Raw genomic sequence first — 57,671 nt, 5'->3', positions numbered from 1 at the left:
GAGACAATTTCCTGAAGTGTCATAGATACCAACTTTTATGTAACTTGTCCCTAAGTCAATCGCCGCAAGTAATGTCGGTTCCATTGACTGCCTCCTTAAAAAAAGTACAAGATGTTCTGAAATTCTTTTGTTTGTTATTTGCCCGGTTTTACACCGGGCTATTTTAGTTTTTATCCACGCAGCGCTTAGTCAAAAGCGATTACGTGCTTAAGGCCTTTCGCTGCTGCAGCGTTGTCCAGAGCCTTATCAAACTCATCAATAGAGTATGTTTCTGAAACAATCAGATTAAGCGGGATACGCTTGTCATTCACAAGCTTGCTGCACAGACGGTAGTCGTAAACGCTCTGCTTAATACAACCGTGGATGCTTAGCTGCTTGTAGTGAATGGTGTTAGAGTTCAGTGGAACCATCTCTTTATCTTTTGGCAGACCACCGAAGAACAGAATTTTACCATTCATGTTCATGTACTCTGTCGACTCAGACTGAGCGATCGCTGCTGGTGCTGCAATGATGCTTACATCAACACCTTTACCAGTGACCTCTTTGATGCCTTCTTTAAGGTCACCCTTCACGGTGTATACATCTGGGAACAGCTCTTTTGCTTTCGCCAGACGCTCTTCACTTAGGTCAGCAACAATCACTTTAGCCGCACCGAATAGCTTACATACCATTACGTGCATCAGACCAATTGGGCCCATACCCACAACCAGTACGTCGTCACCTGGTAGAATGTTAATCTGCTTCTGGCCGTTATATACGCAACTTAGAGGTTCAACAAGCGAAGCTTCTGCATATGAGATCTCGTCGTCTAACGGTGCAATGTTACCTTGCTCGATTGCGAATGAAGGAATGCGAACATACTCAGCAAAACCACCATCCATTGTCACACCCCATGCATCGTAGTCGTCACACAGGTGAGTCTGGCCACTTACACACAGGTCACATGTACCACAACCGATGTTTGGTGCGATTGCTACTTTCTGACCTTCAAAGTAGTTGCCTTTTACCGCTGAACCTACTTTTGCGATTTCACCAGCAAACTCGTGGCCGATGATCAGAGGGTTCTCAGGAGATACTTCTTTGTAGCCGTTCATGTACATGCGCACATCAGTACCACATAGAGAAGCTGATCTTACTTTTAGCAGCATCTCGTTTTCTGCAATCTCAGGAATAGCAACTTCTTCAACCTGAACGTCTAATTTGCCTTTAAGGCGCGCCGCTTTCATCATAGTCATCTTATTCTTCTCCAATCTTAAGCTTCGCCAATATAAACAGGACGTTTTTCAAGCAGAGACTTCAAACCTTCCTGAACAAGAATCAGCGCCATCTTACCGTCGTGGCCTGTTACCATTGTTTCTGTGTCGTTGCGGATAGCTTCAACAAATGCTTTTGCTTCTGCGATGTAAGCGTCTTTGTATAGCTTAGTCCACGATGGCATTGAGTCGGTGTGAAGCACTTTTTCCTTCGTTACCAGCTCAACGTTGTTGTTCTTCTGGCTGCCCACTTTTGCGATACCGTGAGTACCAAGAATTTCTGCGCGAGCGTCGTAGCCGTACTGAACGTACTGAGCACCATCAACCATGCCAAGTACGCCGTTTTCAAACTCAAGAAGCACAGCACAAGTATCGTAGTAGTCAGGGTAGTCTGCAGCAACTTCAGGTGAACGGAAATTACGGCCGATTGCGTGAATCATTTTCACTTCAGAGCCCGCGTACCAGCGAAGAGTGTCTAGGTCGTGGCTGTTCACTTCACCGATAGGGCCAGCACTGTCTGAAATATCAAACATCCACGCTTTTGGTTCACTTGGACCGTGAGTAAGAGACTTAATCATCGTCACTTCACCCACTTCTTTGTTGTCGATGATCTCTTTACCTTTCTGGAAGCTTTCATCGAAACGACGCATAAAGCCTAGCTGGAGCTTAACGTTGTTTGCTTTACAAGCTTCAATCATCACGTCGCACTCATCTGCGCTAACAGCCATCGGCTTTTCACAGAATACGTGTTTGCCCGCGTTAGCCGCTGCTACAACGATATCTTTGTGGTACTGAGTTGGAGTAACCACAACAATTGCATCGACTTCGTCATTTTTCAGAACATCGTTGTAATCTGTGTACTGATATTTAACGTTCAGTTCTGCCTGAGCCGCTTTCAGGTTTTCTTCAAACGGGTCACAGATTGCAATTAGCTGTGCGTTAGGAACGTTACCGTTATAACTTCTAGCGTGGATCATACCCGCGCGGCCACAGCCAATCAGACATACATTTAATTTATCTTTCATCTTCTTATTACCTTTGCAAATAAGAAGACTAAATACCCTCTTCCAGGGAGGCTGTTTCGGGTATTAGTCTTATAACTTTATAAGCCAGTGCTCAGTTGGCTCTGAATTACTCACCTAGTTCCGCTTTTAGTTCTTCAACGATCTTGATACCTGAGGAACTACCAATGCGAGTTGCGCCTGCTTCAATCATTGCGCGAGCAGCAGCTAGAGTACGTACGCCACCAGATGCTTTAACCTGAACACCTGAGTACTGTTTCATGATTGCGATATGCTCTGGTTTAGCACCATCGGTACCCATACCTGTAGAAGTCTTAACAAAGTCAGGCTTAACTTCTGCAGCAATTTTAGATACTTCGATGATCTCTTCTTCAGTCAGGTAGCAAGTTTCGTAGATAACTTTACATACGATGCCGCCTTTGCGAGCAACCGCTACAAGAGATTCCATTTCACGCTTGATGTAGTCCCAATCGTGCTCGCGAACTTTACCTACGTTCAGTAGGTAATCGAACTCTTCAGCACCTTTTTCAACTGCGTCTTGTGCTTCGAAAGTCTTAGCTTCGATTGTTGTTTGGCCCAGAGGGAAACCAATAGCAGCGCCAGTAAGAACGCCAGAACCTTCTAGCATTTCACGGCACATTTCTACTGGGTATGAGTTAATTGCAACTGAAGCAAAACCATACTCACGAGCTTCGTCACATAGTTTTTGGAAATCATCTTTAACCGCGTAAGCGTTAAGGTTTGTGTGGTCAAATAGTGCAGCAAGTTCTTTAACTGTTAGGCTCATTGTTCTCTCCGAGATTTTCATTTAATCAAGATTCGCTTTCATATCTTTTTGCAAGCAAACCTTTATCTTCATTTCGAAAACACTATAACCTCTAATTTTCGTTTTGAAAAGTTATATTTTTATTTGCTTGTGATATTCATCAAGATTTTTCAAGTATTTTGTTTCTGTTTTCAGAATATCTGCTCGCGTTTAGTAAATGAAAAGCACAAAAACTCAAAGATATGCTCAACAAAAAGTGTGATAAACCTTTTAATATCAATACCTACAATGGGGTATGTCGTTAAATTTCGATTTGAATGTTTCATTTTTAATTGGTTGTAATTAGAAAGTTGCGACCATATAATGAAAACAAATAAAAAAGAGAGAACGTGATTTATAAGAGGCCTGAACAGAATGTCCAAGAAAGTGATGTACGGGGAACAGCGTAAACAGCAGATCCTCGGTCTGATAAAAGAGAAAAAAGCGTCAGTGTAAATGAGTTGGCTCAATACTTTGATGTAACAACTGCGACTATCCGTACCGACCTGACGGAGCTAGAAAAAGCAGGTGAGGTCATCCGTACTCATGGCGGAGCTATCCTTAAATCTGACATTGCCCATGAAAAATTCCTGAACGAAAGGGAAAACGAAGACAAGAAGATCAAGGTAGCATTCAAAGCTATCGAGCTTATTGAAGAAGAAGACTCTATTCTTATTGATACGGGTACAAGCACTGCGGCTTTGGCTCGTATTCTGGCTAACTCTGATATCAAGCGACTAAGAATCTTCACTAACGATTTTGAGATCGCAAAGCTACTAGAAGGAAAGAGTGAGTTTGATGTTCACGTATTAGGTGGACGTATTCGCAAAGGTTTCCACTACAGCTATGGCGGAACTGCCATTTCAGAACTAAGAAAATATAAGTTCGACAAGCTGTTTCTGGCGACATCATGTCTGAGTTTTGAAAGCGGGCTAACAACTTACCATACCGAAACCGCAGATTTGAAAGTAGAGATGATCAACTGCGCCAGCCAGAAAATTCTTCTCGCAGACTCAACAAAAATGAATAAAGCAACGTTTGCAAAATTCGCCGATCTAAAAGAAATCGATACTGTCATTGTAGATAACGAAGTATCGAAGTTTGACTACGAAAACCTATCTGAAGCGGTTGATAGCGTTATCATGGCTTAAAACGCTCACGCTCTGGCTGATATACCCCAGAGCGTGTATTACTTGTTAAGCCTGAGCCAGCTCACCCATAGGTAAATCCACAGCCGAGTCCACCTCCTCGTATGGGATTGTTCTGATACCCTTGCTCTTCCCAGTATCAGAAAGATCCGACAGGTAAGCAACGAACTGCTCTTCAAACTCATCCATTAGCTGGTATCTTTTGGTATACAGTCTCCGCTTAGTTTTCTTCAACGTTGATGGGTCTTTTCGCTCAGGATTTAGAGGTACCTGGAAAAAATACTTGTCGACTTTACCGGCACCGAACTCTTCCCATAGAGCATCGTAATCGAATGTAACCGCGCCTCTTTTTGAGCCTGCATAGCGAAGCGCCTGGTAGATATGCCCATTATTGGAAATGGCTAACACCTCATCAACTTCGAAAAATTTTGCCATCATGAGGCTGAGCTCAAGCATCAAGGCCTTAGGTCTTAAGCCATGTAAAGTTCGGGTGATCTCTTTGATTTTTTCCTGGCTTTGATCGACTTGCTTAGAGGTACCTTGTAAGCAACCAATATGCATCGTTCGCTTACCGTTCTGTTCAGAAAGATTAAAGGTTATCGAATAGATTGAGTGCCCCGTTGCACTCTCTACCAATCGAAGACCAAGAGAGCCTTCTCGCGCCTCCCCTGAGAAAAACTCGATACGATAGTTGTTGTCATCACGGTCAAGAAAAGTCAGTACCTCAGCATTTCGTTGATAAATGCGCTCAACGTTTGTGCCAAACTGACGTTCTAGCAACTCAAAATGTGTTTTGAGAAGTTGGACACGCTGCGCCGATGAAAACCTAACAGAAATAAACGGTTTTAATGGTTTTTCAAACAACTTGGGTTGCTGTTCGATAATAGGCGCGAGGTTTCCATTGTCGTTAAGCTTTTCCACTTGTTCTATAACGCCCGGATTCAGCAACCCCCACATGATAAAACGTAGATTTTTGCGTACGTAGTTTATACCAGAACTGTTTGGGTGAACTTGATTAGCAAGTGCATTTAACTTATTGAAGAAGAGCATAGATCCAACCTGAAAAACATACGAAACAATAGCTGATATGGAATGCGAACATGAATCAACTGAGCACAAAATAGCCAACAAGGAATCACAAACAGAACCACAAGCCCATATATGATTCATTGTTTCATTTATGAATGTTTTCATGTCAGGTTTATGTAAAGAACTTTAGATAAGCTATGAACGGGTACAACCGGATTAATCTGGTATGTTAACCAGATTAATCAATAAAACTCGCTTCGCTGGCGATATGCTCAGGCAACTTAATAGCCCACCGCTTTAATTGATTTGTACTAAACACGTACTGCCCCTTGTTCAGCATTAAAGGGCGTATTCTTTCACCTTCTTCCAGAGCTTTGCGTGCTATCTTTCCAGCCGCAGCCCCTTGCTCATAGCCAGATACTACATATCCGCCAATATTTTTGGTGTGTCCAATAGAGAAATCCCAAAAACCAAAGGGCGGTATAGGTGTGTTTTGAGATGTCCACTCAATCACGTGTTCAGGAGGGACATAATTACCGCTAATATCTGAAATAGTATGGTAAAGAGCCGGGATAACTACGTCATATCCATTAAAGTGTGAGTTCAAAACAAGCTCTTGCCACTCTTCGAACTGGCTCACAAGCTTAATATCGACGTGTGTACCTCCCAATACAATGGAATCTTTGCCAAAAAACATTTCATTTTTGATTACTTTACTTGTTTCTCCTGAATCAAGAAGTAAGAGAGCTTTTTCCATGGGAGAAACTTCATTTAACATCAGGATAGAGCGGCGGAAAAGAGGCCTCTCGAGCACTCCGGAAAAGTTGGTTGCTTTCGCAACTCCATATGCTCTCGGGTTGGCATTAATACCCAGATAAACAACAGGAACCTGAGTATCAACGAACTTATGTCCCAGATACTTAAGCGAATTGTCGTCAGCAAGAACAACGAGATCTGGAGAGATCTTCTTGTACATTGACCAGGCAGAGTCAGCCCGTTTTTGAAACTCAGATTCAGGAATCCGTTTGGTATCCATTTCAAAATGAACCAGCTCATAGCTATCAGCCAGCACATCGTTTAAACCTCTGGTATAGCTTTTATCCCATACGTATTCTGAATGATAGCTTTCTACCACCAGAATTGTCCCCGCTTCGACTAAAGCAGAGGACAGATAAAAAAGTGGTAGAAAGATCCATTTTCCCATGTGAAGTTACACCCGGAACATTTTTACAGCTTCACGTAAGCTAGTCGCCATGCTATTCAGCTTATCTGCCGTGCTCACATTCTCCTGAACGTCACTAGCAGTGCTGGCAGCGAGGTCATTAACAGTGACCACATTCTCGTTGATGTCAGCCGTCACACTAGACTGTTCTTCTGCAGCTGTCGCTATCTGATTGTTCATCTCCTGGATCAGACGAATTCTCTGTTCAATAAGATCGAGTGATTCGCTAGCTTCAGAAGATTTACTTAACGTCTGCTCTGCACTGGAAGCATTCTCTGTCATTAGGCTTACAGAGCGAGAGGCTTGCTCCTGAAGTGCCTCGATCATTGCCTGTATCTCGTTGGTACTCTCCTGCGTTTTTGTTGCCAGCGTTCGCACTTCATCGGCAACAACAGCAAAGCCTCTACCGTGATCACCTGCCCGAGCGGCCTCTATTGCCGCGTTAAGTGCTAACAAGTTAGTCTGGTCAGCAATTCCTCTTATTACATCCAGAATACCACCCACATTCTCTGTTTCGGTCTGGACATTAGAAATCACCTCTTGCACATGACCGATATCTTCAACCAACCTGGTAATTTGCTGGTTCATTTGACTAACAACCGCGAGGCCCTGCTGGGAACTGGCACTGGCTTGATCTGATGAATTAGACGCTTCTACAGCATTTTTCGCGACTTCTGCAACGGTTACAGTCATCTCATTCATTGCCGTAGCAACTTGCTCAAGCTGCATCATCTGAGACTTAGATGCCCCGCCTACTTTTGTAGATGACTCACCAAGTTGGGTAGAAGCCTTTAACAGATCGCTGGAAGACGCGTTGATATCTGAGATTATCCCTTTCAGGCTATTCGCCATCTTGAGTGTCGAGCGGTAAACACCCTCTGTTTGCTCATTCTCCTGAGGAATATTGGTCAGATCACCATTAGCAATACGATCGACCAGCTTTTTAATCTCTTTTGGCTCGCCACCAATTGGTTTGTACATAAGTACGGTGATCAGGTAATAAACACCTGCTACACCCAAAACAATAAAAATCAGCCCTGAAATCATGTTTGTTTTGACCGCAGAGTCAGAGGTCGCGTTTATGTCATCCCACTTCGCCCATGCCCATACCGTCCACCCCAGAGACTTAATTTTTGTAGAAACACCATAAAAGTCACCCCGATCGGGTACCGTATAGGAGTGCTCACTGGTATCCTGATTAGCATATTGTTTGTATGTTGGTCTTAAGTCATACAGGTTCTCACCCACATCATCCGCATTAGCAGCGGCCATAAGAAATCCGTCTTCACGAGCTACAAAAAGATTTCTTTCCGGGGAAAGCTCATTCACAAAATCGGTGATATCACTCATCTTTAAGCTCATACCAATAACCGCGACAATTTTGCCGCTTTGCGTTAATGGCGTAACTATAGCCATCGTTAAATCGCCCGTGGTGGCTAAAAACGGATTTGTCACGGTTCTTGGAGCTCCAGACATACCTTTGATAAACCACTCACGTTGTTTCTGCTTGGCATTAAAATTAGGGATAACACCGCGATTCGCTGCATCATAAGTGGTTCCATCAGGCATACCGATAAAGAAGTTCAGCACCTTCATTCGGTTTTTGTTATCTACTAGCAAATCCAGAGATTTATCATCAATAACAACACTACCGTTATTAACATCGAGAGCTACACCAAGGCTTTCAAGCGCAATGAAATAACTCTCAACTTTCCCTTCAACAGCTTTTGAAATAAGAAAAGATTTGTTAGATAGGCTACTTCGGTAATCTCTGGTTGAAGATGAACTAATCTGGCTGTATGCAAGTACTGAGAGAACCGCAACAATAACCGCGATTAAAACCCCAGTAGATAGTAGTAGTTTGTTTCTAGCGCTCATAATGTCCAGTAATCCTATGTTTATTGTTACTTAAAAGTATAGGAATAGATTTGAGTGTTTTGCTGATATCTCTATAATTTTTGGCGGAAAAGAGAAGTGAAAATAGAGGAAAGTAACGACTCGACTAGCACATGGAGCGCACTAGCCGAGAAAGAGCAATTAAAGAACAGACTCCCAGTTCACACGTTTAATCTCTACCGATGAACAGGAAGCGCCCAGTTTTGGACCACACTCTAGAAAATGAGTAGTTTGCTCATGGGCTTTCAAAGATGCTTCATCGGCCCAGCACTCTTTAATATAAAAAGTAGGCTCTCCCTCTGCTTTCGCAGATCGGTACTCAAGGCATCCTTCTTCCTCACGGCTCAGCCTACATAGCGTACCCAGTATTTCTTTAACTTCTTCTACTTTGTCTTCTGTAGAGCGTAGTGTCACCAACAGATTAACTTCACTTTTCATTTATACCTACCAACTTATTGTTTATACGACAATTTTATTATTCCTACTTGGGCTAACTATTACCATTCAACAGATGAACCATCAAACACGCGGAAACTGCCTGACTCTTCAAGTGTAAGACTCTCCGCGACTTTTACGATACCAGATACACTCTCTTCTGCTGTAAATGTCGCGTCTTTACCACCCATATCCGTCTGAACCCATCCAGGATGGATAGCCAACGTTTTCACCCCATCTTCACGGAGATTTTGTGCCGCAGAAACCAGAATCTGGTTTAGCGCAGCTTTCGAAGTACGGTAGCTGTACATATTGCCAGATCCATTGTCTCCAATACTCGCAACACGCGTTGAAATACCGACGATGGTTTTAAGCTCACTTGCAGCAACATTGTTTCTAAGAGCCTGAATCAAAAGCGCAGGTGCAACAGTGTTGATGGTAAGTACTTCCAGCCATTTCGCTTGAGTCATCTCACCTAGTTTTGCACAATCTTCTCCCAGAACCCCAGCATTAAGGATTAAATGATCGATAGCGCGTCCCTGCAAAGTGTCTGCTAGTGCGTTGATCTCCAGCTCTTTAGTCACATCCAGAGTCAGAAGCTCTACCTTTCTTGATTGTGACGCCAGTTCACTCAATTCAATTGCACTTTCCGGAGAACGGCATGCCGCCAGTACTTGCCAGCCTTGCTGTACGTATTGACGCACAAACTCAAGCCCTAAACCACGATTAGCGCCAGTAATTAGAACAGTAGACATATCAGACTCCAAAGTTAATGTTCGTTTCGGAGTAATAGTAATGTCACCCGGACAGGTTTTATCGAATTGAGGGAAAGAAGAGACCAAGATTCGACATTGTCGAATCTTGGTTAAGATAGCGGAATCAAACTAGAAAGAGAATTTGTATCTTGTTTTATACTGATAAACCTCGCCCGGATTTAGTACGGAGTTAGGCTGAGGCCACTCCGGATGGTTTGGAGCATCAGGCAAGAACTGAGTTTCTAGCGCAAAGCCGGAATAATCTTCGTACATCCCACCAATACGTCTTGGTGTACCACTATTCCAGTTACCGGTATAAAACTGCATAGCTGGCTTATCTGTGAAAACTTGCATCGAAACAGAACCATCTCTGTTTTCTACTTCAACAATTGGTTCTTTAACATCTCTTAGAGGGTTAAAAATGAAAGAGTGATCGTACCCTTTTGCATTCACTTGCTCTTCATCTTTCAAGAAGTCGCGACTAATAGGTTTCGATTCCATGAAGTCGAAGTTGGTATTTTTTACCGCATCAAACTCACCTAACGGGATACCAGCAGCATCCGTTGGAAGGTAATATCTCGCGTTTATTTTTACCTTGTGCTCTCTACAATCGCTTCCTGATTCCGCATCTTCCAGATTAAAGTATGCATGATTCGTTAGGTTGATAGGTGTTGGTTTATCGGTTGTTGCTGTGTAGCGAATACTTACTTCATTGTCGTTGGTCAACGTATAGGTAACTGTTGCATTCACCTCGCCTGGGAATCCCTGATCGCCATCCGGCGAAACCAGCACAAACAAAATACTGTTCGAACATATATCCGCGACATCCCAGCGTCTTTTGTTAAAACCTTCAGGGCCGCCATGAAGTATGTTTTCTCCCTGATTAAGCGGGGTCTGATAACTTTTCTCACCGATACTAAAACGACCACCAGCAATACGGTTTGCAAATCTGCCTACCGTAGCTCCAAGGTAAGTTGTGTGCTCTTTGAAGTCGGTCATATTGCCAACACCGAGCAACACTTCTTTTTCTCCGCCATCCAACGGTAATTTGCAGCTTAGCCAGGTAGCTCCAATATCCATAAATGTTACAACCATGCCATTAGCATTTCTTAGTTCATAGACTTGTGCTGGTTTACCATCGTATGCCGGACCTTGAATCATCGTTTTAGCTAAGTCGACCGTCATATTCATCCCTCTTAATTCTCGAAAGTTGTGATTTGTCAGATATTGAAAAAAATGCAGCAACCATCTGCATGTCATCGGGATGATGGTTGCTGCTTCCCAACAAAAATCCACTTACGTGAGCGGTATAACCTGACATTTTTATTATCAAGATTTAGTGTACACATTATTTTTATATCGAAAATTATATTTTCATATTCTTTTGACTAAAGTCATAAAAAACTCACTCTACTCAGTTTTACACTGTAAAAATTGTTACCTATTTTTCCTTTTTAACTCTCTATCTGTAAATTCCTCAGCCACTCACCATCGTTTATTTGCTCGAAAAACCGCTAATTTATCGCAACATCACCTGCATGCAGCTCATTTAGTGTCCTGGATCACGCTTTTATTCTCTTTACGGCTTTTGAAACAAAAAAATATGACGAGCAACACAAACATACAAAAGATGTGTTTTTCATTTAAAAAAATAGATCTATAGTATTTTCGAAATGAAAACGAAGTGACGAAATTTCTTCTAATACACATTTTGAATACGTCAATACGGAATTAGAAACTTACAAAAATACCCTACAAACTAGGAAATGGATTATGAATAACGAACTGAATAAAAAGTTATTGTTTAGAATCGGTAACCTATCTATCTTCATGATAGGTTTAGGTTTCGCGGTTCGCGCAAACATCGCTCCGGATCTACAGGCAGATATCTACGACAAGATCGACATCATGAGCTCTGCTTCTATGGTTGGTGAAGCACTTGGTGCAACCTTCACTGGCTTCGCCCTAACATTGCTATTCGGTAGTATGCTGGTTGACTGGATGGGCATGAAGCGCATGCTTCTTCTATCTGCATTTGGTTATATCGCTAGTACAGCTGGCCTGCTTGCAGCAGCAATGATGCCAGTTACTGATATGTCGGTTGTTATTGTTTGGTGTAGTTTGCTACTTACCGGTTTAGGTTGGGGTGCGGTAGAAGCCGCCTCGAACCCGATGATCGCCGCCTTGTTCCCTGAAGAGAAAGCTCATCGCTTGAATGTGCTTCACTCATGGTGGCCTGCGGGTATCGTAGTTGGTGGTCTGGCAGGTGTACTATTCAGTGCAATTGGCTTGCCTTGGCAGCTTAACCTTCTTCTGTTATTCCTTCCTGCACTTCTGATGGTGAAATGGTCTCTGGGTATCGAGTTCCCTGTAACAGAGCGTGTTGCAAATGGCGTCAGCTACAAAGACATGGTTCTTGAATTAGTTCGTCGTCCGCTATTCTGGGTATTCTGGGCTTGTATGTTCCTGACTGCAGCATCAGAACTAGCACCAGGCCAGTGGGTAAACGTTGCACTATCTAACATCGTTGGTATGAAAGGTATTCTTCTACTGGTTTACGTTAGTGGTCTGATGTTCGTACTACGTAACTTCGCTGGTGTTGTATTTAAGCACATCTCATCTGTTGGCCTGATGGCGGTAAGCTGTGTATTCGCTGCTGCTGGTCTTTATGCACTAAGTATTGCTGACTCTCCACTACCAGCGTTCCTTGCTGCAACTATCTGGGGTATCGGTGTATGTTACATGTGGCCAACTATGCAGGGCATCATCACTGAACGTTTCCCTAACGGTGGCGCACTAGCTCTTGGTCTACTGGGCTTTGCAGGCGGTCTGTCTATCCAGTTCGTACTACCACAAATGGGCGCAATCTTTGATGCAGCTCGTGCAGAAGCAGCTGGCGGTGCAGACAAACTAGCATCTCTGTCACCTGAAATGATGCAAGAAGTAACTCGCATCGCGTCAGTTGAATCGTTCCAGGCAATCTCTGTGGTACCGCTGGTTATCCTGCCGATCTTCGCAATTATCTGGGTCTTTGACAGATTAAAAAAAAGCAAAGCTGAATCAGCACCAGCTGTGAAAGATAACGCTTAATATCGAAATCACTCATCAAGGCTGGTCAATCGACCAGCCTTTTCTTTGTCTGAAATTCACAATCATCAATTTAATACAGGGGATACTATGCCTGGCTCACAGTCTTTAGGTGAATTTATTATTGAAAGGAAGAAGGACTTTCCTCACGCAACGGGTGAGCTTTCTTCACTTTTGAGCTCTATTGCTCTTGCAGCAAAAGTGGTAAACAGGGAGATCAACCGTGCTGGCTTACTCGATATATTCGGTGACACAGGCGATGAAAATGTACAGGGAGAAAAACAGCAAAAACTCGACTTATACGCTAACGATGTATTCAGAAACGCGTTAGAACGCCGAGATCAGGTGTGTGGTATTGCCAGCGAGGAAGAAGAGCAGGCCGTTTTATTCAATGGCGAGCTAAACCAGAATGCTAAATATGTAGTGCTACTCGATCCTCTGGACGGTTCTTCCAATATCGATGTTAATGCCTCTGTAGGCACTATTTTTTCTATCTATAAACGTATATCACCCGCAGGTTCGCCACCTGTCATTGAAGACTTTCTTCAGATAGGACGAAAACAGGTTGCGGCAGGTTATGTGATTTACGGTTCTTCGACTGTACTTGTTTATACCACCGGAGCGGGAGTAAACGGGTTTACTTACGATCCGGTACTTGGCAGTTTTCTGCTTTCTCATCCGGATATCAAGGTGCCAGAATCAGGGTCAACATACTCTGTTAACGAAGGGAACTATCTGGCGTTTCCAATTGGTGTTAAGAAATACATCAAGTTTTGTCAGGAACACCAACCTGAAGAGAACCGTCCATATACATCCAGGTACATCGGATCATTGATCGCTGACATCCACAGGAACCTGCTTAAAGGTGGTATCTATCTCTACCCGGCAACAGAGGCGTTGAAACAAGGAAAACTTCGCCTTCTCTATGAATGCAACCCGATGGCATTTTTAGTTGAACAGGCAGGAGGCATTGCGACAGATGGCGCTGCTAACATATTGGATATAAAGCCGAATAAGCTACATCAGAGAACGTCATTTTATGCGGGGTCCTACAAAATGATGGACCAGTTACGTGCTATGCTTACCTAATTACCCAAATACACTTTCAGGAGGAAAAATGCGTATTGTCATCGTAAGTTTCTTCCTGTTGCTTTTTCAAAGTGTACAAGCAAATGACTCACTGAGTGTCGTCACATACAACATCCCGCCATACAGCATGAAGCTGGACAATCGACAGGCAGGCTATGCCACTGAGTTTGTTAACCTGATGCTCGAAAAGCTTAATACAAACACAGATATTACTTCTTACCCCTTAAAACGAGGGGTATTTATCGCTTCCAGAAAACCCAACACTCTTGTTTATCCGATATCCAGAAATAGTGACAACGAACGCAAGTTTCACTGGATAGGAAAAATCACAAGCCAGAAGATTTCATTCTTCAAGAAGTCCTCGGTGACAAACTTACGTCCAGAGTCAGTCGACGAAGTGCGAACGTACGATATTGGTGTTGTCAGAGGTAGTTATGCCGAACGAGAGTTGAAACGCCTGGGATTCAGCAACCTGAAAGAGGTAACTGAAGGTACTCAGAATATCCTCAAACTGGATAGCAACAGAATAGATCTAATCGCAGCGGATGAACTTGTGTTCAGCCACCTTATCGACACGTATAACAGAAGCTCCAACCACAAGCTGAGCCTTAACCAGTTTGTCAAACTTCCCCTTTCACTTGACTCTTCGCATGATCTCTATATTGCGGCCAGCAAGGGAACCGACCCCAAATACATCCACGAGTTAGACGATGCATATGATGAAATTCAACGTTCAGGAAAAATCATAGAAGTTGCTCACTGGTGGACGTTTGGTTCAGAAAAAGAACTAATAAACGTCTATCGAAATGAAATGGAAGCAAAAGGCTACACCTGGATAGATTACACATTTGAAGGAGGAGCCGGTGGCAACATGACTCAGGTCCTACGCTCTCGCTTAAAGCTGAACAGGATTCCACATGCCATTCAGACTTATGGTGGTCCGGCTGTCAGGGAGTGGGCTCAAAAAGGTGTATTGCTAAACCTGGATCAGGTTGCTACCTCGGAAAACTGGCAGTCTCTGTTGCCAAAAATGATTCACGACAATATCCAGCACGACGGCCATTATGTTGCTGTGCCTGTGAATATGCAAAGAGTTAACTGGATGTGGTTAAACCCTAAAGTATTCGAAAAATCGAACGCATCGCTCCCCACTACATGGGAGACTTTTTTCGTTGCTGCGGAACAGATCAAACAAGCAGGCTTTGTTCCGGTCGCCATTGGAGGCTATAGCTGGCATGAGGGTACTTTATTTGAATCGCTGGTATTGAGCGTGGGGGGAGCAGACTTCTACCGAAGTGCGCTGATCGAAATGGATCCAGACGCTTTTAGCTCTTCAACCATGACCGAAACATTAGAGATGTTCCTGAAAATCAGCCAATATACCGATAGAAACAAACAAGACAGAGACTGGCTTGAAGCAGCCAGAATGGTTTCTAAAGGGGAAGCCGCTATTAATTTTATGGGCGACTGGGTTAATGGCTTTTTTATGGCGGAAAACATTCCGTATGGTGAAAATGGTTTCTTATGCAAACCCGTTCCCAACACAGAAAACCTGTTTCTTGTTAATTCCGATGCGTTCGCCTTTCCCAAAGCCAGCAGCATCAATATCGAAGGACAAAAGCAGCTGGCAAACATCATCATGAACAAAGATGTGCAAGAGGCATTCAGCTTAAGGAAAGGGGCTATTCCAGCTCGTCTGGATATTTCAGACCAGAAATTTAACCCTTGTGCAAAAAAGTCGATGGCACTGGCTAAACAAGGCTCGCTAATACCTTCTTTCAACTTTCACCAGGCACTACCTTCAGAAATACACGGTCAAGTAATTGATGCGATCAGCCAGTTATTCAACAACAAGAAATCGGTTGAAGAGACCCAAGATATCTTGTACCAAATGGCAACAAGATATCATTCGGTTCAGAAGTTTACTTCTGAGTAAAGTTAAGAGCCCAATCCCCCTCAGAGCCTTCTACATCAACAACCTCCATCGCAGAGACATAAGCATCTGCCTTCGGTAGTTGCTCTTCCTTAAACTGACTGAGCACACCAACTGTTTTTGCTCCAGCCGCGTTTCCGGAAATCAGACCTGAAGGTGCATCTTCAAATACCACACAGTCTTTAGCATCAAAACCAAGCTCACTTGCCCCAAGGACATAAGGTTCTGGATCTGGCTTTCCACGGCTGACTCTTTCCGGCGTAATTAAAACAGAAGGTTGCGGTATTTTTGCTGCTTTAATACGGGCAGTCGCTACCGGCAATGTACCAGATGTTACGATTGCCCACGGGATATTCAGTTCAGAAAGCTTTTCGATAAAATCAAGAGCGCCCGGCAAAGCAACCACTCCTTCAACATCGGTGCTCTCCTGATGCTGAAGCCAGGCAATCTCTTGTTCAACCTTGTCAGCATCACAACCGTCCAGCAGCTCTTTAATGGTTTCGCCCGCAGGTCTACCATGGTACACCTTAGAGGCAACAGCAAAGTCAATATCATTGCGTTCACACCACCTCATCCATGAGCGATCAACAGCTGCATTAGAGTCAACTAACGTACCATCGAGATCAAATAAGAGACCTTTAAATTGCATTTTTACCTCTGTCTTCACATCGTGTTTCCTGCAATAATAAACGAAAATATTAAAAAACCAATACTTTCATAGTGAAAAAACTGAGAGATTAAATCATCTGGTGTTCGATAATATCGAACAGGCTGATCGACCTACCAAAACTACAAAGAAGAGCTGGATTTGGTGGTCGATAAACCGCTATAAAGGAATATATCAATTAACAAGTCTAACAAACTGACATTCTGGGCTATCGGAAAGAGACATGATTAACGAAACAAAAAAATACAATCAGTCGAAAGAACCTTTCTGATCCTGGAAGCATTAGCTGCCTGTGAAAACGCAGTTCCATTACAACAGCTATCTGAAGAGCTGGGAATAAACAAAACTACTCTACATGGCTTGCTAAACACTATGGCTGCAATGGGCTATATCAGTAACACCAGTAACGGATACAGGCTAGGTTTAAGGCTAGGTGAACTGTCCCGATCTCTGGAGCGTACTTATGAGGAACTCAGGCATAAGTACACTCCTTTGATCAGGAACATGGCTACCACGACAGGGCACACTGCTTATTTAGCAGTACCATGCGGAACAAGGGAATACATCTATATAGAAGCAATCGAAGGGGAAAACCCTCTAACGATTCGGAGTCCAAGGGGTAAAAGAGAAGGATTGACTACGTCCGCCATCGGTAAACTATTTGTCGCGCTGGATGAAGAACAAGATCTCAGAAGAAGCCTACGGAAAGCAGAGAAACTCACCCCATCTCTAGAGCAAAAATTAGATAAGATAGTTCACCAGGGTTACTCAATTGACCATGGCGGCGCTCAGGAAGGTTTAAGCTGTATGTCTATTCCTCTTTACCGGGATGGTAAATTAATTGCAGCAGCAGGAATGAGTGGCCCAACAAAAGAATTAACCACGCCAAAACTTTCCCATTATGCTTATATTTTCCAAAAAAATCAGTAGAAATGGAATAAAAACCTATTCAATAAAAACTCCAAAAACAAAAAGAACGATCAACAACAAATTAATTCACTCTAAAAACCCTCCTATCACACACCCCCAAAGACAGCCAAAAATCAACAAACAAAACAACACATAACCATGTAGTAAGCATTTACTTACCCATAAGTTAATGTGTAAATTTTATTTAGTTCTTTCTATTTTATATTTGCTTACTCTTATTTCTAGATCGTTATCTTAAATTAATTCGACATTATCAAACAAAATTATACTTTTGACTATTTTTATTTATTTTTAATTCAAAAAACACTTTAATAAATATCGCTAACTCAATGGCATGAATAACATATATTAAAAGGAACCCTACAATGAAACTAACAAAATACGTTACTGCATTAGCTGCTTTAATTATTGGAGTATCAACTTTTTCAGCTTCTGCTGCATCAACAGATGCAACAAACAAAGTATGGCAAGAACACATCGATGCATGGGTAGCTCGTGACCTGGATGGAATTGGAGCGCACTACAATGATGACTCTCTGATGATCGTTAACAACTTCAAGTTCCAGGGCCCAGAGAAGATTCGCGCTGTATTCAACTACCTGTTCAAGAGATTTGACCATGGCTCAAACGTAATTGATCCAGCAATTGTTGATGACCGTACCATCTACATCACATGGAACTTCACTCCTTCTGAAGAGAATACACCAATCTACGGCACTGACACTTTCTTTGTTGAAGATGGCATCATCAAGGTTCAGACCATTGCTTCTAAGCTATACAAAAAGCCAACACTTGTATTGTTGGGTGGTGTAGAGCAAAAATAACAAAGCGATTGCCTAGGGGCTGCTGACCTAATATGGGTTGGACGGGACTTAACCAGTCTGCTCCTAAATCATGATGCTACCTGCTTGTATAGGTAGCATCACTTCGCTATGCCCTAAGCGTGCGAGTAAAGTTCTAGGCCAATAAATTTCATCAACTGCTAGCGGTAAGCATCGTTGTGTAAGCCCGCTGAAAGGCATAGCCTATTTATGAACTTAACGAGTTTGCTAAAACTATTGATGAACGACTATTTATACTCACCAAGTACTTTCTGTAGCTCATCAATAATCAATTGTGCTGACATAGATAAGCTTCTGTTCGGGCGGAGTACTGATACTTTTGCATCTAGTGGATGTAGTGGCAGAATAAACCCGAATACCGTTTTAAGTGGTAGCATTACACTTAACAATGAGGTGTTCAATGACGAAGAAAACACGCCGGTCTTTCAGTCCGGAGTTTAAACATGAAACTGCTAGTTTAGTACTTGATCAGGGCTATAGTTGTGCGGAAGCAGGTAGAGCTGTCGAAGTACACGACAATACCATGCGTAAGTGGGTTAATCAGTTGGAAGCAGAACGTGGTGGTTCAACACCATCATCGAAAGCTTTAACTCCTGAGCAACAACGTATCCAAGAGCTGGAAGCCCGTGTGAACCGCCTTGAGCGAGAAAAGGCGATATTAAAAAATGTATGGTCTGCTCCGTTTTTGCAAGTAAAAGCTCGCTGTCAGAATACGTTTGCGTCAATGTATCCGGCCTGTTTGTGAACCATCTAGTGTTCTGGCCTTGATGGGATCCGCACGTTGTTGTCCTAATAAAGCGCTCAGTCATAACAGACTGCTTTTTTAGCCAGGCTTCAACATCGTGGGTTTAACGCTTCTGTCATCAGCTTGTTTCTCGCAAAATCTATGTAAAATATAACTCGTTGTATGTTAATTCGCAGCCGAAGCTGGATAAGGTTGATACTCTTGTCCCGAGGTTAATACCTTCCAACAAATTCTCATTATCTTGTTAACTAAGGCAATTAAAACAACATGGTGATGATGTGTCGCCTCTAACTTGGTTATCCACTGCCCAAGTGCGGATTTGTCTCGTTTCATGTGTATCTTTAATGCTTTCGCCCCTTGTATCACCTGACGGCGTAGATAGACGTTACCTCTTTTACTTATACTGCCAAGATTGCTTTTCCCGCCTGTGGAGTATTGTCTAGGAACCAAGCCTAACCATGCAGACATATCTCGGCCTCGCTTAAATTGAGTGCCTGAACCAACCGCTGCAATTAACCCAGTTGCGACAATTGGACCAATACCTGGAACGCTGGATATAAGTTGGCATTTCTCTGACGCAATTGAAGCCTGTTGTAATTGCTCGCTCATCTCATCAATTTGAACATCTAGGTGTTGCCAGCGCTCTCGCAAGCGAAACACTAGAGCACGAATAAAGTCGGGAAGTCCATTTTCAGCATCCTCTAAGATGCTCGGTAAGCTACGTTCGAAAACTTTGCGTCCTACAGGAACAGTAATGCCGTACTCAAGTAGTAAAGCCCGCATTTGGTTCACAGTAGCTGTGCGCTCAACAATAAAACGCTGCCTTACTCGATGAGTCGCTTGTAAGGCAAGTTGTTCGTGTGTCTTTAGGGAAACACAGCGCATAGTGCCACGACTGCCTGCTTCAGCGATTGCGGCAGCATCATTGAAGTCATTTTTGTTTGATTTTAAGTACGGCTTAACAAATTGAGCGGGAATAATTTTTACTGAAAACCCTGCATCATTAAATAACCTTCCCCAGTATTGAGAACCCGGACACGCTTCAACCGCTACAATCGTAGGTGGAGTGTTAATCACAAAGGTTTTAAGCTGGCTTCGATTAAGCTTCTTCCGCCAGAGAATATGCCCTTGACGATCCATTGCTACGATGTGAAACCAGTTTTTTCCTAGGTCGATACCGTAGATATGTACATTTGAACTAGACATGGTTGGTCTCCTAATTTTGCGATTTCCCTTGCTGAGTATAGGCATCAGAGGGAGGAGCAGACCATCCCATTAGGCTACAGCTCTCTTAATGTCCGACGACCTGAAATCCACGCGCTGATAGACCGGTTAAGGGAGCATGAGTCTACCGAACTGGTTTGTTCGGCGTTGGGAGTTGGCGTTATCAGATGACCCAGAGTATGAGTCGGCGAGGAAATTGTTGGGATAATAGCCCAATGGAGAGAGTGTTCAGAAGCCTGAAATCCGAATGGATACCGTCTAATGGTTATCGTTCTCCAAGTGAAGCCAAACGAGATGTCGGCTACTTCCTAATGAATTACTACAACTGGGAAAGGCCGCATCAATTTAATAATGGACTACCACCCGCTAAAGCAGAAGAATTAGCTAAAACAGTGTCCGGATTTTATTGACCACTACAGGATGTTAGCTTAGGTCGTGTTACACACCCAATACCGTCAGGTCGAGTATGAGTCACTACACCTAAAAAATACACCTAATAAAAGTAAGGGCAGCTTTCGCTGCCCTTCATTCGTTATACCTTAAATTGGCCGACCAGATTTTGTAGCTCTCCATTCGCCCTATCTAGTTCAACTGCATAATCGCCAGAAGTCTTTCCGTGAGCATGTAGCTGTTGAAGCATAGTGCGGATAGATTCCATACTTTGATTAATGTTATCTATCACATTGCTCTGTTCGTTTGCGGCAGTCGCTATCTGAACGCTCACGTCATCAACTTTTGTCACAGAATCTCGCATTGCCGAGATACCATCGGTTACTTTATGGGTTAACTCCGACGTTGTCTGACACTGCTCTCTGGTGACCTCCATTGAAGACACGGTGGAATCAACGCCCGCTTTTAGCACTTCCAGCATGTCAGCTACTTCGGTTGTACTTTCCTGCGTTTTCGCTGCAAGGTTTCTCACTTCATCGGCAACAACCGCAAAGCCTCGTCCCATCTCACCCGCACGAGCTGCCTCAATAGCCGCGTTCAATGCAAGCAAGTTTGTTTGCTCCGCAATACCACCAATAACCTGAAGGACAGATTCAATTGCCGCTGCGTTTTCCTGCATTTTGGCGACATTCCCCGACGTAACTTCCACGTTCTCCATCAGGCTTTCAACACTTTGTGTCGCTTTTTCTACCGCAATACCAGACTGGTTTGCTTCTCTTTGAGCTTCATTAGTAATGTCGGTACTCTGATTAGTATGACCCGCCACCTCTTGCGCCGATGAGCTTAACTCGTTCACAGCTGCCGCAACCATATCGGTTTCCTGAACATGACTCTCAAGAACCTGTAGTGTCTCTTCCGTTACGTTAGTCATTGCAACGATCTGGTCACTACATACCTGATTCGCATCAATCACCTTGCCTATCAGATCCTGAAGATATGAAATGAAGTTATTCATCGACTCAGAGATATCATCAAGTTCATCTTCTCCTTCTACAGGCAGTCTCATGCTAAGGTCTGCATCGCCTGCAGACAGGCTATCGACGTTCTTCTTAAGCAAAGCAAAACGTTTTCCGAGAACACTAAATGCGTACATAAGAACAGCCAGTAGAATGAACACCATTGGTAGCTGAATTTTTGCAAGCAAGCTCATGACTTCCTGAGTCGTAACAGTAAGCAGTCGTGTTGGTTTTGCTGCTGCGATCAGCCATGGAGTACCTTCCACCTCTTGTACCAAAAGTGTGTAGTCCTCACCGTTTTGCACGTACTCTCTTCGGAACTCACGACTTTTCAACATCTGGCTCAGTGAATCGGCTAAAGCATATTGATGTTCGTTAAGATTGGTAAGAATAACCTTATCCTGAGTTAGCACCCGGTTGGTACTAAGGATTTTGCCATCCCCTTCAACAATAAGTATTTCAGCGTTCAACTCACGCTCTTTGTCATCTACTAACTTATTGAAAAAGCCAAGAGTCACATCAACGGTTGAAACTCCGTAGAGTGAACTTCCCTTGTATATGCCCATTGCACAGTTGGTTCTAGGCTGAAGGCTTGCACCATCTTTGTATGCATTTGCCCATACACATGCGCCTTTAGGAGCATTTTGACCTGCACGGTGCCATGGTTGAGTGTAATAGTCCGGCGCTTCATCGCTGTTCCAGTAAGTATTAACTATCAGCTTGCCTGACCCATCTCGGTGGTAGAAAGTACTGGCGCGCTTAACGCCATCAACACGCATATTCGGCATCGGCCAAATACCACCACCGAACACCAGTTGATTCCCATATTGATCAACAAGGTGAGGAAGCAATGTATCTATCTGATCACTTTCTAAGTTTGGAACTAATTGAGTGGTAGCACGCTGCTGCGCTTGAACCGCAGCAAGGGTAAGCTTGATTTCAGTCGCTATATCTTTTACAGCAAAAGCGAGGTTTTTCTCTTCCTCAGCCTGCAAACTAGGCTGTACCCATTTCAGAATACCGAACCCAGTCATGCCAGCTACCAGAAGCACAAAAATGATAAGCACCAAGCTATATTTGTTCTTTATCGTCCTAAGTTTTACAGCCATTTTATCTTCATCCGTATTTAGTGGATTATTGAGACTCAACAGATCTATAAAGAGGAATCTGTTTTTTGATAGTTATTATTTGTACCAATTATAGTCTATCGTACGGAAACGATATCAACTATGCCTACTACGTCTACCCGTGAGCGAAATCACCCACCAAACGCACATAATTGCTCAATAATTTATGAAAAAACGAAAACTAAAATGTTTAATACCAATAAAGGGTTAGAATAGTACACGCCTTTATTGGCATTAGTTAAAACTCGTAGGTCAGTGCTATCGTGTTGTAGTTACTGCCCCCTTTTATACGGCCAAAGCGCGAAGCTTGCTCGAAAATAGCCGATCTATGATGAAGTGAATAGCCCAGCCACATATTGTCATAGCTACGGGAGTTAAATAGATCACCAATATTCACATCGAACGAAATATCAAGGTAGTTCATTAACTTGCTGTTCTGGTAGCCTTTTCGCTCCATTTCACTCGATTCAATATACGTGACGTTATCGATATATGAGAGACCTTCTGCGGCACCAAATCTCCACTTCGTAGGCCAGTCAAATTCATAATACGCCTTCACCGCCAGAACAACTTCTGTACTACTGCTCTGCACATCAGAAGAGTAATGATGAACTAAACCACTTGTCATATAGATATCAAAGTCAAAACCAAACAAGCTATCTGCCACAGGGTGTCCATAAAAAACTGAAGAGAGCTGATTGTTGTCTGGATCTTTCTCGGTATTCCCAGAAAGAATATCCCCCATGTTAGATGGGGTTGCCCACCCATGAGCAAACCTTAAATATGGCTTGTTTGACAAGGAGCGGCTCTTTTCATTTTTATCGTTAAAGAATCCTATACCCAGGTAAACCTCACCCTGAAGGCGCTCATCAACGTAAGCTGATTTGTATGCTTCGCTATCAAGGTAAGTGACTCCCAACCCACCTAGCAGATACAGATTGGAATACACGTGATATCTGGCATCAAGGCTAGCAGTAAAATCAATACCACTACCTATCTCGTTACCAGTATATGAGTTGAACGCGTAGTACTGGGAATTAAACTCATCACTTTTAAATCTAAGCCTATACTCCGGTTTTAAGTACCAATCACCGTGGTTGTATTCTCTTTCAAGAGTAAGCTGACCGTGAGCACGAGCGTCTGGATCCCACATGACACTTGCTGAAAGATCCCATTCATCTAATGGATAAACGGCCATCAAACCAGCATCTGCTTTGTCGCCACCGGCCCTATTCTGGATGGATCTTGGAATATCAACAAAGCGGGTTTCTATTTTGGTGTAAATATCAAAATCATTACCACTGAAAAGGCGAACACCAAACTCATCACCATCCGCATAAAAGTACTCGCCTTTATAGAAAATGAGAGGAGAAAAGCTAGTAACATTCGTATCTCCTAGTTCACTTTTAAACGGAATGGTCGCGGAGCGAAACACACCGGCAACACCCCAATCATTGGTCTGCGCTGCGCTATTTGCTGAAACAACCAGGGCGCCCAAAACCGTTACAAGTCGCTTTGTTTTCACTTACGGATACCTCATCCCATTCGCGGAATAATTATTAAAAATAGGTTAATTGACATTCAACCGACAAATCAATAACGCATAACTATTAAACTGACTTAATTCGTCATCTATTTAGAAACAGATTCTTACAAATGACGTACGGTATTGCATAGAGCCAAGGCTCAAAAATACATATGATAATTTTTACTCACCTACACCGATAGAGGAAATGATATTGCTTTCGTTGGTTAATATTGATTCATTTTGTACTGCCTATGAACAAGGCAGCTTTAGTGGTGCAGCTAAGGAATTAGGCAAAGACAGAACCACCATTCGGGAGCACGTAACTATACTTGAGGACATGTATGATGTGAAGCTGTTTGACATCGTAGGCAAGCGGCTTCAACCTACATCCGCCGCTGATCTGATGTATGACAGAGCCAGACACACAAGATTAGGAGCCAGGCAACTAGAAGCTTCGTTAATGGAGTTTCATTCTAGCGATATTTCGGAGTTAACCGTTTATCACGATACTCTTATTCCTCTGGCTTTAATTATCCAGCTAAACAGAAAGATTCATGAAAGTTACCCATACATACAGGTTAACTGGTTGCATCGAAATACAGATGAAGCTCTTCAGCAATTAGCTATTGGCGGTAATTGCTTAGCGCTTACTCAAAGACATGGTAGCTTTCTAAAAAAAGAACCTATTCGTTTTATTTCGCTTGGTGGTGAGAAGATGTCTGCATACGTGCGCAAAGGTAGCCCGCTCGCTGACGTAGACAACCTAAAGATTGTTGATCTACAAACTCATAAGCAATATGTCACTGAGAACCAGTTCAACTGGCGACCGGAATACTTCTGTATCTCCCCTGAGAAACACATTATCAGCAATACCGATGTACTCGTAGAGATGCTCAAAGTGGATGGATGGGGTGTACTAGTAAACGAAGTCGCAAGACCTTATGTTGAAGCGGGAGAGCTTGTCGAACTCACACTGAACGAAGTCATACAGGAGCCCGTTTGCGAAATCAGCATGTACTACCCTCCGCATCTTGAGCACAACCCTGTATTTACCACTATCAGAGATGAAGCTTCTGCGTACGCTAAAGCCAGATTTGTATAACACCAACCTGCGGTAGAGTTGCCTCGAAAGAAACTCTACCGCTAGACTTTTCTATTCCCAATGCGACATTTGCAACTGATTGGCTTCCTCTATAATGGTTCTGGCATCCTCTGGTAAGAGATAGCGCTGAAAAACCAGGTAATAAGCGGCACCACGAACCTTGTTCATATACTCTTCTTTAGTAGGATACAGCTGGGCTAACTCCTCTTCTGAGTACGGCTGAAAAGTCCCACCATTTGCAAAGAAGATCCCGGGGCCTCCAGCATAGTTAAAATCGATACCACCATATACTCCCAAAGGAGCACCGACATTATATTGCTGATGTTCGCCTATTGTAGACGCCATATGAGGCAAGCGAATACCACTGTCAGCGACGTCATCTTGATCTATGTCTGTACTATAAATGTCTCCGCCGCTCCAGCTTGCCAGGCTTGCATCGCCTCTGATATCAAGGAAAGAAACTGAATCTAAATCAGTCATAGCAGAGTGCAATAACTGGCTCTCTGCCGGGGAGATGTGGTACCTGACCCAAAGATAAAGATTCCAAAATGAGGCGCGAACACCCGGAATTACCGAGACTGGATTCTGCTGAAATTCAAGTCCGAGATCCGCGAATACAAAGTCAAATGGTAGGAACCTAGCATCAATGTGAGCAAGCCCTGCATAGTCGTATATGGCTAGATCGTGAGATGGCGTTCGTAATGCACCGCTACCGAAAGCGAGTTCCACTTCACTTTGAGTATTAAAAGCGACTACCGGAACATGGCTAACGGGTGGCTCATCGCAATTATGGTAGCTCCAGGGGTAACTACTATCTTCCATAGAGCGGCATATCCCACCTGCTACGCCGAGAAAAAGCCCATCAAATACTGGCTTATCAGAGGTTCCGTTTCGTTCTTCAGTCAACATTTCTGCCAGCAATTTACCCGTTTGAGACCAACCAAAACCGATGACATGACGAGTTTTGCAGTGATTTTTAGACGGTAGGTATTCCTGAATCAGGTTGTCCCGCATGGCCTCGGTTAAGGTTTCGAGAATGATGTAACCATCGGTGCCTCGTTCAATATGACCAGTCCCACTTTCGTCTGTAACACTCTTATTCCACTGTACAGCGACATAAGAAAAACCCTTGTTGTGTTGCCTACCAGAGATAAAGTCGTCACCCAAAAATAAGCGGGCGAAGTTAATAGGGGTATGTCCGAGAGCCGTTTCCGGAAACTCAAACAACACACTGTTTACCACATCTACGATAGCTGTCTGATTACAACGGTCTTGCGGAACTAGCATAGAAATGGGGACTGAAAATGCCCCGTGAGAATTGTCGGAGCGAACAAAGTCTGCAGAAAGATCGGCTTCTATCTGGTAATAGGGTTTACCAGATAGCGATATACTTTCAATATCAACATTCGAAAAGGAAGTATTCGCGTGTGCAGAGAATCCTGCCAAATAAATGAGTAAAGCTAAAAGTCGGAAGATCGGTGAAGCATTCATATATGCCTCCCTAGTTAGTGAAAGGCGTTACTGATAAATAAGTAATTAAATTCTAGTTCATAAACCTCCAATGGCAATTAGGAATCATTCTCATAAATGAGTCATCCAAATATTCTCCGTTGGTTAAAGGTCTAGGCCAAAGCCCAGACCTTTGTTAGCAACCTAAGGCGCGACTAATTTCACGCCTCTTTTGGTTAGATTAGGTAGATTGCGTACATGACTCCGGTAAAGCCTAGCATAGCGAACGATAAAGCCGTTTTTCTTGCCATTTGCCCACCATTTTCTGCAGCTTTCCCGAACATACTGAACACCAACGGATGAACTAGGAATGTCATAGCAAATGTGAAGGTGATTAAGCTTGCAGCAGTAGCGCCAAACATTCCTTCCTGTACTGCTGCAAATAGTCCAAAGTGCGATAGACCAGAAGAAGCTGCCATAGACGCATTTTCCAGAGACATACCTGCCAGTGCCAGAAGTGTAAAGCTGCCAAACACCGCCATGATCTGCCAACCCAGTGAAAACTGCATAAGCCCTTTTACTTCCGTACTTTCACAGCCATTTGCGTTACGAAGATTTTTCAATGACAACACAACAAATACTGCGCCTACAGCTAACAATGGAAGTGTCCACTGTGTCATTAACGCACCGGCTTCTGCGCTTGCAGCAAGTATCGTAAACACAAATATATGTCCAACAAATGGAATATTGATCATTATTGGAGCGCGAGTTGCCGCTGTGTTACCAAAGTCACCTGCGGTACATGCGCCCGTTAGACCCGTGTGTGATAGACCACCAGCCATTCCCGGTGCCAGGTTACGGACATGGTTCGCGTAGCCTACAAATATCAATAGAGCTAACCCACCAAACATCCAGAAAACTTGTCCTGCAAACCCATATACAATAACACTTTGAAGGCCAGGCAATGCGAATGCTTCCAACATATGAGAACCACCAACGATAAAGCTACCCGCCAGAACAAGCGGAATACCAGCGAACAAGAGTGCATTCATTGTCGGACCTAGTTTCCACTTCGGAAAAGCCACGCCAAGGCCCGAAGATAAAATCATTGCGAAAAATATCTGAGGTAAGCTGATATAGGCACCGACAACATTCGATATATTGCGTGACAGCATCAGAACAACCAATATAGCAATGACCTCAAGGAAACCTTTTCGAATGTATACCGATTTATTTCGAATTTTAGCGCCTGCATCTAGCCAAATAAAAGCCGCAGCTATGCATACATAAGCCAGCAGTAGATAGGACTCACCTAACATTACTTCGCTTGTTCTACCAGCGATCAGCACATCTACAGCTTGTATACCAACCAACAATAAAAAAGCGCGCCCAATATAAGTCAGTTGAGTAGTACTGGTACCCACAATCACTTCTTTTTGAGAAGGCTCTATGAGCTGACCACCGGACATATCACTCTTCGATATAAGGCGTTTTATCTCCTGGCCACCCACAAAGAAGGAAGCAATCAAAGCAATGACCGTTGTTTGGCTGATCAAAACAACAACCGGAAAGTCACCCAATCCCGGTGGGGTCATACCGCTTTTCACCAAAAGCGCGCCAAGACCTAGACCAAAAACAACGATTACTAGTAATGACGAATATTTTGTTCCAGCCACCAAAGTGCGGGCAACCAGAACCATAATGACCAAAATCATCATAGCCAAAAAGAAATGATTAAGGGCATATAAGTGGAAAACTTGTTCCATTGTAACTCCAAATAAACTTAAATCTCACTCACAACACTAGGTACTTAAACCTGGCTGTGGCGAGTAAATCGGGTCTGTTTAAACCGTTGCGTTGGGAAAGGACTCGGATACCGTATTTTCTTTAGAAACGTCGTCTCTATGTAAAGGTACTTCAGGGAATAGAGTGCGAATTGACTGCAGAATCTCATGACGCGAGATAACGCCTGCAAACTTTCCATTATCCAATACGGGTAGAATCTGTGGTTTATGAACTTTCATTACTTTTGCTCTTTGCTCTAGTGATAGAGTTGAAAGCTCAGTTGCGTAGCCCATTTCTGTAACCGGATATAGCTGATCTTTATCTAAGGCTAGAAGTTCTATTACATCTGTTAAAGGGGACTCGATGTCTAAAGTTACAAGCTCGCTCTTCATTAATTCTTGTACTGTTACCTTCGTATCTGGCTGATAGTCCTGGCACCACATTTCCACCATAATATCGTGTGCAGATAAAAAACCGACGAGGCTTCCGGTAGCATCACATACCGGCGCACCCTTAGTGCTATTATTTACAAACATATCGATTGCCATTGCAATCGGCATATCTGGTGCTAGCACTGGGGAATCTACATTTAAAATATCTCTAACCGTTAATAAATTACTCATTATTTCTCCTGATTATTTTAGACAGAATGAATAGCTGTGTTAGCTAAATATGCCTGTCAAAAATATTACTCAGAGTTCCGAGATCAATGAAATTGATTCACTTCATATAAACAATCAAGTTTTTTGATAATATCAAATAAGTAAGATATTGATATTAAACAATTTAATAAAAATCAATATAAGTTAAAACTACACTCAGTTAATCCCCAAGAGGAATGTCAGTTTATTGTAAGAACAATGAAAAATAAAAAACAAAAAAGCTACGATATGTGTTTATTTCTTAATATTACTGATAATAGACTTCAAAAATATTGATAATGAGAAATGTAATGAAATATTAATAGGGGCGCTATTTAAATAAAATAAGCAAAGTAATTAAACCATGTTCACCAATATAATCCATAGAGGAATCAATACACACCCAACAGCTTAAGATGCAGCTCTAAATCCTACATCTTAGGTTACTTGAGTATATATTGGTGATATTAGCTAGCTCAAAGTTATTGAACTAAAAGAAAATTAATATAAAGAAGATACGCAAAAAGGATTGGGAAAGTTTTATATATACTTATTGGAACACGATATAAAGGAACAAAAACGAAAGAAATCTATAAAACCCTGAATTATATCGAAATAAATCAGGGCTATTTAGTTGGTAGTTAAACTTGGGATTGAATAGGTTTAAGCGGTATATTTTCAGGCTGCTGCTCAATTAACTTCCGAACCGCAATAATAAACCCACCCGTCATCATTAGATTCAGTGCTAATGCTAACATTGCTATAGTAATTACCGGGCCACCCATACCGTAACCCAGCGAGATCATAATAACACCAGCACCCACTTCACCTCTCGGGCACATTGCCAGAGAAAGCGCTAAACGCTCTTTAAGCGAGGCTTCTTTGCGGTAACAGAACAGCGGGAACATCTTCGCGACATTTGCAATTAATGTAATAAACAGCACGTGTTTAACAATCTCTCGCTTACCCATAGGCTCCATTGCTGCCGTTACACTTTCTGCATCCATCACCGGAGTAACTTCACCAAAGATAAGCGGCAGTGAAAGACCCACCAGCACCATAAATGACGCAGCTACAGCCGTTGAAACTCTCTCGTCACTCTCTGATTCATGCTGTGATTTCATCAAACAACCAAGCACAAACGCAGGTAATAGAACTTCAAAGTGAACACCCGATTTAAAGTAGAAAAGCTCACACACAAAAGTAATCAGAAGAGAGTACGCAATAATCATAGATGCGCTTGCAGGAATATCCCATAAGTGAAGGTATTTGTAGCCGATAGCTAGCAATACAATCATCAACAGTAGTGCAACGCCCATCATAGGATTCCAGCCCATCACCAGGATAGTAAGAGGAATCATCAGCAAGACCGTATCCAGATCGTCGAATATTGCTAATACCCGCGCTTTGGCAAATACCCAGGTTGCACCCAGACCTGCTGCGGTCAACATGGCAAATAGAACGCCTGCAGAGGTAGGCGCGGCAAAACGACCAATAATAAACAGCTCTTTCCAAGCATCTCCGTCAGTCCACATTGAGGATGGGAACAGAACAAACATAAAATACAGAACAACGCCAATCCACGGGAAAGTCGCCGTCGTCATGGCAACAACATAGTCCCAGCCATATTTCTTCAGGTTGTTTTTATCTATCTCAAACTCGCGTCCTACATTGATCATGATGTAACTCAGCGCAACCATAGTGACGATAAAGATAACAGGCTGAATCGATGCGTAGCCCGGGATCACCGTCGGCAAAAACTGAGACAGTATCAGCCCCGCCAGCAGCAATAGTGAATAAATAATAATTTTGTGCATTAACTCTCTCCAAAAAAACCGTTAAAAAGGCAGCCATTGAACTCAATGGCTGCCTACAGGCTTTAGGCACTAACTAGGCTGAACAACTAGAAAAAATACCCAGACCTGCAAATAGACTTAGAAAAAACTTGGCAAATGTCTTGTTTGCTCTTTTTTCGTCTCCCATAAGTCACCTCCTTTTGGTTAAACAAACTTAATTTTTGTTAGCTCCTTAAGACCAGACATCACTAACGTTGGCAGAGATGACGCCATAATGATGCCGAACATATGCGCACCACTTAGAGCCTCAGTACCGAAGATAATCTGGCCGATACCCGAATAGATCACGCTTAGTGAAAGCACTGATGAAAGCGCTACTGCTCCTAGCAGATACTTGTTAGTAAATGGGTTCTTACGGAAGATCGAGCTAAACGTTCTCGAGTCAAACAGGTGCCATAGCTGAGCAAAAATCAGCATGGTGAACGCCATTGTTTGCGCGTAAGCTGCGCTGTGACCTGCTTCCAGTGCCCAGCTAAATGCCAGGTAGCTCATTCCACCTAACGCTAAGCCGCGAACCAGGATTCTGATACCAAGGTGGTCGCCAAAGAAGCTCTCGTTACGCTTACGCGGTTTGCGCTCCATCAAATCTTTTTCTTCCGGTTCAACACCTAGCGCTAACGCTGGCAGACCATCTGAGACAAGGTTGATCCAAAGAATCATTAGCGGTGTTAGTGGCAGAATTGTCTCTGGTCCCATCACCATAAAGGCAATCAGGATTACCGATACTTCACCTACATTTGCCGTTAGTGCTTGACGAATAAACTTACGCAGATTGTCGAAGATCTGGCGCCCTTGACGCACAGCTTTAACAATCGTGCTGAAGTTGTCATCCAATAGGATCAGATCTCCGGAGTCTTTCGCGACGGAAGTACCTGTAATACCCATTGCTACACCAATATCAGCTCTGCGAAGTGCAGGTGCATCATTCACGCCATCACCCGTCATTGCCGCAACTTCATTGTTGAACTGCTGCGCTTTTACGATACGAAGCTTGTGCTCCGGGGTAACACGAGCAAATACCGCTACTTTCGGACAGATTTCTTGCAGCTGTTCATCGCTCATTTCATCCAGTTCAACGCCGGTTACAACAAGGTCTTCTTCGCTACGGATAATCCCAATTTGTCTTGCAATCGCTGCTGCAGTTAATGCATGGTCGCCAGTAATCATTACCGTGCGAACACCCGCATCGAAACAGCTGTTAACGGCATCCTTCACTTCCGGACGTGGTGGGTCCATGATTCCAAACAGACCAAGAACCGTTACATCCCTCTCAAGTTCGGTATGATCTTTTTCCAGCTCCGCTTCAGACAGTTCACGATAACCAACAGCCAGAGTACGCAGCGCGTCATGCGCAAACTCTTGAATTGCCGCTTCGTACATAGTGACCAGTTCTTCAGCAGGACTTGGTGCGAGTGCCAGGTTGCCGTCTGTTGCCACTGTGTTCACCGCAACCACTTCACCATCGCTCATAAAGCCAGACGCTTTGCTTAGAATCACATCCGGAGCACCTTTGATAGCGAGGAAATGTCTACCGTCATCAGTTTGTACAATGACCGATGCCATCTTGCGCTCAGAGTCGAACGGGAATTTCTCTTTGATAGTGAATGCACCGCTCTCAAGCATGTTCTTCTGATCAAGTCCAGCTTTCGCTGCCGCAACAATCAGAGCGCCTTCAGTTGGATTTCCACGTACTTTAGAGTTGCTACCATCTTTGATGTATTCCGCATCGTTACAAAGCGTCGCTACCGTTAGGCCATGCAACATTTCAGGGCTGTTCTCCACATCGGTTGTATGGTCAACTGCTACAAACTCACCTCTAGGATCAAAACCAATCCCACTAACATTCCAGAAACGGCCATTTGCATCGTAAGCCTTCATCACCTGCATCTGGTTCTGAGTTAGCGTACCGGTTTTGTCTGAACAGATAACGGTGGTGGAACCCAGCGTTTCAATTGCAGACAGCTGCTTCGCCAGTGCGTTGCTTTTAACCATACGGGTTGAACCCATGGTCAGGACGATAGAGATTACCGTCGGCAAACCTTCTGGAATCGCTGCTACCGAAAGCGAAATACCCGTGTTCAGGATCTCAAGCCAAGGCATACCCTGATACAGACCAAATGCACAGATAATGGCAACTACAGCCAACGCAGCAAACATTAGCGTTTTAGCAATAGTATCCATGCGAACCTGCATCGGAGTCTTGGTCTCTTCAGTGTTTGCCATCATATCCGCGATATGGCCAACTTCGGTTTTCATACCGATAGCGGTTACAACACCCAAACCAGTACCAGAGGTCACCATGGTCGTCATAAAGCCCATGTTCTTCTGATCGCCCAGACCAATATTTTCACCTTCAAGGGCTGAAGACTTTTTGTTTACAGGTTCTGATTCTCCAGTCAGCGCCGCTTCATCAATGGATAGACGATTCGCTTCCAGAATTCGAACATCAGCTGCAAGAATGTCGCCTGTATTGATCTTTAAAATATCACCAGGAACCAACTCCTTCGCTGGAACGGAAACCCACTCGCCGCCACGTTTAACTTGAGCAACAGGCGCCGCCATTTCACGAAGTGCCTCCATTCCTTTCTGGGCTTTAAACTCCTGCCAGAAAGCAATGATTGCGTTGATAAAGATGATCACGGTAATAGCCACCGCATCGACCAAATGCCCGGTAAAGAAAGAAACCACTGCTCCAATACCAAGGATAAAAATCAATGGGTTTTTGAACTGATGCAAGAACAACTCAAGAGCCGTTTTCTTATTTTGCTCTTCTAGTTCGTTGCTACCGTATTGATTATGTCGATTATTTACTTCCTCAGCAGATAAACCTTGCTCGATAGTTGTACCCATCATTTCCAAGGTATTATCTACCTGCTCGGAAAACCACTTTTTTGTCATTATTTTCTCCAAATAAATATATACATTACCTTTTTTAAAAAAGCATTTAATAAACTAGAGTCAATAGGAAACGTATACTTAAAAATTAAAGTAGTTATTCTGATGGCAAATAGTTTTCTTCAGTTGTTAATATTTATTAACTGATGAGCGTATTTTATTGAATCCAACCTTATAAGGAAAACCACTTATGAGGGGGATTTCCCCGCATACACTTAAAAAGGCTCAGATATACTCGATTTCAGGTACAAAAAAGGCAGTTGCTTCCAACTGCCCATGTGAAGTTAAAGATTTTTCAGAAGATTTTATCTTATATTAATCAATTGGTTACTCATTACCATCGATACCAACAAGCAGCATTGTTTCTGCAGTACTGATACCCGTGTAAAAAGTGACACCTGCTAGTAAAGCAAAGATAGCATATTTAGCAGCGATTATAGACATTCCGATCATGTTAATAACTTTATTCATAGTCTCACCTCATTTTAGAAATTCAACATCGATACCATGAATATAGTAAGAACAAGTTCCCAGGCTTATGTTAATTTAATGTCAATTGAATATTATTTATTCTATGCACGAGACTAAGATCAAATATACCAGTATTAGGTAATCACAATAAAAATAATATAAACCTCTTGAGAAATAATATTCAATATTTCTATAAAACAGCAAAAATAGGTTGTAGACAATGGTTCAAGCTACTAAGGTAAGAAGACTCGAAAAAAACAGGCATGAATTTCTATGTTTACTAAACTAATGAGAACTCTCCCTTTAACTGTTTTTCTTCTCACTCTTTCGGGCTGTGCCAGTTACAGCATTACCGAGCAAGAGATGACGGACTACTTACAAGAAAACGTTGCTCTTGAGCAATCTATTGGCATTCAGAACATAATGCATGCAGAGGTTGCGGTAGATGACCTGGCTATCAAGATTGGGCGAACTGATAAAGACCGAATCTCGGTTTTTGCCAACACGAATGCCAAAGTACAACTGCTAAGTAGTCCGGATTTAGGATTGGACTTAGATTTAGAGTTCAGCGCTATCCCTGAATACAGCAAAGAAAGTGGAGAGGTTTTCCTTAAGTCGCTCCGTCTGGAAAAGTTTGAAGAGCGCAATAATTTGCTTACCCCACAAATAGAAACTTTTCTGAAGCCCGCGGTTGCTATGATAAGTACAGCACTTTCTAATAAGCCAGTTTACAAGCTGGACAGCAACAAGGTTCAGGAAGCGATGCTTAAGTCCTCTAACCCAAATCTGGTGATCAAAGATAATAAGCTGGTGATTGAGCTTTTTGACTAGCTCCTTTAATTGAAAAGGGGCCAAACCTATCCTTGGGTTTGGCCCTTCTTATTTGGTGTCGTCAGAGCCTTTCTACTCACTCACAACTTCTATTTTATGGAACAAACGATATAGCACAGGAACCACTATCAAGGTCAGGATTGTTGCAAAGCCCAGACCGAACATAATCGTCACCGCCATTGGTTTAAAGAAGGTATCCGGGAACAACGGAATCATACCCAGAATCGTAGTAATCGCCGCCATACAAACCGGGCGAACACGGCTTAGAGCTGCATCGACAATCGCAACATATGGCTGTTTACCAGACCTCATCTCAATCTCAATCTGATCCAACAAGACGATACCGTTCTTAAGCAGCATCCCTGACAAGCTCAGGAAGCCCAACAACGCCATAAAGCCGAATGGCGTATTGAGCAACAGCAGGCCTGTTGTAACACCTATGATAGCCAACGGAACCGTACACCAGATGATGAGAGGTTCTTTCACTGAGTTAAACAGGAATACGGTCACAAGGAACATAAACAGATAACCCAGAGGCATGGTTTCGAACAGTGACTTCTGTGCATCAGCAGACGACTCGTATTCACCACCCCACTCAAGAGCATAACCAGGTGGTAGCTCAATGGCCTCAATCTGTGGTTGTAAGCGGCCCTGAAGAGTCGCTGCCGTTTCTTCGCCTAGAATATCTGGGTCAGCCATGATAGTTAGTACACGCTTACGGTCTTTACGTACAATGATTGGGTCTTCCCAACGCATATCGTAACCCTGAGTAATCTGACCGATTGGAATATAGTCACCAATCGCCGGAGACCAGATATTCATTCCTTGAATTGCACTTATAGAAGAACGCTCATCTTCCGGTAGTCGGCCAATAATCGGCATTAATGTTGTGCCATCACGATAAACACCAACCGTTGTTCCTGAGAAAGACATGCTTAGAAAATCATCCAGATCGGCTTTAGTAATACCATAACGTCTTGCCTGACTCTCATTAAATACAGGCTCAAAGATCTTAGTACGCTCACGCCAGTCGTGACGAATATTGGTCGCACCTGGGTCATTACGCATAATATCCATCACTTGTGCTGCGATACTTCTCAGCACATTTGGATCCGAGCCTACAATTCTGGCCTCGATCTTCGCACCACCTCCAGGACCAAGCTCTATCTTGTTAAGCTTGTACTGAATCTCAGGATAGTTAGCCTCTACATGGCTTCTGAATCGCTTCATCAGCCCATCCAGAACCTCAAATGAAGTCACACGAATTGCAAGCTGACCGTACGCCGCGTAACTACTCTCAGGAGCATAGGTCAGCATAAAGCGTTGCAGACCTTTACCTGCCGTAGCGGTAATATGATCCGTTTCTTCCTGCTCCGATAACCACCCTTCCAGTTCTTTTAGTTTTTCACTGGTCGCACGTATATCCGTTCCTTCTGGCAGCCATACATCGGCCAGGAACATTGGCGTTGTTGATGAAGGGAAGAAAGACTGCTTAACGTGACCAAAGCCATAAATACTCGCAGCCAAAGCACCAATAAGAACAGCAACCGTCAGCCACGCACGTTTCATACAGAACTCAAGGAAGCCTCTATAGACCACGAAGATCATACCGTTATAAGGGTCTTTTTCTTCCTCATTCCCTTCTGATGGGGTTGTCTCTTTAAAGAACAGATCCGCAAAGAAAGGCGTTAATGAAATCGCAGTAAACCAGCTCAGCATCAGTGAGATAAGCAGTACGGAGAACAGGGTTCCACAATACTCACCTGTCGCATCATCAGAAAGCCCGATAGGTGCAAATGCCGTTACAGCAATTACCGTTGCCCCCAATAGCGGCCATTTAGTCTGAGTAACAATATCTGTTGCTGCCTGAAGTTTGGTTCTGCCTTTTTGTGTTCCTATGAGTATCCCTTCAACCACCACTATGGCGTTATCCACCAGCATCCCCAGCGCAATAACCAGAGCACCTAACGAAATGCGCTGAAGTTCTATACCCTGATACTGCATAAAGACAAAGGTGCCTAATACGGTAAGAAGCAGGATAAGCCCGATTAGCAAACCTGATTTAAGTCCCATAAAGAACAGCAAAACAACGATAACAATAGCAACGGCCTGCCCAAGACTGACGACAAACCCACTAACGGATTTATCAACTTCTTTCGGCTGGCTGTACACCTCGGATATATCGATACCAACAGGTTGCTGATATTTTAGCTCTGCAAGTCGGCGGTTAAATCTTTGACCAACTTCTACTACGTTTACCCCCTGACTGAACGATACACCCACATTCAATGCCAGCTGCCCGTTGTAGTTAATAATGTTGCTCGGAACTTCAACGTAACCGCGTTTAATTTCCGCCACATCTTTTAGATAGATTAGCCCCTGAGCACCTGCTTCATTAAGAATCAGATCGCCCAACTGCTCTACATCCTGAAACTCACCAGTAGTGTGGATATGTACATATTCATCACCGACACGCAAAGCACCAGAGTCACTAACCGTATTCTGTGTAGAAAGCAGGCTAAAGACGGTGTCTGGTGAAATACCTAACGTGTTCAGCCTCTTCATCGAGATTTCAATGAAAACCTGCTCTTGTTGGTTGCCCGAGATGCTCACCTTACCGATACCATCAATAAGCTCTAGCTCACGGCGAAGATAATCAACATAGTCCAGAAGCTCTTTGTAATCGTATCCTTCACCAGATACGGCGAGCAGGATGCCAAATACATCACCAAAATCATCAATAACAAGCGGGTCATTTACCCCTGGTGGAAGCTGAGCTTTCAGGTCATTAACCTTTCTTCTCAACTCATCCCATATCTGAGGCAAGTCATCCGGCCCATAGTTGTTTTTCATGGTGACCGTTATCTGAGACAAGCCCCTGCTGGATACAGATTTCACCTCATCAACATAGACTAACTGCTGTATCTGTTTCTCTATTGGGTAGGTGACTTCTTCCTCTACCTGAGTTGGAGTAGCCCCAGGGTAAGAGGTTACTATCATTGCATCTTTGATAGTAAAGGCAGGGTCTTCCAATCGGCCTAACTCGAAAAATGCTGAAGCTCCACCAATCAGGAAGATCAGTGATAGCATCCAGCTAATCACCTTATTTTTGATAAAGTAAGCAGCAACACCCGTTACAGCTTCATCATTGTTACCATTAGCACCAATTTGAGTATTGGCTTGCACCTTTTGCTCACTCATTACTTCGCCTCCTGCTCAATCGGTGATACTTCCATACCGTCAGTTAGCCTAGTTAACCCGGCAACAACCAGTTTCTGTCCTTGTTCCAAACCGCTTAATACCTGTATTTTTTCAAACGCAATTTCACCAGTTACAACTTTGGTTTTGGTTACCGTGTTATCTTCGTTCACCACCCAGACGAACTTGTTTTCTCTATCAAGAAGTTCCCCATCAGGGTTAGTTACTGCCTCTATCGGAATATTGATAATGGATGAGACCTCAATGCCCGGTAGTTCCGTTTTTTCCGTCACTTCCACAGCCATACCATCAAGAATTAACTGATTTTCCGGCATAGGCATCGTAAGAGTTACCGTATAGGTTGCAGTGTTAGGATCCTGCTCGGTGGTAAACTCTTTTAGCGTCGCCGTATACTCTTCTCCGGAATCAACCCTAACCAGAGCTTCCAGTGCCCTTAGGTCGATATCACGTCGATTAGCAAATGCCTGATCGGCAACCTGAACGACAATGTCTACAGCATTCAGATTATGAATATTCACAATCTGTTGCCCTGCCTGAATGTTCTCAAACTTCTCTACACTGATTCGGGAAATAATCCCATCCATTGGCGCCCGAAGTTTGGTAAACGTAAGTCGTAATTTGGCAAGATCGAGTTCTGCTTTCGCTCGTTTACGCTGTGCTGCCAACTCATCGAATTGTGACTGAGCAAGCAAGCCTTTTTCAACCAACTGGGCTGAACGCTCATATTGGCTATTCGCTACCGTGTACGCCGCCTGAGCGTTATCAACCGTCAGCTTAAAATCGGTAGGATCAAGTTCCGCGATCACCTGCCCTTTGGAGACTTTATCGCCTTCGTTAACATTTAGCTTACTGATTTCTCCTGAAATTCTGAAAGCCAGGTGAGAACGGTCTGCTGCACTCGCGATTGCCGGGAAATAGGACTTATCTGATTTACCAGATGTACCATCTCCTAATTGAAGTACTCTAACTTTTGGTGGAGCTTTTTCTCAGCTGAAGGAGCCTCTCCACAACCCGCTATCAGAAAGGACGCGCCAAGAATTGCTAATAAATAGATATTCTTCATTCTACAACCCTCCTTCCTTGATCCATTCGCGGATCTTCATACCTTCTTCAGTGCCACTGACTCCAGAAACGATGATCTTGTCACCATCATCAAGACCTGAAACAATTCGTCCTCCTTCGTCCAGAGTCACCGCCACTTTTTCCGCCAAACTCTCATCGTTGATCCGCCAGACATACTCGGAACCAGAGTCATTGATAACAGCACTATCAGGGATACGAGTAGCACTGGTCTGAGGGAAATAGACAGTTACCTGACCAGACATACCCGGAAGAACACCCGCGTCTTCAGGCATATCTAAAATCATAGTGACCTTATAACTGGCAGTCTTAGCATCCGCTTCTGTATCTATCTCAAAAAAAGTCAGCGGGTAAGATTTTTCAGGAAAGGCATCAAAAACAACTTCTGCAAGATTCCCTGGCACTTCGTTTCCACCCGCCCTGGAGCTACTTATTCGCTGCAATAAATGGTCGGGTAGTTGGAAGGTCACTTTTAAAGTCGTGGTGCTTTGGATATTCATCACAGCCTGACTCGCCGCAACAAACTCAAAGTTCTCAGAGTTAATATAGGAAATGGTGCCATCATAAGGAGCTATTAACTTGGTATATCCGAGATTTGCTGTTGCCTGACTAAGAGAGGCTTTCTTAGAATTAAAGTTCGCCAGAGCCTGGTCATAATCCTGCTCCGAAACGACTCTATCCTTACGAAGCTTTTTCATCCTGGTGTATTGAACGTTGGCTAATTCAAATTGAGCCTGAGCTTCTCTTTCAAGTAACGTGTACTCATCTGGGTTCAGCTCTGCCAGTACATCCCCTCGCTTTACAATGTCTCCTGAAAAGACAAACACATTTTGCAATTGCCCTGGTACACGAAAGGTTAATACTGCTTTGTCGCCAGCTTGCACAATTGCCGGGAATTGTCTGGTGCTTTCTTTAACGCCTACAGAAACAGGCATCAGCTTTGCGGGTCGGGACTCGGGTTCGGGGACTGGAGCTTCTTCTTTTGAGCATCCGGATAGCATAGTTGCTATTCCCAAAGAAGCCACTAGCCCGATAGCGTATGATTTATATCGGTACATTCAACATCATCCATATGGTTACTTTCCAACTACAATGGATGATATTAGCAGAACAAATTGAATTTAACCTTATGATTACAAGAACTTTTTGTATAGATTCTCAATAATAGTTTTATTATTTGAAGGGCATGCAAAACACGCCCTATACTTTTCGCGACTGACGACCAATCAAGATGTTTTAAATTCTGCGACAGCCTCATTCATCTCATCGGCCTGAACTGAAACATTTTTGACTTCAGAAAGACACTGCTGAGCTGAATATGTATTGCTATCAGAGATAGCGTTTAACTCCACGATTGAGCCACTAACTTCATTTATTACAACGCTCTGCTCTTCGATTGCAGAAGCGATGCGCTCAGAATTGGTCCTCATAGTGGTCATATCTTCGATTATTTTTGATAGGCTAATATCAAGCTTTTCAGATGCAGAAAGTGTATGAACTCCCTGTTCATTACAGTCCTCAATATTAGCAACAACCATCGACATTTGAGATTGGATATCGGTCACAACCTTGCTAATCTCCTCCGTAGACTGATGCGTTCGGCTCGCAAGAGCGCGAACTTCATCAGCAACCACTGCAAATCCTCGTCCTTGTTCTCCAGCACGGGCAGCCTCAATAGCGGCATTTAATGCCAGAAGATTGGTTTGCTCCGCAATCTCCTGAATAATATCTACCGTGTCACCTATCTTGCTTACGTAGTTATTAAGTAAATTGATTGAGCTCTGGCTACTATTCAGATTTTCGGACAGTTGTTCAATATTTCCTATTGCCGAGCTTACAACAGTACGGCTCGTTTCCGCGCCATCCGCAGCCTGTTGTGCGCCTTCAGCAGCTTCAACCGTGCTTTCAGTAATCTCATTAATGGTAGAAGCCATTTGTTCAATAGATACTTTCATGTTCGAGGTGCGTTCCGCCTGAACTTTTAGCTGCTCTATCACATTTTCCAGCTCACATTTCATGCTGGAGGTGCTTTGAGATAACACAACAGACTTTGCCTGACTGCCAGATATCAACTGTTCGAACTTAGCTAACAAACCGTTAAAATAGTTTGCGACAAGAGAAAGCTCATCTTTGTTAGTCACACTTGCTCTTAACGACACATTATTAGTTTGCGCAACGCTCTGAATCGCTGTCAGTAACTCAGATATCTGACGGTTAACTGTGCGAGATATCTGCAGTACAGCTCCTAAGACCAACATCACAAGCACCACTATGACAACGCGTTGTATCAGTGTTATTTCTTTGAGCATCGCATCAGATGCAAGGTCTAGAGAGCTAGAAAAATGCTTAAACTGCTCTTCAATAGTATGAGAAAGAGATCTGGTTTTCCCTAAAGCGCCTTCATCAAACCGCAGACCTATGACCTCACTTTGCGCAACCAAATCTTTTGCTGCATCAGAAAGAACACGTGCACCTGGCGGTATCAATTCCGGCTCAAACTTTCCGGCTAAAACATTTTCATGAAACGCAAACAACTTAACAAGTTCATCGCTAGATAAACTCGGCTTGAGTTGGTTACGCGCAGCGTTATAACGCGCTATCAATTGTTCGTCATCATTGAGTCCTCTTTTGGAAAACTCACTAACAAGAGTATTAAAGCCAGATTGGTAATTAAGAAGGTCAGAGCGCAATTTAATGCTAGAAGGAAGGTTGTATTCAGATAGGTAAGAGGTGAGTTCAGACTCCAGTTTCAAAAAAGTATCGACATTATTGTTAAACTTATCGAGATATTTTAGTTCCTTCCTTAGCAAGAAGTCCTTTTCGTTCCGTCGTAGGTTTAAAAGCCGGATTTCCATTTGTGCAACTAGCATGCTTGCACGACTTAATTGTGAAGAGGTCTGAGCAAAGTGGGTGGTTGTAAATAGCAAAATCACAACACCAAAAATCGACACAGCTCCTAAAGTATAGAGTTTATTCTTTATATTCATGAGATTACCTTAGCTTCTATTTTGTAATCAGCACAACTATTTGCAACAGATTTAGTTATTAATAACGAAGAAGCTCATGATAACGTTTGCGCTTATCAGTTAGAGAACTGGATTTGTAAGCTAAGGTTACTGTGGTTCTACCCCCTGATCCGTTATCCGATCTTTGGCATCCCTAAGGATATTTACCGGGGATAGGATGACCCCTTCTATCGCACCTTGGGTAGCTCTTTGGCTAATTTCTTTCGACTTTTCAACAAGGTTATCTGCTTTTGCTAGTAATTCTGGCACCTGTTCTCTCAAAGCCTCTGACTCAGAAATGATCGCAGGAATTGTACCCTGTCGATAACCATTTGCTTCAGTTAGCAAAGGTGGGATAACGTCCTGTCGATAGCTTTTAAGTTCTGATAGTGTCTCAGGAATAGCTTCTTTGGTTAGCGTGTCAGTTGTTTTTAAAACAGATGGAATAGTCTCACTACGCACAACCCGGACTTCATCCAGAATCTGTGGGATTTTACTATCTACCGACGCAACGGTTTTATTGATATCAGAAATAGTTCCATCTAACTCTTCGGCCAAGACAATAACTTTTGGTAACAATTCTTCGACTGTTCGTGCCACTTCCAGCCACTGATCAACTTCCAGTTTCTCCGTGGTTTGGTTTACATCTTCGATTAACTGAGGGTAGGTATCGACAACTGTTATTACAGCCGAAGTAAAGGAGTGGATAGTATAACCGAGATAAAAGAGTGAAACCGTTAACAACGCTTGCACCGCAACAGAGATTTTAGAAAACATAGCACGTACCATAATCAATCCATGACTAGGAAAAGTGTATCACTCCCTGTTGCAGATGCTGTAACTCAATAATATTTATTTGATTTTGTTCGGCAAAAACACTTCTCCTAGCATACATCTCACCGAACCACCGCCGATACTTTCAATGGTTGAGACATTAAATGGAAGCAACTTACCATGAACAGATAGCTGGTTTCTTTGGGCAGGTGTGAACGCATCAAACGCCGACCGAGACATTGCTATTACTTTGTCGCTTCTGCAGTTTTCTAGCTGAACAATGTTGCCACAGAACTGATTCATCTGTTCCAGAGATATGGATATGACCTGCTTGGTTTTTGCCAGCTCTTTTACTACATAACGACGTTCAAACTCTGGAATTACTTCATCGCAAATTACGCAAAACTCTTCTCCGATCGCCATCATCACATTGGTATGGTAAATCGGCTGCCCTGAGGGCAATACCGTCTGAAATGAGATCACTCTATACCCTATTCGACTTGCGTAGTCCTCGAGCACTTCTCTGTCACAACGTTGTGAGAGCGCAGCGTAAATCGTTTTATTCACATGGTCTTTTACCATTACACCTGTACTTTCCAGAAACGCATTTTGTTTGGCATAACCAACCAGTGAATCCTGAGCCACAACCCGTCTGCCAGAAGCGTTTAACGCGCTGATAAGATCGTCTGAGCGAACTTCTTCCTGACGGTTATCGCAAGCCATCGGGAACACATACAGATCCCCTTGCAACGTTGTGCTAAACCAATTATTTGGAAAAACCGCATCCGGTGTTTCTATGTCTCCTGGTGGATAATCGAACTCAATAACCTGAACACCTTCGAGTTGCAAACCGGCAACCATAGCGTGAAATTCATTCATCGCTTTAGCGCGAACCTGTTCACTGGTGAGATCAACCTTATGCATGAACTCGTTATCGACTGCCGTTTCGGCGTTATAACAAAACTCTTTTGGTGGCACCATAACAACGCAATCTGCATTGTGGATCGAGCGTTCAGTAAGTAATCCTTCTCGCTGAGTAGCCAAATCACTAAAATTAGTAAAACTCATCTCAATTCATCCTATCAATGATTGTTGAGAAAATTGTATTTATAGAGTGAAATCACATTTCACTGAAATTGCTTACAATCTCGCACAGAATCTTTGCGTTTTTGCTGCAACGAAAGGGAAAAACCGTGAAAAGAGATGGTGCCTGATGATTTCCGCAGGTAAGGAGGCTGGATAATTAGTCAATAACTACAAATACTCTAACTTCTCAACCCCCTAATTCCGATAGTTTTGCGTATAAATGATGAATTTAAATTCAGTCAATTATGAATGATTATTTTATTTCTCTGAGCTATGTCTTTTTTTGGGGGTTTGAGATAGTGTTTAAAGATTGAACTCCCCATCCAATTTTCATAAATCTCGGCTAAATACTAAGCCATAAAAACAATAATAAACGTCAGGATCGATTATGTTATTTAAGTTATTTGAAAGCTTTACTAAAGCATTCCCAGATGAGGAACCTACGCAACCACCAAAAGGGATAATTGCCTTTTGTCGTCATTATACTCGCGGATTTGAAATCCCACTTCTGGTGATGGCATCACTCAGTACGATTGTCGCTATTATCGAGGTCTCGCTATTTGGCTTTATGGGGCAATTAGTCGACTGGCTATCGTCCAGCAACCCAGAGACCTTCATGGAAGAAAACGGCGACACACTTTGGCTAATGGGCGGGTTGTTACTTGTTGTTATGCCTCTGCTTATCACTATTTACTCGCTAACTATCCACCAGACATTACTGGGCAACTACCCAATGTCTATTCGTTGGTTAGCGCACCGCTACCTTTTAAAGCAGAGCCTTTCGTTCTATCAGGATGACTTCGCCGGCCGCATTGCAACTAAGGTAATGCAAACCTCTTTAGCGGTTCGTGAATCCGTGATGAAGCTACTTGATGTATTCGTGTATGTGAGTGTTTACTTTACTTCAATCATCGTCATGCTGGCCCAGGCCGACTGGCGATTGATGATACCAATGCTGGTATGGCTGGCGATTTATATCGGTGTTCAAGTCTATTTTGTACCTAAGCTAAAGAATGTTTCATCTGAGCAAGCAGAAGCCCGTTCGATGATGACAGGCCGTATTGTCGATAGTTACACCAACATTTCGACAGTGAAGCTTTTCTCTCACAGTAAACGTGAAACCGAATATGCCGAAGAAGGAATGGAAGGATTTTTAGATACCGTTTATCGCCAGATGCGATTGGTAACAGGCTTTAACATTAGCGTTGAAATCGCTAACTATTTACTGGTCTTCTCCGTCGCGGCAATCTCGATTTATCTCTGGATGGAAAGTGCCATCACGATTGGTGCTATCGCTATCGCGGTAAGCCTTGCGCTACGTATCAACGGTATGTCGATGTGGATCATGTGGGAAGTAGGTTCGCTATTTGAAAATATGGGCACTGTTGTAGATGGTATGTCGACACTTGCAAAACCTGTCGATATCACCGATAAAAAAGACGCTAAACCACTGGTTGTTGAACAGGGAGGCATCGAGTTTGACGATGTTAGCTTCCACTATGGTGAAAAAGACAAAGGAGTTATCAATAACCTAAACCTGAATATCAAGCCAGGAGAGAAGGTTGGCCTTGTTGGCCGTTCCGGTGCTGGTAAATCGACTCTGGTAAACCTTCTTCTTCGCTTCCATGATGTAGAAAGTGGCAAGATAAAGATCGATGGACAGGTAATTTCCGATGTCACCCAGGACTCACTGCGCAGTAAGATTGGTATGGTGACTCAGGATACTTCCCTACTTCATCGTTCAATCAAGGAGAACATCCTTTACGGTAAGCCAGATGCGACGGACGAAGAGTTGTTTAATGCAACCAAACAAGCACAAGCGGATGAGTTTATCGCAACACTGACTGACCCGCACGGCAATAAAGGCTACGACGCTCAGGTTGGTGAACGTGGCGTAAAACTTTCGGGTGGTCAACGTCAGCGTATCGCTATATCGCGTGTTCTATTGAAAAACGCACCGCTTTTGATTCTGGATGAAGCAACATCTGCACTGGATTCAGAAGTTGAAGCTGCCATTCAGGAGAGCTTATACAAGCTAATGGAAGGAAAAACCGTAATTGCTATCGCACACCGCCTTTCAACCATAGCAGCAATGGACAGGCTGATTGTTCTAGATAAAGGACAAATCGTTGAGCAAGGCACTCATCAGGAACTGATTAAGGGTGATGGTATCTATGCCCAACTATGGGCGCACCAAACGGGTGGTTTTATAGCTGAGTAACCGGAACCGGGATAACCAAGCTACAAACAAAAACCCCCTCAACCGGGCAAGTGAGGGGGCTTTAAAAGACTTATATAAGGTAGTGGATTACCTATTATAGGTAGTAACGAGCACCAATCATCCACTTGTCATCTTTCTTACGACCGTCTTGATCGTTTAGATCAAACTGGTAGCCAGAGAAACCTACAAACTGATCTGTGAAGTTGTACTCAGCCTGGATAGCAGACTCTCTGCGAGTTGTTTTATCTGCTGTATCGTCTTCTACGCCTTCGTAGTTAGCACTTAGGTTCAAACCATTACCCAGAGCGTAAGCTACAAGGAGTTCACTCGCAGTTGATTTTTCTGCAGCAGTGCCATCCCAGCCAGTGTTCATGTAGTTGTTCTTTGCATAAGTCGCAGCAACGTAAAGACCTTCTTGGCCATATGAACCGTACTTAGCACTTACGATGTTAGATTTTGCTTTGTCTTTTACTTCAGTTGCCACAGTAGTTACATCACCACCGTTGTATGCATAACCAAGAGCAAAATCAGCAACATTTAGAGTAAGGGCAACTTGAGCTCGGTCACCGTAAGCTGTTTCGACAAATTCGCTATCATCTTCATTGGTAGCAATATTTTTTCCCTGCCAAGCAACACCAAGATCTATTGAAACTGTTTCGTTAAACGCAACACCGTTACGGTAGCTCACCATATCGTTACCACGACCAGTACCAAGGTTGCCGTGGTTATCGTAGATGTAATCGTTAGCAAAAGCGATTGGCATATCTGCAACACCTGCCACATCGTAGTAAGGAGCCCACTGAGTACCAACAACCAAACGGCCATTGTCTTCATGGGTGATGCCGATGTAACCAAGACGAGTAGTGAATGCATTGTCACCACCATCTAGCATGTTCATCGCCCATTCACCACGTGCATCTACAGTGTAGCCGTGACCGATTTCGTGTGTACCATTGATGTTGATACGAGGAGAAACGCTAGAGATACCTACTTCATTGTCTGTATCTGTAGTTGCATTTGTGCCGTCTGCACTTTTACCGCCGTGGCTGTCTAGTGCTACAGACATGTGACCACCTACAGATAGAGTAGTGCCTTCATTTGCGTATAAAGTAGCTGCTACCGAAGATGTTGTGTATAAAGCGCCCAAAACAGCAACTGTTAATAATTTCTTATTCATTTTTACTTCTCTGATTTATATTTTATATGTTACTTGCGTCAAATATATCCAAATATAAGCGGGATAAAAGACAGGCGATAAGTTACCATTAAAATAAGAGAAAGTTTCCTGATCTTAATAGATAAACAATCAATATTAATTACTTGGACAGAAGATCTCGCTATAACGAGCCCTTGTAAACAAAGGGATGAAATGCCTTTTCGGTAATGTAATAGCGCTTTTCTAATGCGGTTAAATCTCAATCAAATATTATATAATTCGCATATTGACATTCGTATAAAATATTAAACTAAGATTACCTAAAAATATAATTTCGTAAATGGGTGTTTTGGATAATAAATCCTCCCCTCTACCGGGCAGAGAGGAAAGGATTTATTTGGCGTGAATTATAAGTGTTAATTATAGGTAGTAACGAACACCAAGTTTCCACATGTCGTCTTTCTTGCGGCCTTTCTTATCGTTTAGATCGAACTGGTAACCAGAGAAGCCAACAAACTTAGGAGTAAACTTGTATTCAGCCTGAATTGCAGACTCTTTACGGATGGTATCGTTTAGCTTGTCATCTTCTACGCGCTCGTAGTTAGCGCTTAGGTTTAGGCTGTTGCTAAATGCGTAAGCTACAACAAATTCAGTTGCTGTTGACTCTTTAGCAAGTGCTTCAGAGTTAACTAGATCACCTTTCTTGTAGTTGTTCATGTTTTCGTTCTTCGCGTATACCGCTGCAGCGTAAAGACCTTCACCGTACGTGCCGTATTTAGCACTTACAAGGTTAGATTTTGCTTTATCTTTTGTGCTTGCACCAGGAGTGAAAGTGAAGTCACCTCCGTTGTATGCGTAACCAAGAGCAAAATTAGCAACATTCAGAGTAAGAGCAACCTGAGCGCGATCATCGTATACAGCGCTCACGCTACTAGTAGTGCTGTTCGTGGAGATATTTTTACCCTGCCATGCAACACCAAGGTCTACAGACATCGTGTCGTTGAAATCAAAGCTGTTACGGTAGCTCACCATATCGTTACCACGACCTGTGCCTAGGTTACCGTGGTTATTGTAAATAAAGTCGTTGGCAAACGAGATTGGCATATCTGCTACACCAGCCACATTGTAGTATGGTGCCCACTGAGTACCGATAACAAGACGGCCGTGATCTTCATGAGAGATACCAAGATAGCCAAGACGAGTAGTAAATGCGTTCTCACCGCCGTTAAGCATGTTTGTAGCCCACTCACCGCGAGCGTCTACAGTGTAACCATTGCCTAGCTCATGAATACCAGTGATGTTGATACGTGGAGAAGGGCTAGAAATACCCACTTCATTTTCAGTGTCAGTATTTGCGTTTGTGCCATTTGCGCTGTTGCCACCGTGGCTATCTAGTGCAACAGACATATGACCGCCTACAGATAGAGTAGTGCCTTCGTTCGAGTATAGCGTTGCTGCTACAGAAGATGTTGTGTACAAAGCGCCGAAAATAGCAACAGTTAGGAACTTCTTATTCATGTTTATTTCTCTGACTTATTTTTGTCTTATTTAAATTTCAATACTTACCTAAAAGCACGGAATGAAACCGCGGATATAATTTAGCATCATTTTCGAAAAAGTTTCACTAAAAATGATATTTAGCAGTCATTTTTGACGAAAGCAGAGTTAGATCGCATCAATACTGATTAATGATAAGAAAATGAAGAAAAGATATTAATGAGTGGAATAATGGTATGAACTTAATGTAAAAATAAATCCACAGTCCCCATATAAATAGAGACTAGAAATTCACCACAGCTATCAGTAAGTACAGAAAAAAAAAGGCCGGTAATATTCACCGGCCAAATTTAATACAACTACAACAATCAAAGTATCGCGAATGGTCCCGACCATTCGTATTTATCTTCACCAAACGAGACTTCGTGGCTCTCATTTTGTGCAGATTCTTCAAGATTAGAGATGGCAACCTTGTAAGTTTTGCCACTTTCCAAATGAATTGCGACTACCGTACCTGTTTCGTTATGTCCGATAACTTCGGTTTTCTTAACCAGGCCACGAGCACCAACAGACGCTTCAATAGACTCATTGAAGTATCCGTGTGTTTCTAGTACTGAAGCGAACACGTGATCCTTGCCAGACTGGCGCAAAATCAGCGCTGGTTCGTTTCTTAGGTTAAAGTCTGGATCATTGGCACCTGTGCGAGTAAAGAACACTTTTGATTCCTTAGTTGCACTGGTCACTAATGAATAGTAACTAGAATCGTGCAGCCAGCTAACCAGCGAGCTTCCTTCTACTTCACCTGAACCAAGGTTCCACAGGTGCTGGTAGCCAAAGTTATCACCCATTGGCGCTAGCTTACTTTCGATTTGGTAGTCAAAGTCGGTACGGATAATCTGACCTTTGTAATGAACAGGTAGATCGTAGCTATGTTCTTTGTCCGCTTCGATACGGTATACGTCGATAACCAGTGGTTTCTCGAACCCTTCAAGGTCAGCAAGAATTACGCTGCGCTGCATCTTAGTACCTTCATAGTACTCTTCAATAGTCGCGCTCATACCCTGTAGCTTTTCATCGCCAGCGACAAAGAAATGCTTCTGGCCAAATCGAGATTCTGCCGTTGCAGTATCGAAGTTGTTCTGGGTTTTCTGATCAATTGTTACTGTGTTGTGGGCAACTGTCTGCTTACAGTAAGACTTGTTCTCAGGAATGTAGCGGCCACCGAACTTAGGCTCTACGTTTACCCAACGGCCGAAACCGTAGTCGTGCAGCACTTCGTGACCGCGGTTAAACACACTCAGGTGCAAACCATCATAGTGACCATGGTCAAGTGCAGAGTGGTACTGATGATCAGAACCGTGCTGACCAAACCACATTAGTGCCATTGTGTCGTCATCCTGGCTGTCACGGTGACGTAGAATAGTCAAACCACCCTTTTCGCCTTTCGGGCCATCAGTAACGTACAGGCTACCCCAGTTAAATGGTTTGATATCTTCTGTTTGTGCAACAGCATTGGATAGCGTCTGGCCTGAAGTATGTACCCAGACATTTTGCTGGTGATTCGCCATGCTCACTAGCGTATCAGTCTGTTCATAACGCTGATAGCTAACACATGTCGCAATGATCACGCCTTCATCATTGATGCTGATGGTCTTTGACGAATCGTTTAACGCCGGAAGCGTGCCGTCAGGGAATGCAGTAGACATTACCGCAGCCGCCGTTGTCTTAATAACAGAATCGTTGTGCTGGTAGATCTTCAACTCTGGCTGACGTCGCTCAATGGCCTCTGCGAACAGGAAGATAGGGCGTAGTGAGAAACGGTGGTAATACGGGCCTTCCATATAGTAACCGTCAGGCGAGAACAATTGATCAAGCTGAGCAAGGAAGCCACCACTTACTTTATCCAGTTTCAGGCCGTACAGCGCTTTATCTACTGATTCCTGATCGTTAATCGCGTAACCACAGATACCAACAGCAGCAACCGCCCACAAACCGTGGTTGTGTACGATGTCGAAATCATGACCGTAAGTAACCACAAACATCTCGATCATTGGCTGGAACAGATTCGTTTCGATAAATGCTTTTTTCTCGTCAGAAAGCGTGTGGAAAACACAGCTATATGCGCAAGAGGCGTAAAGCATCCACATATTCTCGTTCAGAGTCTGGTGGAACAACTTACCCGGAGGGTTAGTATCACGGCTAACGTTGCTTTCCAGTGTCGGGTATACATCCGCATAAGCTGAAAGCATATCTACGATGTAATCACCGTACTTCTGCTCTTCCGTAATTAGGAATAAACGACCAGCAATATCCATATGGATATAGTTTTGCTTGTGACGGTTATGTTCATAACCGCCCGCTTCGCCATGCCCTGGAACTTCAATTCCAACCGTCTGGATGTAATCATCCAGCTGTTTGATATCACGAGCAAGTGCTTTACCAAGAATGGTTTCTTTACCCAGATCATTACGAAGTTGTGCCGCTTCTTCAAAGCTCAACAGCAGAGGCTGATAAGTCATTATTTAATCTCCTGGCTAACTGCCATGGTTTCGATAGCAAACTGACCATTCCACGTATAGGTCACGCCATTTTTTTCTACTTTATGTTCTGTATTATCATCAACATCCTGCTGATTGCTCACCATCACAATGACCTTAGATGCGTGAGTCTTAATCTCGATAACAGAACCATCATTATTGTGTGCAATTACTGCAATCTCTTTTACGGCACCGCGCGCAGAAACTGACTGTTCAAACTCTTCATTGAAGTAGCCATGTGTTTCAAGTACAGATGCCAGCAAAGTGTCTTCGCCTTTAGTGCGAAGAATAAAGCCGGTTTCACTTCTCAGGTTAAATGATGGATCGTTCGCGCCACTGCGGGTAAAGATCACCTCATCATTTGCGTTTGAGCTAGTGCCAAGCCAGGTATAGTAAGTGTTGTTTTGCAGCCAGCTAACCAACGCCAGTTCACCGCAATCTCCCGAAGCCATATTCCAAAGATGCTGGTAGCCATCTTTATCACCCAGCGTTTCAACCTCAGTATTGGTTTTGTATTCGAAATTAGTACGAACAATCTGACCTTCGTACTGATGAGAATAGTCGTACTGGTGTTCACCTTCTCCAATTAAACGGTACAGATCCACCAGCAGAGGCGCTTCAAGATCGTCCAGCTTAACCATTAGTACCGTGCGCTGCTGCTTCACACCATCAAAGTGATCGTTGGCAAATGCACTCATACCACGCGCATTTTCACTGTCGACTTTAAAGAAATGCGTAAGGCCATGAACAGAATCAGCACGATCAACATCGAAGTAGTTCTGACAGGTTTCATCAATAGTCACAGCGTTGTGAGCGATTGTCTGACGAGCGTAGCTCTTGTTTTCATCCAGGTAACGACCACCAAACTTAGGCTCAACGTTTACCCAGCGACCAAACCCGTATTCACGAAGCACTTCCTGACCACGGTTAAAGTACGAAATACCAAGCGTATCGAAGTGACCATGCCCCATACCGTGCTGACCGTAATTCATCACTAGCTGGAAAACATCACCAGACTGATCCGGCATGCGAACAAAGCCTTGTGCACCGCGGTCGCCATCTGGGCCTTCATTGAGTTCGACACTCGGCCAGCATGGAAGACCAATCTCTTCCTCTTTACCTTCTAATGCACGTGAAAGCTCAAGACCACAAGCATGCATCCATACTTGCCCCTGAATTTTCGCCATACCTAGCAGGTTTTCATCCAAGCCATTCTCTTGCGAACCACTATCTTTCGAAGAATAGTGTTTGGCATACTGAGATACCGCTACCTGAACACCCATATCGGTAATGCCCATTGTGCGCGAAGCATCGTTAAGAGCAGGAAACTCACCATTCGGGTAAGCGGTCGAAAGCAGCGCCTGAACCGTTGTGCCGATTACACCATCTTTGAAATTAAAGATGTCGACTTCAGGCATATGGCGATGAATCACTTCGGCAAATACACACAGAGGGCGAATCGCATAACGGTGGTAGTACGGTCCTTCCATGTAGTAACCAGAAGGTGCGAACAGCTGAGAAATCTGAGCCAGGAAACCACCTGTGCCGTTATTCTCAAGTCCGTACACGGACATATCCATATACTCGCGCTTGCCTACAGCCAGGCCACAGATACCTACGGCTGCAACAGCCCAGATACCATGGTTATGAATACGATCAAAATCATGTCCATACTTCACAGTAAACATTTCAAGCATAGGTTTGAACAGCTTTTCTACGATACGGTGACGCTGTTCTTCATCCATATATGAAGCCACACAGGAATAAGCAAGGCTGGTGTACATCAGCCAAACGTGTTCATTTAAGATCTGGTGGAACAAACGGCCTGTTGGGTTAGTATTCTTCTGAACATGGAAACCAAATGTCAGATATTTTTCTGCATATAGCTCTAACAGTTCAGTTACGTACTTCGCGTACTTTTCTTCACCAGTAACCAAAAACAGGCGACCCGCCAGGTTCATATACTGATAGTTCTGCTTATGACGATTATGTTCATAACCGCCCGCTTCACCGTGGCCCGGAACATCTAGCTCTAAAGCCATAAATGCTTCCGTCTCTTTGATATGTTTAGCGATGGTACGACCCATTAAAGTGTCGCGCCCTAACTCTTTTTTTAGCTCAGCGATTTCAGCATCTGTCATTAAAATCGGCTGTGTTACTGATGTATGCACGAAGTTCTCCCAACAAGCAAATCTCATTTATATATAAAATAATACAAATAAAGCCCATTTGCACGAGTGAAAACAACAAATGCTGGGATAGGTCACAAATGCACTCTGGCACCCTATTACATATAGCATCGCGAGAGGTACCGGCATTTAATGCGGAAACAACTCCTTACACTAAATTTGATGAACCTCTCATTACTCAAAACTTATTGTATGACAATTAGCAAAAGAGAGGTTATGATACTCGCCATTACATTAGTGTTAAGTATTGAACAAATCTCGGGAGATGTTATGAATCCTTTCTTTATGATTAATGAAAATGAATGGGAAGTACTTGGTGGCGGCATCAAAAGAAAAATCGTTGGCTACACTGACGATCTAATGGCAGTACACCTGGAGTTCGACAAAGGTGCAATTGGCGCTCCTCACTCTCATGAAATTCATGATCAAATCGGCTACGTAGTAAAAGGCAGCTTTGAAGCGGAAGTTGATGGTAAGAAATGTGTACTAAAAGCTGGTGACGCTTACATCGCTAAAAAACATCTTGTACATGGTGCGGTTGCACTTGAAGACGGCAGCATTCTGATGGATGTTTTCTCTCCAGTACGTGAAGACTTTCTAAAATAAGAGGTATCCGATGCGACCATTTAAAATTGCGCTTCTCGGAGAGTGCATGGTAGAGCTGCAACAACACGGTGAGTACCTGAAACAAGCATTTGGTGGTGATACGCTAAATACCGCAATGTACCTATCTCGCCTAACCAAAGGATTGGGTCAGACAAGTTACGTTACTGCACTAGGCAATGATCCGTTTAGCCAAGGAATGGTTCGTGAATGGAACGAAAATGGCATTGATACCAGCCTTATCATGCATATCGATGAGAAGCAGCCTGGTCTTTACTACATCGAAACAGACGATACTGGCGAACGCAAGTTCCACTACTGGCGCAATGACTCTGCTGCAAAGTACATCTTTGATCAGGCAGAGCGCTCAGTTGAACTAATTAATAACCTGATGGAATTCGATGCTATCTATGTCAGTGGCATTACCATCGCTATTCTGACTGATACTGGTCGCAATGTTCTGTTTAGTCTGCTTGAAAAATTCCGTGCTAAAGGTGGTTTGGTTTGTTTTGATAACAACTACCGTCCGAAGCTTTGGGCAAGCCAGGAACAAGCAATTAAAACATACAAGACTATGCTTTCACTTACTGATATCGCGATGCTGACGTTCGATGATGAACAAGATGTTTACGGTGATACCAAAGTTGAAGAGTGTATCGACCGCACTCAAAGTGCAGGCGTAAAAGAGATCGTAATCAAACGCGGTGCGGAAGATTGCCTGATTGTTGTTGCTGACGAACAGATTTCTGTTCCGGCAACTAAAGTAGAAAACGTAGTTGATACTACTGCTGCAGGTGATTCATTCAGCGGTGGCTACTTGGCTAAACGCCTTACTGAAGGTAGCGCTGTAGATTCTGCAAAACTGGCGCACCAAATGGCTGGTACTGTCATTCAACATAAAGGAGCGGTTATCCCATTAGACGCGATGGCTAACCTGACTCTTTAATAGAAACAAATAATCCAAAGGCCCCCCTAAAATGGCAACACTTAACGAACAATTAGCAGAGCTAAAAGTTATTCCTGTTATTGCAATCAACAAAGCAGAAGATGCTATCCCTCTTGGTAAAGTTCTAGTTGAAAACGGCATGCCATGTGCTGAAATCACTTTCCGTACAGAGTGTGCTGCTGAAGCGATCAAACTAATGCGCGACGAGTTCCCAGAAATGCTGATTGGCGCAGGTACTGTGCTAACTAACGCTCAGGTTGACGAAGCTATTAATGCTGGCGTGGACTTTATTGTAAGCCCTGGTTTTAACCCACGTACTGTTGCTTACTGTCAGGAAAAAGGCGTTGCTATCGTACCTGGCGTGAACAACCCTAGCCTTGTTGAACAAGCAATGGAAATGGGCCTACGTACGCTTAAGTTCTTCCCGGCTGAGCCTTCTGGCGGTGTTGGCATGCTAAAAGCACTAACTGCTGTATACCCGGTTAAATTTATGCCAACTGGTGGCGTAAGCACTAAGAACATCAACGAATATCTTGATATCCCATCTGTATTAGCATGTGGTGGTACCTGGATGGTTCCAACCAAACTGATTGACGAAGGTAAGTGGGACGAACTAGCTACACTAGTAAAAGAAGCAGCTGAGTTTATTCAAGCTTAAACCCTAACCCCTCCCTCGATTAATAATAATAATTAGAGCGCGCTAGGCTATTAGTGCGCTCACAATGAATCTCCATTGCAAGATTGTTCTGTCGGCAGTCTTGCTTTTTTTTGCTTCAACTTTTCTTAGTAAATTTCAACAAATCTACACATACAATACCATGTATTGTAATCTTGTTAATCCACATTACAAACAAAGATGTCAACAACAAAATCTCCGCCAAACCCTCAGTTATACCGAGACTTTGATCGAAATCTCATCACGAATTTCTGCTATGTGACCTAGATAAAATTTCCCTTACATCATGTTGTAAATAATTATTGTATTACAATATGCTTTACTTCATATCATTCACGGAGGATGTATGAAAGATAATAAAGCGATAGCAATCGATGCTATTGAGTTGGTAAAACCTGCGATAGAAGGATTGTTCGAAAGAACAAATCGCAAAGAGCTTCACATAGTGGTAATGAACCCATCCATTAAGCCGTGGGAAGCAAGCTTCGAAGAAGCTATTTTGACAGAAGCATCATTAGGTTCTCCGGAAAGCTGGCAGCTCCCGTTCGATGAGTTTGCAAGAAAAAAAGCTAACCAGGCCTGGAGAAACTCTGTTTCTAACACTCAAGTTCAAAACATTCACCCTTCATCCCTAAAAGACGACGACATCCTATTTTATGGGTCGTTCGTATACGGAGATGTCGTTGTCGCTTGTAGCGGCGTTGAACAATGGTACGACATGCTTGTTGCTGGCTGGATCGCTGTTGCGATTGAACAGCTTGCGATTAGCGAGTATCAGACAATAAAAGCAAATAACCCTACCCAACAAATCAGAAAAGCGTAAACAAAAGGTATTCACATGAGTAATTTATTAAAGAAAGTACTAGTAACAGCGGGCATTATCGCATCAACATCTGTAATGGCTGCAGATTACCCTAGCAAAAACATTCGCCTTGTGGTCCCTTTTGGTGCTGGTGGTGGTACTGATGCAGTTGGCCGTACTCTTGCAAACTCTGCAAAAGACATCCTGGGCCAGAACATTGCGGTAATGAACCGTACTGGTGGTAGTGGTGCTGTAGGTATGAGCTTCGGTGCTCAGCAAAAACCAGATGGCTACACACTGACCGTAGTAACTCGTGAGATTGCATCTCTGCCTCAAATGGGTCTGATGCAACACGATGTTGACGATTTCAAACTGATTCGTCTTGTTAACCTTGATCCAGCGGTTGTACTAGTTTCTAAAGACAGCCCGTTCAACACGATTAACGACCTAATTGCTGAAGCGAAGAAGAAAGACGGTGCTGTAAAATTCGCTTCTACTGCTGCTCCTAACTTCTACCTGATGACGCTTGAGAAAGCAGAAGGCATCAAACTAAACGCTATTCCATACAACGGTGCTTCTGAAGCAATCCCAGCAGTACTTGGTGGCCACACTGACGTAACTATGGTTACTCCAGGTGAAGCTATCGCTCAGTTGCGCTCTGGTCAGCTTAAGGCTCTAGGTGTTATGTCTAACGAGCGTATCTCTTA

General features: G+C 43.3%; 44 protein-coding genes and 4 pseudogenes (2 of these 48 running past the window's edge). 17 read left to right on the top strand and 31 right to left on the bottom strand.

Features of this window, described 5'->3' with window-relative positions; translation table 11 throughout:
- The 4 genes from P7F88_RS09720 to deoC all read right to left on the bottom strand — a co-directional run.
- Positions 1-84, bottom strand: partial view of a xylulokinase gene (locus P7F88_RS09720; protein WP_277824125.1) — the start only. The gene continues 1,422 nt to the left of window position 1, outside the view; 84 of the gene's 1,506 nt are visible here — the first part of the coding sequence; its start codon is at positions 82-84; its stop codon lies off the left edge, out of view.
- Between the two features lie 101 nt (positions 85-185).
- Complete coding sequence (locus P7F88_RS09715) at positions 186-1,235, bottom strand: alcohol dehydrogenase catalytic domain-containing protein (RefSeq protein ID WP_277824123.1); 1,050 nt, start codon at positions 1,233-1,235, stop codon at positions 186-188.
- A 17-nt stretch (positions 1,236-1,252) separates the two neighbouring features.
- Entirely contained in the window at positions 1,253-2,278 is a 1,026-nt protein-coding gene (locus tag P7F88_RS09710; RefSeq protein ID WP_277824121.1) for a Gfo/Idh/MocA family oxidoreductase, read from the bottom strand.
- Positions 2,279-2,384: 106 nt separating this feature from the next.
- A complete protein-coding gene (gene deoC / locus P7F88_RS09705) occupies positions 2,385-3,062 on the bottom strand; it encodes a deoxyribose-phosphate aldolase (RefSeq protein WP_277824119.1) in 678 nt (225 codons plus the stop codon).
- A 464-nt stretch (positions 3,063-3,526) separates the two neighbouring features.
- Between deoC and P7F88_RS09700 the strand changes: the two are divergent.
- Both P7F88_RS09700 and P7F88_RS09695 read left to right on the top strand, forming a co-directional pair.
- Positions 3,527-3,634, top strand: a pseudogene (locus P7F88_RS09700) (DeoR family transcriptional regulator); the annotation flags it as partial.
- Positions 3,617-4,231, top strand: coding sequence for a DeoR/GlpR family DNA-binding transcription regulator (locus P7F88_RS09695; RefSeq protein ID WP_277824600.1), 615 nt, complete (start codon positions 3,617-3,619; stop codon positions 4,229-4,231). The pseudogene P7F88_RS09700 and the gene P7F88_RS09695, both read left to right, overlap by 18 nt.
- 45 nt (positions 4,232-4,276) lie before the next feature.
- Here P7F88_RS09695 and P7F88_RS09690 read toward each other — a convergent pair whose 3' ends face one another.
- From P7F88_RS09690 to galM, 6 genes are all read right to left on the bottom strand, one after another.
- Positions 4,277-5,278 carry a VirK/YbjX family protein gene (locus P7F88_RS09690; RefSeq protein WP_277824118.1) on the bottom strand — a complete coding sequence of 334 codons (1,002 nt, stop codon included), beginning with the start codon at positions 5,276-5,278 and terminating at the stop codon, positions 4,277-4,279.
- 217 nt (positions 5,279-5,495) lie between these two features.
- A complete protein-coding gene (locus P7F88_RS09685) occupies positions 5,496-6,461 on the bottom strand; it encodes an ABC transporter substrate-binding protein (RefSeq protein ID WP_277824116.1) in 966 nt (321 codons plus the stop codon).
- 6 nt (positions 6,462-6,467) lie between these two features.
- A complete protein-coding gene (locus P7F88_RS09680) occupies positions 6,468-8,357 on the bottom strand; it encodes a methyl-accepting chemotaxis protein (RefSeq protein WP_277824114.1) in 1,890 nt (629 codons plus the stop codon).
- Positions 8,358-8,516: 159 nt separating this feature from the next.
- Positions 8,517-8,813, bottom strand: coding sequence for a putative quinol monooxygenase (locus P7F88_RS09675; protein ID WP_277824112.1), 297 nt, complete (start codon positions 8,811-8,813; stop codon positions 8,517-8,519).
- A gap of 59 nt (positions 8,814-8,872) precedes the next feature.
- On the bottom strand, positions 8,873-9,565 hold the full coding sequence (locus P7F88_RS09670; protein ID WP_277824110.1) for an SDR family oxidoreductase: 693 nt from the start codon (positions 9,563-9,565) through the stop codon (positions 8,873-8,875).
- A gap of 129 nt (positions 9,566-9,694) precedes the next feature.
- Positions 9,695-10,756, bottom strand: coding sequence for a galactose-1-epimerase (galM, locus tag P7F88_RS09665; protein ID WP_422127731.1), 1,062 nt, complete (start codon positions 10,754-10,756; stop codon positions 9,695-9,697).
- A 582-nt stretch (positions 10,757-11,338) separates the two neighbouring features.
- On the opposite strand from galM, the gene P7F88_RS09660 reads away from it, so the two are divergent.
- The 3 genes from P7F88_RS09660 to P7F88_RS09650 all read left to right on the top strand — a co-directional run bounded on the left by P7F88_RS09660 (position 11,339) and on the right by P7F88_RS09650 (position 15,677).
- Complete coding sequence (locus P7F88_RS09660; RefSeq protein ID WP_277824107.1) at positions 11,339-12,655, top strand: MFS transporter; 1,317 nt, start codon at positions 11,339-11,341, stop codon at positions 12,653-12,655.
- A gap of 87 nt (positions 12,656-12,742) precedes the next feature.
- Positions 12,743-13,741, top strand: coding sequence for a class 1 fructose-bisphosphatase (gene fbp, locus P7F88_RS09655; RefSeq protein ID WP_277824105.1), 999 nt, complete (start codon positions 12,743-12,745; stop codon positions 13,739-13,741).
- Between the two features lie 28 nt (positions 13,742-13,769).
- Positions 13,770-15,677, top strand: a complete 1,908-nt coding sequence (locus P7F88_RS09650) for an extracellular solute-binding protein (RefSeq protein WP_277824103.1) — start codon at positions 13,770-13,772, stop codon at positions 15,675-15,677.
- On the opposite strand, the gene P7F88_RS09645 is transcribed toward P7F88_RS09650, so the two are convergent.
- A complete protein-coding gene (locus P7F88_RS09645) occupies positions 15,664-16,341 on the bottom strand; it encodes an HAD-IA family hydrolase (protein ID WP_277824101.1) in 678 nt (225 codons plus the stop codon). The genes P7F88_RS09650 and P7F88_RS09645 overlap by 14 nt on opposite strands.
- Before the next feature lie 243 nt (positions 16,342-16,584).
- On the opposite strand from P7F88_RS09645, the gene P7F88_RS09640 reads away from it, so the two are divergent.
- Both P7F88_RS09640 and P7F88_RS09635 read left to right on the top strand, forming a co-directional pair.
- Positions 16,585-17,271, top strand: a complete 687-nt coding sequence (locus P7F88_RS09640; RefSeq protein ID WP_277824598.1) for an IclR family transcriptional regulator — start codon at positions 16,585-16,587, stop codon at positions 17,269-17,271.
- A 365-nt stretch (positions 17,272-17,636) separates the two neighbouring features.
- A complete protein-coding gene (locus tag P7F88_RS09635; protein WP_277824099.1) occupies positions 17,637-18,095 on the top strand; it encodes a nuclear transport factor 2 family protein in 459 nt (152 codons plus the stop codon).
- A gap of 245 nt (positions 18,096-18,340) precedes the next feature.
- Here P7F88_RS09635 and P7F88_RS09630 read toward each other — a convergent pair whose 3' ends face one another.
- Positions 18,341-18,490 (bottom strand): hypothetical protein, encoded by a 150-nt coding sequence (locus tag P7F88_RS09630; RefSeq protein ID WP_277824097.1) that lies wholly within the window; start codon positions 18,488-18,490, stop codon positions 18,341-18,343.
- A gap of 23 nt (positions 18,491-18,513) precedes the next feature.
- On the opposite strand from P7F88_RS09630, the pseudogene P7F88_RS09625 reads away from it, so the two are divergent.
- A pseudogene (locus P7F88_RS09625) lies at positions 18,514-18,777 on the top strand (transposase); the annotation flags it as partial.
- Positions 18,778-19,023: 246 nt separating this feature from the next.
- Here the strand turns inward: P7F88_RS09625 and P7F88_RS09620 are convergent.
- Positions 19,024-20,064 (bottom strand): IS110 family RNA-guided transposase, encoded by a 1,041-nt coding sequence (locus tag P7F88_RS09620; protein WP_277824095.1) that lies wholly within the window; start codon positions 20,062-20,064, stop codon positions 19,024-19,026.
- A gap of 167 nt (positions 20,065-20,231) precedes the next feature.
- Here P7F88_RS09620 and P7F88_RS09615 point away from each other — a divergent pair.
- Positions 20,232-20,492 (top strand): annotated as a pseudogene (locus tag P7F88_RS09615) (integrase core domain-containing protein); the annotation flags it as partial.
- A 122-nt stretch (positions 20,493-20,614) separates the two neighbouring features.
- On the opposite strand, the gene P7F88_RS09610 reads toward P7F88_RS09615, so the two are convergent.
- Positions 20,615-22,597 (bottom strand): methyl-accepting chemotaxis protein, encoded by a 1,983-nt coding sequence (locus P7F88_RS09610; RefSeq protein ID WP_277824093.1) that lies wholly within the window; start codon positions 22,595-22,597, stop codon positions 20,615-20,617.
- Between the two features lie 256 nt (positions 22,598-22,853).
- Entirely contained in the window at positions 22,854-24,140 is a 1,287-nt protein-coding gene (locus P7F88_RS09605) for a MipA/OmpV family protein (protein WP_277824092.1), read from the bottom strand.
- 214 nt (positions 24,141-24,354) lie between these two features.
- On the opposite strand from P7F88_RS09605, the gene P7F88_RS09600 reads away from it, so the two are divergent.
- Positions 24,355-25,245 carry a LysR family transcriptional regulator gene (locus P7F88_RS09600; protein ID WP_277824090.1) on the top strand — a complete coding sequence of 297 codons (891 nt, stop codon included), beginning with the start codon at positions 24,355-24,357 and terminating at the stop codon, positions 25,243-25,245.
- Positions 25,246-25,296: 51 nt separating this feature from the next.
- On the opposite strand, the gene P7F88_RS09595 is transcribed toward P7F88_RS09600, so the two are convergent.
- The 6 genes from P7F88_RS09595 to P7F88_RS09570 form a co-directional block, all read right to left on the bottom strand.
- Positions 25,297-26,736: an alpha/beta hydrolase domain-containing protein gene (locus P7F88_RS09595; RefSeq protein ID WP_277824088.1), complete on the bottom strand. Its 1,440-nt coding sequence runs from the start codon at positions 26,734-26,736 to the stop codon at positions 25,297-25,299.
- A gap of 194 nt (positions 26,737-26,930) precedes the next feature.
- A complete protein-coding gene (locus P7F88_RS09590; protein ID WP_277824086.1) occupies positions 26,931-28,460 on the bottom strand; it encodes a hypothetical protein in 1,530 nt (509 codons plus the stop codon).
- Between the two features lie 78 nt (positions 28,461-28,538).
- A complete protein-coding gene (locus tag P7F88_RS09585) occupies positions 28,539-29,102 on the bottom strand; it encodes a CBS domain-containing protein (protein WP_277824083.1) in 564 nt (187 codons plus the stop codon).
- Between the two features lie 659 nt (positions 29,103-29,761).
- Entirely contained in the window at positions 29,762-30,937 is a 1,176-nt protein-coding gene (locus P7F88_RS09580) for a cation:proton antiporter (RefSeq protein WP_277824081.1), read from the bottom strand.
- A gap of 183 nt (positions 30,938-31,120) precedes the next feature.
- Positions 31,121-33,874: a cation-translocating P-type ATPase gene (locus tag P7F88_RS09575; RefSeq protein ID WP_277824079.1), complete on the bottom strand. Its 2,754-nt coding sequence runs from the start codon at positions 33,872-33,874 to the stop codon at positions 31,121-31,123.
- Positions 33,875-34,198: 324 nt separating this feature from the next.
- Positions 34,199-34,342 (bottom strand): hypothetical protein, encoded by a 144-nt coding sequence (locus tag P7F88_RS09570; protein ID WP_277824077.1) that lies wholly within the window; start codon positions 34,340-34,342, stop codon positions 34,199-34,201.
- Positions 34,343-34,615: 273 nt separating this feature from the next.
- Between P7F88_RS09570 and P7F88_RS09565 the strand changes: the two genes are divergently transcribed.
- Positions 34,616-35,173, top strand: coding sequence for a YceB family lipoprotein (locus P7F88_RS09565; RefSeq protein ID WP_277824075.1), 558 nt, complete (start codon positions 34,616-34,618; stop codon positions 35,171-35,173).
- Between the two features lie 72 nt (positions 35,174-35,245).
- Here P7F88_RS09565 and P7F88_RS09560 read toward each other — a convergent pair whose 3' ends face one another.
- The 6 genes and pseudogenes from P7F88_RS09560 to P7F88_RS09535 form a co-directional block, all read right to left on the bottom strand.
- On the bottom strand, positions 35,246-38,374 hold the full coding sequence (locus P7F88_RS09560) for an efflux RND transporter permease subunit (protein ID WP_277824073.1): 3,129 nt from the start codon (positions 38,372-38,374) through the stop codon (positions 35,246-35,248).
- Positions 38,374-39,321: pseudogene (locus tag P7F88_RS09555) on the bottom strand (efflux RND transporter periplasmic adaptor subunit); the annotation flags it as partial. The pseudogene P7F88_RS09555 and the gene P7F88_RS09560, both read right to left, overlap by 1 nt.
- Positions 39,322-39,456: 135 nt before the next feature.
- Entirely contained in the window at positions 39,457-40,530 is a 1,074-nt protein-coding gene (locus P7F88_RS09550) for an efflux RND transporter periplasmic adaptor subunit (RefSeq protein WP_277824071.1), read from the bottom strand.
- 168 nt (positions 40,531-40,698) lie between these two features.
- Positions 40,699-42,459, bottom strand: coding sequence for a methyl-accepting chemotaxis protein (locus P7F88_RS09545; protein ID WP_277824069.1), 1,761 nt, complete (start codon positions 42,457-42,459; stop codon positions 40,699-40,701).
- Positions 42,460-42,585: 126 nt separating this feature from the next.
- A complete protein-coding gene (locus P7F88_RS09540) occupies positions 42,586-43,254 on the bottom strand; it encodes a hypothetical protein (protein WP_277824067.1) in 669 nt (222 codons plus the stop codon).
- A 75-nt stretch (positions 43,255-43,329) separates the two neighbouring features.
- Positions 43,330-44,232: an arginine deiminase-related protein gene (locus P7F88_RS09535; RefSeq protein ID WP_277824596.1), complete on the bottom strand. Its 903-nt coding sequence runs from the start codon at positions 44,230-44,232 to the stop codon at positions 43,330-43,332.
- A gap of 493 nt (positions 44,233-44,725) precedes the next feature.
- Here P7F88_RS09535 and P7F88_RS09530 point away from each other — a divergent pair, with 493 nt between their 5' ends.
- On the top strand, positions 44,726-46,558 hold the full coding sequence (locus P7F88_RS09530) for an ABC transporter ATP-binding protein (protein ID WP_277824065.1): 1,833 nt from the start codon (positions 44,726-44,728) through the stop codon (positions 46,556-46,558).
- A 94-nt stretch (positions 46,559-46,652) separates the two neighbouring features.
- Here the strand turns inward: P7F88_RS09530 and P7F88_RS09525 are convergent, their stop codons facing one another.
- The 4 genes from P7F88_RS09525 to P7F88_RS09510 all read right to left on the bottom strand — a co-directional run bounded on the left by P7F88_RS09525 (position 46,653) and on the right by P7F88_RS09510 (position 53,889).
- Positions 46,653-47,735, bottom strand: coding sequence for a porin (locus P7F88_RS09525; RefSeq protein WP_277824063.1), 1,083 nt, complete (start codon positions 47,733-47,735; stop codon positions 46,653-46,655).
- Between the two features lie 399 nt (positions 47,736-48,134).
- Positions 48,135-49,232 (bottom strand): porin, encoded by a 1,098-nt coding sequence (locus P7F88_RS09520; protein ID WP_277824061.1) that lies wholly within the window; start codon positions 49,230-49,232, stop codon positions 48,135-48,137.
- A gap of 347 nt (positions 49,233-49,579) precedes the next feature.
- Positions 49,580-51,730: a heparinase II/III domain-containing protein gene (locus P7F88_RS09515; protein ID WP_277824059.1), complete on the bottom strand. Its 2,151-nt coding sequence runs from the start codon at positions 51,728-51,730 to the stop codon at positions 49,580-49,582.
- On the bottom strand, positions 51,730-53,889 hold the full coding sequence (locus P7F88_RS09510; RefSeq protein ID WP_277824594.1) for a heparinase II/III domain-containing protein: 2,160 nt from the start codon (positions 53,887-53,889) through the stop codon (positions 51,730-51,732). The genes P7F88_RS09515 and P7F88_RS09510 overlap by 1 nt, the downstream gene beginning before the upstream one ends.
- Positions 53,890-54,207: 318 nt before the next feature.
- On the opposite strand from P7F88_RS09510, the gene P7F88_RS09505 reads away from it, so the two are divergent.
- The 5 genes from P7F88_RS09505 to P7F88_RS09485 all read left to right on the top strand — a co-directional run.
- Entirely contained in the window at positions 54,208-54,543 is a 336-nt protein-coding gene (locus P7F88_RS09505) for a cupin domain-containing protein (protein ID WP_277824057.1), read from the top strand.
- Positions 54,544-54,553: 10 nt separating this feature from the next.
- On the top strand, positions 54,554-55,486 hold the full coding sequence (gene kdgK, locus P7F88_RS09500) for a 2-dehydro-3-deoxygluconokinase (protein WP_277824055.1): 933 nt from the start codon (positions 54,554-54,556) through the stop codon (positions 55,484-55,486).
- Between the two features lie 31 nt (positions 55,487-55,517).
- Positions 55,518-56,144, top strand: a complete 627-nt coding sequence (locus tag P7F88_RS09495; protein WP_277824053.1) for a bifunctional 4-hydroxy-2-oxoglutarate aldolase/2-dehydro-3-deoxy-phosphogluconate aldolase — start codon at positions 55,518-55,520, stop codon at positions 56,142-56,144.
- A gap of 364 nt (positions 56,145-56,508) precedes the next feature.
- On the top strand, positions 56,509-56,985 hold the full coding sequence (locus P7F88_RS09490; RefSeq protein WP_277824051.1) for a hypothetical protein: 477 nt from the start codon (positions 56,509-56,511) through the stop codon (positions 56,983-56,985).
- Between the two features lie 15 nt (positions 56,986-57,000).
- Positions 57,001-57,671 carry the 5' portion of a tripartite tricarboxylate transporter substrate binding protein gene (locus tag P7F88_RS09485; RefSeq protein WP_277824049.1) on the top strand. The gene runs 259 nt beyond the window's last position, so only the first 671 of its 930 coding nucleotides appear in the window; it begins with the start codon at positions 57,001-57,003; its stop codon lies off the right edge, out of view.

The organism is Vibrio hannami (assembly GCF_029589055.1).
GTDB lineage: Bacteria > Pseudomonadota > Gammaproteobacteria > Enterobacterales > Vibrionaceae > Vibrio > Vibrio hannami.
This window is presented reverse-complemented; position numbering and strand designations above follow the sequence as displayed.

Bases quoted from the DNA above. Each gene is read 5' to 3' on its own strand.
- P7F88_RS09490 (WP_277824051.1), top strand. From the start codon at position 56,509: ATGAAAGATAATAAAGCGATAGCAATCGATGCTATTGAGTTGGTAAAA.
- P7F88_RS09715 (WP_277824123.1), bottom strand. From the start codon at position 1,235: ATGACTATGATGAAAGCGGCGCGCCTTAAAGGCAAATTAGACGTTCAG.
- P7F88_RS09590 (WP_277824086.1), bottom strand. From the start codon at position 28,460: ATGGAACAAGTTTTCCACTTATATGCCCTTAATCATTTCTTTTTGGCT.
- P7F88_RS09670 (WP_277824110.1), bottom strand. From the start codon at position 9,565: ATGTCTACTGTTCTAATTACTGGCGCTAATCGTGGTTTAGGGCTTGAG.
- P7F88_RS09635 (WP_277824099.1), top strand. From the start codon at position 17,637: ATGAAACTAACAAAATACGTTACTGCATTAGCTGCTTTAATTATTGGA.
- P7F88_RS09495 (WP_277824053.1), top strand. From the start codon at position 55,518: ATGGCAACACTTAACGAACAATTAGCAGAGCTAAAAGTTATTCCTGTT.
- P7F88_RS09530 (WP_277824065.1), top strand. From the start codon at position 44,726: ATGTTATTTAAGTTATTTGAAAGCTTTACTAAAGCATTCCCAGATGAG.
- P7F88_RS09535 (WP_277824596.1), bottom strand. From the start codon at position 44,232: ATGGTGCCACCAAAAGAGTTTTGTTATAACGCCGAAACGGCAGTCGAT.
- P7F88_RS09525 (WP_277824063.1), bottom strand. From the start codon at position 47,735: ATGAATAAGAAATTATTAACAGTTGCTGTTTTGGGCGCTTTATACACA.
- P7F88_RS09540 (WP_277824067.1), bottom strand. From the start codon at position 43,254: ATGTTTTCTAAAATCTCTGTTGCGGTGCAAGCGTTGTTAACGGTTTCA.
- fbp (WP_277824105.1), top strand. From the start codon at position 12,743: ATGCCTGGCTCACAGTCTTTAGGTGAATTTATTATTGAAAGGAAGAAG.
- P7F88_RS09560 (WP_277824073.1), bottom strand. From the start codon at position 38,374: ATGAGTGAGCAAAAGGTGCAAGCCAATACTCAAATTGGTGCTAATGGT.
- P7F88_RS09505 (WP_277824057.1), top strand. From the start codon at position 54,208: ATGAATCCTTTCTTTATGATTAATGAAAATGAATGGGAAGTACTTGGT.
- P7F88_RS09545 (WP_277824069.1), bottom strand. From the start codon at position 42,459: ATGAATATAAAGAATAAACTCTATACTTTAGGAGCTGTGTCGATTTTT.
- P7F88_RS09515 (WP_277824059.1), bottom strand. From the start codon at position 51,730: ATGACTTATCAGCCTCTGCTGTTGAGCTTTGAAGAAGCGGCACAACTT.
- P7F88_RS09660 (WP_277824107.1), top strand. From the start codon at position 11,339: ATGAATAACGAACTGAATAAAAAGTTATTGTTTAGAATCGGTAACCTA.
- P7F88_RS09595 (WP_277824088.1), bottom strand. From the start codon at position 26,736: ATGAATGCTTCACCGATCTTCCGACTTTTAGCTTTACTCATTTATTTG.
- P7F88_RS09680 (WP_277824114.1), bottom strand. From the start codon at position 8,357: ATGAGCGCTAGAAACAAACTACTACTATCTACTGGGGTTTTAATCGCG.
- P7F88_RS09690 (WP_277824118.1), bottom strand. From the start codon at position 5,278: ATGCTCTTCTTCAATAAGTTAAATGCACTTGCTAATCAAGTTCACCCA.
- P7F88_RS09520 (WP_277824061.1), bottom strand. From the start codon at position 49,232: ATGAATAAGAAGTTCCTAACTGTTGCTATTTTCGGCGCTTTGTACACA.
- P7F88_RS09550 (WP_277824071.1), bottom strand. From the start codon at position 40,530: ATGTACCGATATAAATCATACGCTATCGGGCTAGTGGCTTCTTTGGGA.
- P7F88_RS09630 (WP_277824097.1), bottom strand. From the start codon at position 18,490: ATGCTACCACTTAAAACGGTATTCGGGTTTATTCTGCCACTACATCCA.
- P7F88_RS09685 (WP_277824116.1), bottom strand. From the start codon at position 6,461: ATGGGAAAATGGATCTTTCTACCACTTTTTTATCTGTCCTCTGCTTTA.
- P7F88_RS09620 (WP_277824095.1), bottom strand. From the start codon at position 20,064: ATGTCTAGTTCAAATGTACATATCTACGGTATCGACCTAGGAAAAAAC.
- P7F88_RS09585 (WP_277824083.1), bottom strand. From the start codon at position 29,102: ATGAGTAATTTATTAACGGTTAGAGATATTTTAAATGTAGATTCCCCA.
- kdgK (WP_277824055.1), top strand. From the start codon at position 54,554: ATGCGACCATTTAAAATTGCGCTTCTCGGAGAGTGCATGGTAGAGCTG.
- galM (WP_422127731.1), bottom strand. From the start codon at position 10,756: ATGAATATGACGGTCGACTTAGCTAAAACGATGATTCAAGGTCCGGCA.
- P7F88_RS09580 (WP_277824081.1), bottom strand. From the start codon at position 30,937: ATGCACAAAATTATTATTTATTCACTATTGCTGCTGGCGGGGCTGATA.
- P7F88_RS09650 (WP_277824103.1), top strand. From the start codon at position 13,770: ATGCGTATTGTCATCGTAAGTTTCTTCCTGTTGCTTTTTCAAAGTGTA.
- deoC (WP_277824119.1), bottom strand. From the start codon at position 3,062: ATGAGCCTAACAGTTAAAGAACTTGCTGCACTATTTGACCACACAAAC.
- P7F88_RS09510 (WP_277824594.1), bottom strand. From the start codon at position 53,889: ATGACAGATGCTGAAATCGCTGAGCTAAAAAAAGAGTTAGGGCGCGAC.
- P7F88_RS09675 (WP_277824112.1), bottom strand. From the start codon at position 8,813: ATGAAAAGTGAAGTTAATCTGTTGGTGACACTACGCTCTACAGAAGAC.
- P7F88_RS09710 (WP_277824121.1), bottom strand. From the start codon at position 2,278: ATGAAAGATAAATTAAATGTATGTCTGATTGGCTGTGGCCGCGCGGGT.
- P7F88_RS09610 (WP_277824093.1), bottom strand. From the start codon at position 22,597: ATGGCTGTAAAACTTAGGACGATAAAGAACAAATATAGCTTGGTGCTT.
- P7F88_RS09565 (WP_277824075.1), top strand. From the start codon at position 34,616: ATGTTTACTAAACTAATGAGAACTCTCCCTTTAACTGTTTTTCTTCTC.
- P7F88_RS09575 (WP_277824079.1), bottom strand. From the start codon at position 33,874: ATGACAAAAAAGTGGTTTTCCGAGCAGGTAGATAATACCTTGGAAATG.
- P7F88_RS09570 (WP_277824077.1), bottom strand. From the start codon at position 34,342: ATGAATAAAGTTATTAACATGATCGGAATGTCTATAATCGCTGCTAAA.